This window comes from Streptomyces sp. NPDC046716, from assembly GCF_040645755.1.
Taxonomy (GTDB): Bacteria; Actinomycetota; Actinomycetes; order Streptomycetales; family Streptomycetaceae; genus Streptomyces.
Map to the genome: position 1 here is coordinate 1 of NZ_JBEYYU010000026.1, position 57,671 is coordinate 57,671.

General features: G+C 72.8%; 43 protein-coding genes and 1 pseudogene (1 of these 44 running past the window's edge). 32 read left to right on the forward strand and 12 right to left on the reverse strand.

Annotated features, from left to right (window positions below):
- The 29 genes and pseudogenes from ABZ930_RS20430 to ABZ930_RS20570 all read left to right on the forward strand — a co-directional run.
- Positions 1 to 242: pseudogene (locus ABZ930_RS20430) on the forward strand (alpha-glucosidase); the annotation flags it as partial.
- Positions 230 to 1,303, forward strand: coding sequence for a LacI family DNA-binding transcriptional regulator (locus ABZ930_RS20435; RefSeq protein WP_361549606.1), 1,074 nt, complete (start codon positions 230 to 232; stop codon positions 1,301 to 1,303). The pseudogene ABZ930_RS20430 and the gene ABZ930_RS20435, both read left to right, overlap by 13 nt.
- A 109-nt stretch (positions 1,304 to 1,412) precedes the next feature.
- Positions 1,413 to 2,006, forward strand: coding sequence for a hypothetical protein (locus ABZ930_RS20440; protein WP_361549608.1), 594 nt, complete (start codon positions 1,413 to 1,415; stop codon positions 2,004 to 2,006).
- Positions 2,007 to 2,115: 109 nt separating this feature from the next.
- The gene (locus ABZ930_RS20445) at positions 2,116 to 5,427 is read left to right on the forward strand and encodes a CHAT domain-containing protein (RefSeq protein WP_361549610.1); all 3,312 of its coding nucleotides are present in this window, start codon (positions 2,116 to 2,118) and stop codon (positions 5,425 to 5,427) included.
- Complete coding sequence (locus tag ABZ930_RS20450) at positions 5,424 to 6,113, forward strand: hypothetical protein (RefSeq protein WP_361549612.1); 690 nt, start codon at positions 5,424 to 5,426, stop codon at positions 6,111 to 6,113. The genes ABZ930_RS20445 and ABZ930_RS20450 overlap by 4 nt, the downstream gene beginning before the upstream one ends.
- The gene (locus ABZ930_RS20455) at positions 6,113 to 6,790 is read left to right on the forward strand and encodes an RES family NAD+ phosphorylase (protein ID WP_361549614.1); all 678 of its coding nucleotides are present in this window, start codon (positions 6,113 to 6,115) and stop codon (positions 6,788 to 6,790) included. The genes ABZ930_RS20450 and ABZ930_RS20455 overlap by 1 nt, the downstream gene beginning before the upstream one ends.
- 60 nt (positions 6,791 to 6,850) lie before the next feature.
- Positions 6,851 to 7,957: a hypothetical protein gene (locus tag ABZ930_RS20460; protein ID WP_361549616.1), complete on the forward strand. Its 1,107-nt coding sequence runs from the start codon at positions 6,851 to 6,853 to the stop codon at positions 7,955 to 7,957.
- A gap of 143 nt (positions 7,958 to 8,100) precedes the next feature.
- Positions 8,101 to 8,313 carry a hypothetical protein gene (locus ABZ930_RS20465; RefSeq protein ID WP_361549618.1) on the forward strand — a complete coding sequence of 71 codons (213 nt, stop codon included), beginning with the start codon at positions 8,101 to 8,103 and terminating at the stop codon, positions 8,311 to 8,313.
- The gene (locus ABZ930_RS20470) at positions 8,310 to 9,080 is read left to right on the forward strand and encodes a hypothetical protein (RefSeq protein ID WP_361549620.1); all 771 of its coding nucleotides are present in this window, start codon (positions 8,310 to 8,312) and stop codon (positions 9,078 to 9,080) included. The genes ABZ930_RS20465 and ABZ930_RS20470 overlap by 4 nt, the downstream gene beginning before the upstream one ends.
- Positions 9,077 to 9,856 carry a protein phosphatase 2C domain-containing protein gene (locus ABZ930_RS20475; protein ID WP_361549622.1) on the forward strand — a complete coding sequence of 260 codons (780 nt, stop codon included), beginning with the start codon at positions 9,077 to 9,079 and terminating at the stop codon, positions 9,854 to 9,856. Before ABZ930_RS20470 ends, ABZ930_RS20475 begins: the two co-directional genes overlap by 4 nt.
- Positions 9,847 to 10,899: a hypothetical protein gene (locus ABZ930_RS20480; RefSeq protein ID WP_361549624.1), complete on the forward strand. Its 1,053-nt coding sequence runs from the start codon at positions 9,847 to 9,849 to the stop codon at positions 10,897 to 10,899. Before ABZ930_RS20475 ends, ABZ930_RS20480 begins: the two co-directional genes overlap by 10 nt.
- Positions 10,896 to 11,540, forward strand: coding sequence for a 4Fe-4S single cluster domain-containing protein (locus ABZ930_RS20485; RefSeq protein WP_361549626.1), 645 nt, complete (start codon positions 10,896 to 10,898; stop codon positions 11,538 to 11,540). The genes ABZ930_RS20480 and ABZ930_RS20485 overlap by 4 nt, the downstream gene beginning before the upstream one ends.
- Positions 11,537 to 12,961, forward strand: coding sequence for a hypothetical protein (locus tag ABZ930_RS20490; RefSeq protein WP_361549628.1), 1,425 nt, complete (start codon positions 11,537 to 11,539; stop codon positions 12,959 to 12,961). The genes ABZ930_RS20485 and ABZ930_RS20490 overlap by 4 nt, the downstream gene beginning before the upstream one ends.
- Positions 12,958 to 15,177 (forward strand): AAA family ATPase, encoded by a 2,220-nt coding sequence (locus tag ABZ930_RS20495; RefSeq protein WP_361549630.1) that lies wholly within the window; start codon positions 12,958 to 12,960, stop codon positions 15,175 to 15,177. The genes ABZ930_RS20490 and ABZ930_RS20495 overlap by 4 nt, the downstream gene beginning before the upstream one ends.
- 4 nt (positions 15,178 to 15,181) lie before the next feature.
- On the forward strand, positions 15,182 to 16,816 hold the full coding sequence (locus tag ABZ930_RS20500; RefSeq protein ID WP_361549632.1) for a hypothetical protein: 1,635 nt from the start codon (positions 15,182 to 15,184) through the stop codon (positions 16,814 to 16,816).
- Positions 16,817 to 18,004, forward strand: coding sequence for a hypothetical protein (locus tag ABZ930_RS20505; protein ID WP_361549634.1), 1,188 nt, complete (start codon positions 16,817 to 16,819; stop codon positions 18,002 to 18,004). It abuts the gene before it with no gap.
- Positions 18,001 to 20,445, forward strand: a complete 2,445-nt coding sequence (locus ABZ930_RS20510; protein WP_361549636.1) for a GTPase-associated protein 1-related protein — start codon at positions 18,001 to 18,003, stop codon at positions 20,443 to 20,445. Before ABZ930_RS20505 ends, ABZ930_RS20510 begins: the two co-directional genes overlap by 4 nt.
- A gap of 7 nt (positions 20,446 to 20,452) precedes the next feature.
- Positions 20,453 to 21,997 (forward strand): hypothetical protein, encoded by a 1,545-nt coding sequence (locus ABZ930_RS20515; RefSeq protein ID WP_361549638.1) that lies wholly within the window; start codon positions 20,453 to 20,455, stop codon positions 21,995 to 21,997.
- Positions 21,998 to 22,303: 306 nt separating this feature from the next.
- Entirely contained in the window at positions 22,304 to 24,004 is a 1,701-nt protein-coding gene (locus tag ABZ930_RS20520; protein WP_361549640.1) for a carbohydrate-binding module family 20 domain-containing protein, read from the forward strand.
- Positions 24,005 to 24,137: 133 nt separating this feature from the next.
- The gene (gene pulA / locus ABZ930_RS20525) at positions 24,138 to 29,483 is read left to right on the forward strand and encodes a pullulanase-type alpha-1,6-glucosidase (RefSeq protein WP_361549642.1); all 5,346 of its coding nucleotides are present in this window, start codon (positions 24,138 to 24,140) and stop codon (positions 29,481 to 29,483) included.
- Between the two features lie 88 nt (positions 29,484 to 29,571).
- Positions 29,572 to 32,580: a carbohydrate binding domain-containing protein gene (locus ABZ930_RS20530; RefSeq protein ID WP_361549644.1), complete on the forward strand. Its 3,009-nt coding sequence runs from the start codon at positions 29,572 to 29,574 to the stop codon at positions 32,578 to 32,580.
- Positions 32,581 to 32,681: 101 nt separating this feature from the next.
- Positions 32,682 to 34,370 (forward strand): serine protease, encoded by a 1,689-nt coding sequence (locus ABZ930_RS20535; RefSeq protein WP_361549646.1) that lies wholly within the window; start codon positions 32,682 to 32,684, stop codon positions 34,368 to 34,370.
- 4 nt (positions 34,371 to 34,374) lie between these two features.
- Positions 34,375 to 36,459, forward strand: coding sequence for a tetratricopeptide repeat protein (locus ABZ930_RS20540; protein ID WP_361549648.1), 2,085 nt, complete (start codon positions 34,375 to 34,377; stop codon positions 36,457 to 36,459).
- Positions 36,460 to 36,606: 147 nt separating this feature from the next.
- Positions 36,607 to 38,067, forward strand: a complete 1,461-nt coding sequence (locus ABZ930_RS20545) for a VWA domain-containing protein (protein ID WP_361549650.1) — start codon at positions 36,607 to 36,609, stop codon at positions 38,065 to 38,067.
- Complete coding sequence (locus tag ABZ930_RS20550; RefSeq protein WP_361549652.1) at positions 38,064 to 39,029, forward strand: hypothetical protein; 966 nt, start codon at positions 38,064 to 38,066, stop codon at positions 39,027 to 39,029. Before ABZ930_RS20545 ends, ABZ930_RS20550 begins: the two co-directional genes overlap by 4 nt.
- Positions 39,026 to 40,342 (forward strand): ABC transporter substrate-binding protein, encoded by a 1,317-nt coding sequence (locus tag ABZ930_RS20555; RefSeq protein WP_361549654.1) that lies wholly within the window; start codon positions 39,026 to 39,028, stop codon positions 40,340 to 40,342. The genes ABZ930_RS20550 and ABZ930_RS20555 overlap by 4 nt, the downstream gene beginning before the upstream one ends.
- A gap of 114 nt (positions 40,343 to 40,456) precedes the next feature.
- Positions 40,457 to 40,798, forward strand: a complete 342-nt coding sequence (locus ABZ930_RS20560; protein WP_361549656.1) for a CU044_2847 family protein — start codon at positions 40,457 to 40,459, stop codon at positions 40,796 to 40,798.
- Between the two features lie 21 nt (positions 40,799 to 40,819).
- The gene (locus tag ABZ930_RS20565) at positions 40,820 to 41,473 is read left to right on the forward strand and encodes an alpha-ketoglutarate-dependent dioxygenase AlkB (RefSeq protein ID WP_361549658.1); all 654 of its coding nucleotides are present in this window, start codon (positions 40,820 to 40,822) and stop codon (positions 41,471 to 41,473) included.
- Positions 41,474 to 41,542: 69 nt separating this feature from the next.
- Entirely contained in the window at positions 41,543 to 42,799 is a 1,257-nt protein-coding gene (locus ABZ930_RS20570) for an ROK family protein (protein WP_361549660.1), read from the forward strand.
- A 21-nt stretch (positions 42,800 to 42,820) separates the two neighbouring features.
- Here the strand turns inward: ABZ930_RS20570 and ABZ930_RS20575 are convergent, their stop codons facing one another.
- From ABZ930_RS20575 to ABZ930_RS20590, 4 genes are read right to left on the reverse strand one after another with little or no spacing between them, the layout of a single operon-like run.
- The gene (locus ABZ930_RS20575; RefSeq protein ID WP_361549662.1) at positions 42,821 to 43,744 is read right to left on the reverse strand and encodes a phosphotriesterase; all 924 of its coding nucleotides are present in this window, start codon (positions 43,742 to 43,744) and stop codon (positions 42,821 to 42,823) included.
- Positions 43,738 to 44,322, reverse strand: a complete 585-nt coding sequence (locus ABZ930_RS20580) for a DUF4865 family protein (RefSeq protein ID WP_361549664.1) — start codon at positions 44,320 to 44,322, stop codon at positions 43,738 to 43,740. The genes ABZ930_RS20575 and ABZ930_RS20580 overlap by 7 nt, the downstream gene beginning before the upstream one ends.
- A gap of 13 nt (positions 44,323 to 44,335) precedes the next feature.
- Positions 44,336 to 44,737, reverse strand: coding sequence for a cupin domain-containing protein (locus ABZ930_RS20585; RefSeq protein ID WP_361549666.1), 402 nt, complete (start codon positions 44,735 to 44,737; stop codon positions 44,336 to 44,338).
- Positions 44,738 to 44,747: 10 nt separating this feature from the next.
- A complete protein-coding gene (locus ABZ930_RS20590) occupies positions 44,748 to 45,350 on the reverse strand; it encodes a TetR/AcrR family transcriptional regulator (protein ID WP_361549668.1) in 603 nt (200 codons plus the stop codon).
- 145 nt (positions 45,351 to 45,495) lie between these two features.
- Here ABZ930_RS20590 and ABZ930_RS20595 point away from each other — a divergent pair, with 145 nt between their 5' ends.
- Complete coding sequence (locus tag ABZ930_RS20595; protein ID WP_361549770.1) at positions 45,496 to 45,795, forward strand: SHOCT domain-containing protein; 300 nt, start codon at positions 45,496 to 45,498, stop codon at positions 45,793 to 45,795.
- 73 nt (positions 45,796 to 45,868) lie between these two features.
- Here ABZ930_RS20595 and ABZ930_RS20600 read toward each other — a convergent pair whose 3' ends face one another.
- The 3 genes from ABZ930_RS20600 to ABZ930_RS20610 all read right to left on the reverse strand — a co-directional run bounded on the left by ABZ930_RS20600 (position 45,869) and on the right by ABZ930_RS20610 (position 48,266).
- Positions 45,869 to 46,804: a PRC and DUF2382 domain-containing protein gene (locus ABZ930_RS20600; protein ID WP_361549670.1), complete on the reverse strand. Its 936-nt coding sequence runs from the start codon at positions 46,802 to 46,804 to the stop codon at positions 45,869 to 45,871.
- Between the two features lie 408 nt (positions 46,805 to 47,212).
- Positions 47,213 to 47,710, reverse strand: a complete 498-nt coding sequence (locus ABZ930_RS20605) for an ATP-binding protein (RefSeq protein ID WP_361549672.1) — start codon at positions 47,708 to 47,710, stop codon at positions 47,213 to 47,215.
- Between the two features lie 238 nt (positions 47,711 to 47,948).
- Positions 47,949 to 48,266, reverse strand: a complete 318-nt coding sequence (locus tag ABZ930_RS20610; RefSeq protein ID WP_361549674.1) for a hypothetical protein — start codon at positions 48,264 to 48,266, stop codon at positions 47,949 to 47,951.
- 374 nt (positions 48,267 to 48,640) lie between these two features.
- Between ABZ930_RS20610 and ABZ930_RS20615 the strand changes: the two genes are divergently transcribed.
- Positions 48,641 to 49,738 (forward strand): PLP-dependent cysteine synthase family protein, encoded by a 1,098-nt coding sequence (locus tag ABZ930_RS20615; protein ID WP_361549772.1) that lies wholly within the window; start codon positions 48,641 to 48,643, stop codon positions 49,736 to 49,738.
- A 193-nt stretch (positions 49,739 to 49,931) separates the two neighbouring features.
- Here ABZ930_RS20615 and ABZ930_RS20620 read toward each other — a convergent pair whose 3' ends face one another.
- Complete coding sequence (locus ABZ930_RS20620; protein ID WP_361549676.1) at positions 49,932 to 50,420, reverse strand: SRPBCC family protein; 489 nt, start codon at positions 50,418 to 50,420, stop codon at positions 49,932 to 49,934.
- 106 nt (positions 50,421 to 50,526) lie between these two features.
- The gene (locus ABZ930_RS20625) at positions 50,527 to 51,363 is read right to left on the reverse strand and encodes a DeoR/GlpR family DNA-binding transcription regulator (RefSeq protein ID WP_361549678.1); all 837 of its coding nucleotides are present in this window, start codon (positions 51,361 to 51,363) and stop codon (positions 50,527 to 50,529) included.
- 213 nt (positions 51,364 to 51,576) lie between these two features.
- Here ABZ930_RS20625 and ABZ930_RS20630 point away from each other — a divergent pair, with 213 nt between their 5' ends.
- A complete protein-coding gene (locus ABZ930_RS20630) occupies positions 51,577 to 53,925 on the forward strand; it encodes a hypothetical protein (protein ID WP_361549680.1) in 2,349 nt (782 codons plus the stop codon).
- On the opposite strand, the gene ABZ930_RS20635 is transcribed toward ABZ930_RS20630, so the two are convergent.
- From ABZ930_RS20635 to ABZ930_RS20645, 3 genes are all read right to left on the reverse strand, one after another.
- Entirely contained in the window at positions 53,895 to 56,300 is a 2,406-nt protein-coding gene (locus ABZ930_RS20635) for a right-handed parallel beta-helix repeat-containing protein (protein ID WP_361549682.1), read from the reverse strand. The two genes, ABZ930_RS20630 and ABZ930_RS20635, sit on opposite strands and share 31 nt — an antisense overlap.
- Positions 56,301 to 56,427: 127 nt before the next feature.
- Positions 56,428 to 57,042 (reverse strand): hypothetical protein, encoded by a 615-nt coding sequence (locus ABZ930_RS20640; protein ID WP_361549684.1) that lies wholly within the window; start codon positions 57,040 to 57,042, stop codon positions 56,428 to 56,430.
- 171 nt (positions 57,043 to 57,213) lie between these two features.
- Positions 57,214 to 57,671, reverse strand: the 3' portion of a protein-coding gene (locus ABZ930_RS20645) for an MOSC N-terminal beta barrel domain-containing protein (RefSeq protein WP_361549686.1). 370 nt of this gene lie beyond the right edge of the window; the window shows 458 of its 828 coding nt (coding positions 371-828); its start codon lies beyond the right edge, outside the window; its stop codon occupies positions 57,214 to 57,216.

The window sequence follows — 57,671 nt, forward strand, 5'->3', positions numbered from 1 at the left end:
CGCTGGCGGTGCGTCGTGAGCGGGCCGGGCTGGGTGCGGGGGACAGTGTCACCTGGCGCGACGACGTTCCGGCCGGGCTGCTGCACTTCGAGCGCCCCGGGTTCGCGTGCACGGTGAACACCACCGGCACCGCGGTCCGCATCCCCGCCCCGGGTGCGGTGCTGCTGGCCTCCAGCCCGGTCACCGTCGCGGACGGCGAGATCGAACTCCCCGCCGACTGCACCGTCTGGTGGGCCGCGTGACGGTCTCTCCCCCGCAGGGTGCCGCCGAGAGCGGCGGCACCCTGCGGCTCCACGACGTCGCGGCGCAGGCGCAGGTCAGCGAGGCCACGGTCAGCCGTGTCCTCAACGGCAAGCCCGGCGTCGCGGCGGCCACCCGGCAGAAGGTGCTCGCCGCCCTCGACGTGCTCGGCTACGAGCGGCCGGTGCGCCTGCGCCGGCGCAGCGCCGGACTCATCGGCCTGGTCATCCCCGAGCTGACCAACCCGATCTTCCCGGCGTTCGCGCAGGTCATCGAACAGGTGCTGGCCGGCTACGGATACACGCCCGTGCTCTGCACCCAGATGCCGGGCGGCGCCACCGAGGACGAACTCGTGGAGCAACTGGAGGAGCGCGGCGTCAACGGCATCGTGTTCCTGTCCGGACTGCACGCCGACACCACGGCGGACACCGCGCGCTACGCCCGGCTGACCGAACGCAAGGTGCCGTACGTCCTCATCAACGGCTTCAACGAACACATCAACGCGCCGTTCGTCTCGCCCGACGACCGCTCGGCCGCCCTGATGGCCGTGCGGCACCTCGTCGACCTCGGACACGAGCGCATCGGCCTGGCCATCGGCCCGACCCGGTTCGTGCCCTCGCGACGCAAGGCCGAAGGGTTCGTCACCGCCCTGCACACCCTGCTCGGCCTGCCGCGCGACGAGGCCGAGAAACTCATCCAGCGCACCCTGTTCACCGTCGAGGGCGGCCACGCCGCCGGCGGCGCCCTGCTCGACCTCGGCTGCACCGGCATCGTCTGCGGCAGCGACCCCATGGCGCTCGGCGTCATCAGGGCCGTACGCGAGCGCGGCCTCGACGTGCCGCGCGACATCTCCGTGACCGGCTTCGACGACTCGCCGCTGATCCCGTTCACCGACCCGCCGCTGACGACCGTCCGCCAGCCCGTCCAGGCCATGGCGACGGCGGCCGTCGGCGCCCTCCTGGAGGAGATCGGCGGAACACCCGTACAGCGGACGGAATTCGTGTTCCAGCCCGAGCTCGTGGTGCGGGGGTCGACCGCGCAGCGGGCGCGACGCACGGCCTAGGAACCGGCTGCATCCCGGCTGCATCCCGGGCGTCCCCCGGTCATGGGGTTCCCCGCCGCCGCGCCGGCACGGTTCGCTGGTCGCACACGGCGACGCGGGGGTGGGGGCGATGGACATCGGAGGCGCCGACGCGCTGGTCGTGGCGGTCGTCGGGGTGCTCGGGACCCTGCTGTCGGCGCTGCTCACCCAGCGCGCGGCCGACCACAGCCGGCGGCGCGAGCACGAACGGGCCGAACGGGCCAGGACGCGGGCGCGGGAGGCCGAGGAGCGGCGCGCCGGATACGTCGCCCTCAACACCGCCTCCCGGCAGTACCTCGCCGCGCTCACCGACCAGGTGCACACCCTGCTCCGCGGGGAGGACGCACCCACGGTCCGCCAGCGCCTCACCGAAGCCCGCGACGTGCACCGGGACGTGTACGCCGAGGCCCAGATGCGGCTGCCCGACACGGTGCTCGACCTGGCCGGCGAGGTCACCCACGCGCTCGGCACCGTCTACGGCCGGCTCCGCCGCCTCGACGACGGAGACCCACGCCCCGGCGACTCGCTCGACGTCGCCCGGGCGGAGATCGACACCCTGTGGGAGCGGCTGCGCGTGCTGCGCCGCGGCATGCGCAGCGACCTGGGCGTCGTCCCGGACCGGCCCGCCCCCGACGCCGCGGACCCCGTCGATCCGGTTGCGCCGAGGGCGAGTTCAGGGCGATGAACGGGTGCAGGACGGAAAACCTCGGTGATCGGCAACCGTTGTGCCGTACACCTCGTCATCATGGGGGCACAGGCGCACGGCTGAGGTTCTCGGGACGGGGGAAGAGCCGGTGAGCGAAGCAGAGGAGACCGGCGGCGTGCAGGCGCTGGAGACCTGGGCGGGCGAGGCCGTCGCCCGGGCCAGAGCCCTGATGCCGACACCCGACACGGTGGCACGGCCCTCCCGGGCCCATGACGAATCGATCGCCGAACTCGGCTCTCTGTCCGGCCTCTTGGACCACGATCCACCGTTGCGCACCACGGTGACCGCGTGGCTCGGCGGCGTCCTCACCCTGCGCCACGCCGCGGGCGGCGGCACCCCCGAGGACCGGGAGCGCGCCCACGGACTGCTGCGCGACGTACGGGACCCGGCGACGCGGACCGGTGCGGCGGCCTCGGCCGAGGACCGCAGGTGGGCCGCGCTGTTCCTGCTGACCCATGCGCTGCCCCTGCAGGAGATGAAGGGCGGGCTCGCCCCGGAACCGGACGCGACCGCCTTCTTCGACCTGATGATGCGGGACGGCTTCGACGGCATGAACCGGCTCGCGGCCGAGGTGCGGGAACTGATGGCGGACGCGGTCGAACTGCCTCTGCCCCCTGAACAGTTGGCGCAGTTTCGGCAGGTGCTCGACTTCGGGGAGCGGCCTTCGGCGGACGGGATCGGCGATCTGCTCGGCGCCATGATCCCCGACGACGGTTCGCCGGCCACCGACCATCTGCGGCAGATGGTGACGGACGCGATGACGCGCATGACCGGGGGAGGGGACAAGCCCGGCACGGGCCCCGCTCGGGCCCCTTCCGACGCCGCTGGGACGGAAAGTCCCTCCCTGCCGTGGACCCCCGATGAGTTCCGCCGGATGATCGCCGCCTGGCAGGCCGTCAACACGACGTCGGTCGACTTCGTCGACCATGCCGGCGGGGGCGACCCCGCAGCCATGAATCAGCAGCTCGGGCGCCTGCGTGAGGCGTTCGACGGAATGCCGGAGGGCCTGGGCGTCAAGAAGGACGCCCTGGAGGGCATGATGGCCCTGCTGCTCAGCATGAGCGAAGGCGCCGGCGGCACCCTCCAGGACCAGGCGGTCGGGTTCGCCAACAACCAGAAGGTCACGGACTACATGCGGCAGCATGCGAAGTCCTCGATCCCCATGGCCGAAGGCTTCGCGGTCATGGCGGACGTGATGGACCTGATGACCGAAGCGCGGATCGCCGGGCAGAACCAGGACGCGGAAAGACTGCGCGAACTCCTCCCCGAGGCCGAGGCGCTGACCGACGCCGTCCCCGACGGGAACGACTTCCGCTTCGCCGTCCTCATGGCGCGGGGCGCGGTCCGCCTCATGCTCGGCCGGCTCACCCTGGACAGAGAACTGCTCGCCGCCGCCCTCGACGACGTGGAGGCGGGCAAGGCCGCCGGGGCCGAGTGCAGTCTTCCGTTCGCGGACGAGGCGTTCCTGGGCCTCTTCCCCGAGGCCGACGTCGCCTTCACCCGCGCGTGGCTCGCCGGAGACACCTCGGCCGTCCCCGACCGGGAGGTCCCCCCGGCGGACACCCCCGCCGACCGGCTGCACACCGCGGCGAACCGGCTCGGCCTGCGCTTCAGCGCCACCGACGACCCGGAAGACCTCGACGCTGTCATCACCACCCTGGAACGGCTCCGTGAGCACATCCGGGAGGGCCGGGCCCCGCGCGTCGCCGCCGAGTCCCTGTGGAACCTCGCCGACGGCTACCGCGCACGCTGGCACCGCACCCGGCAGCGGGCCGACGCCGACGCGGCCATCGACACGGTGAACGAGGCCCTCGCCACGCTCGCCGCCGACGTCCTCCTCCAGAACGGCACCGAGCACCGCCTGACCACCGCCCGCACCGGCGCCTCCCTCGCCGCGCGGGCCGCTCTGTGGGCCGCCGTGCACGAGCGGGTCGACGACGCGGTCGCCGCCCTCGAGACGGGCCGCGCCCTGGTGCTGCAGGCGGCGGCCACCTCCCGCACCGTGCCCGAGCTCCTGGAGGAGCGCGGCCACCCCGACCTCGCCGCCGCCTGGCGCTCGTCCGGCGCCGCCGACGGCACCGAACTGCCCGCCGAACTGCCCAGCACCCTGCGCCGCCAGGCCCTCGAAGCGCTCGGCTACCGACAGCGCGGCGGCCTGCTCGGCACACCCACCCTGCGCGAACTCGCGGACGGCGTGGGCGAGGCGGGCGCGGACGCGCTGATCTATCTGGTCCCCGGCACCGGCGGCGAGGCGCCGGGCATGGTCCTCGCCGTCGGCCCCGAGATCGGCATCGGCGTCGGCGCGCTGCCCATGCTCTCCGAGACCGGGAGCGGCCCCCTGGAGCGCTACCTCGACGCCGCCGCGGCCCTCTCGAAGGACGGGCCCGGGAAGAAGCAGGCGTGGGAGGCAGCCCTGTCCGAGCTGTGCGACTGGGCGCACGAGGTGTTCGAGCCAGTGCTCGGCGGGCTGAAGGAACACCTCCCGGACGGCACCATGGAGCGCCGGGCGCCCCGCGTCGTCCTCGTCCCGTGCGGCCGGCTCGGCGTCGTGCCCTGGCACGCGGCCCGCTTCCCGGAGGGCTCCCCGTACGACTACCTGTGCCGGGCCCTGGTGATCAGCTACGCCGCCTCGGGCAGCCAGTTCCTGCGGACGGTGAAACTGGCTCCCCGTGACCCGATCGCGGCCCCGGCCCTGGTCGTCGACCCCAACGCCGGGCTCCTGTTCGCCGAGCTGGAGGTCCTCGCGCTGCGCGAAGCCTTCTACCCGGGAGCGCGCCTGTACGGAGACTTCGGCAGCCTCCCTCCCGGCTCGGTGCCGGCCGGCACCCCCGACCAGCTCCTGTCCCTGCTCGCCCAGGACCACTCGATGGTGCACCTGGCCACCCACGCCATGGCGGGGCCGCGCCCCACCGAGTCGGCGCTGCATCTGGCCCCGCCCGACCCCGACGACGCGACAAACGAGCACGGCCGGCTCACCGTGACCCGCCTCCTGGACCGGCCACAGCCCGCCGGACAGGACGCGGCCGACGGCCCGCTGATCGTCCTCAGTGCCTGCGAGACCGACCTGAGCAACCGCGACCACGACGAGGCCCTCACCCTCACCACGGCGTTCGTCTCCGGCGGCGCGCGGGACGTCGTGGGGTCCCGATGGGCCGCGAAGGACGGCGCGTCGAGCCTCATGATGACGGTGTTCCACCACCATCTGCGGGCCGGCCTCAGCCCGGTCGACGCCCTGCGCGCCGCGCAGCTGTGGATGCTCGACCCCGACCGGCGGGACCCGGGCTGCCTCGGCGACGACCTGCGGGCGGACGCCGGCCGCCCCGACCTCCAACGGCCCGAACTGTGGGCCGCGTTCATCCACCAAGGACACCCCGGCCAGGGAAAGAAGGAGGCCGTATGAACCCCGGGGACGGCGGCACCGAGGTGCTCGACCTCATCGCCGACCACCACGACAGCATCCGCGAGCACCTGACCGACGAGCAGTACCAGAGCCTGCTGACGCGTCTGCGGGCGCTCGCCGACAGCGTGCCGGACGACACCAGAGCCGTACGCCGCGCCCTCCAGCGGGTCCGCCTGGGCCTGGTCGCGCTGCCCTACGGCCACCCGGTCCGCGAGGCACTCGACTCCGTACGGCTCGTCGCCACACCGGCGGCCGGGCAGCCCGTCGTGCGGCGGACGGTGGACCTGCTGACCCTGATCACCGCGGCACCGGCGCCGCCGCCCGACACCGCGGCGATCATCGCCGGAGTCGAGCGGCGGCTGCTGCGGGCGCCCGCCCTGACGGCCACCGAGGTCCGCGGGAGGCTCGCCGGAACGGAACCACCGCCCGACCTGATCAGGCTCGCCGACCCCGAACACGGCGACCGCTACCCCGAGTTCCAGTTCCCCGTCGGGGGCGGAGCCCCGTACCAGGTCGTCCTCGAGATCAACGGGCTGCTGTGCGCCGACGCGGACCCCTGGGGCGCCGCCGACTGGTGGCTGAGCGCCAACGCCTGGCTGGGCGGCAGGCGGCCCGCCGCTCTCCTGGGCGACCGCGCGGACGGCGAACTCCTGGACGCCGCCCATGTGCTGGTGGAGGGGGACTGATGCACGAGCAGGCCCCGACGCCCTCCGCGTACCGCTTCCAGCCGCACTGGGAAGTGCTGCCCGCCCACACCCAGTTGTGGCGGATGCACTCGTCCCGGTTCGCCGCCGAGCAGTTCAAGCCGTTCCAGGCCGACGACCGCGCGCCCGGCCGCTTCCACGGCACCCAGGAGGACCCCTACCCCTGCCTCTACGCGGCCGTCGACGCCGAGACCGCACTCGCCGAGACACTGCTGCGCTCCGTGCCCTTCGACCGGCAGACCGGGATGCGCCTGGTCCCCTGGGCGGCGGTGCGCGGAAAGTCACTGAACGTGGTGCGCACTCGGTGCGAACTGAGACTGGTCTCCCTGTGCTCGGGGCCCGCCCTCGCCGCCGTCCTCCAGGACAACTCCCTGCTGGAGAACGAGGGACGCGAGCACTACACGAACACCCGGCAGTGGGCGCGGGAGGTCCGTGCCCAGGTGCCCGAGGCCATGGGCATGGTCTGGGGTTCCAAACGCAACCCGTCACGGCGTGCCCTGGTGCTCTTCGGCGACCGTCTCGCGGACGTCGTGGACGGACCGCTCGAACCCCTGCCGTACCGCAGCATCGCCGACCTCGGCTCCCCGGACGGCATCAAGGAGGCCAATCAACTGCTCGAACCCCTGCGATCGGCGATCAAGGAGCCGCCGCACCGCTGATCCGGGAGCCTTGCGCAATCGGCTTGTTCGGCCGAGACACGTGGTGTCATCGTTGGCTGTATGGCACCAGGATCGGTCGACCACGGGTCACTTCTCGCCGAATTACAGGCAGTCCGGCGCGCCGGACTGCTGCGGCTGCGCGACCGTGAGCTGCCCGCACTGGACGCCGCCGCGGCCGCCACGGTCGCCGCGCGCACCCGCGAGGCCGCGATCGAGGCGCTGCTGCGGCGCGCCGTGGACCGGCTCGACGCGGGCACGCTGCGCACCGCCGCCGCGTACACGCTGGGCCTCGCCCAGGGCACCCGGGACTGGCCGGCGTCCTCCCGCCGGTCGCGCGCCGCCGAGATGTACCGGGTCAGCGAGGAGCGTTTCCGCAAGCACCACGAAGTGATGGTGCTCGGCCAAGTCGCCGAACAGATAGAGGCGTTGACCGTCGACGGGCGGGTCGGCGCACCGGACGCGGGCGACTGGGAGGGAGTCACCCACCGCCGCGTGGACGTCCTCGCGGGCGATCGCGCCGTCCACCTCACCCTCCACGTCCACCCCGTCGACCTGCTGCGCGACGTGGACGTGGTGGTCTGCCCGGCCAACACCTACTTCGCGCTGCCCGAGCCGTACAAGTCCTCGGTGTCCGCCTCGCTGCGCAGAGCCGCCGCCGTGCGCGGCGTGACCGGTGACCTCATCGACGACCCGCTCCACGACGAACTGCGCAAGTGGGCCGCCAGACACGGCACTTCGGGCCGCCCCGTCCTGCCCGGCACCGTCGCGGCCACCGGTGCGGGAGCGATGACCGAGGCCGGTGTCCGGCGGATCTACCACGCGGCGGTCGCCGTTCCCCGCGCCGGCACCAACGACTACGACGTGCTGCCCGCCGACATCACCCGCGCCACCTCGCGCGCCCTCACGCTGCTGGCCGAGGAGCACGACCGGCACACCCCGCCCCTGCGCACGGTGTGCTTCCCGCTGCTCGGCTCCGGACGCGGCGGACTCCCGTACCGGGTGAGCGCGGCCGCCGTATGGAGCGCCGTCGAGGCGGAGTTGGCGCGCGGCGCGCCCTGGGACGTGCACTTCGTGGTCCGCACCCCGGAGGCGGCCCGCGTGGTGGAACGGACCACGGCCGGGACCCGACCGGTTCGCGACCCGTCCGCGACCGGCCGGTCCGCTTGACTGGACGTGCGGGTCGCCCGGGTGGGACCTCGGGGGAGCCTTCGCCCCGGGCGGCTCGCGCCCCCGGCGCACCGAGTCTCGACGGGGCGTCAATTTCCTTAAGGGGCACGAATGGTGGTCTCCATGTCACATACTGTGGCCGCATGATCAGGGGGATGGGGGAGTGGGCTCACGGCAGCACCGGTCGTACGGTGACGTGGCCCGCCCCGGACACGTACGTACTCGTCGACGGTGTTCTGCTGCGCATGCTTCCCGAGCCGCCCGGCCTGCCGCCGGGGACCGCCGTCACCGTGCGCCTCGACCCCGGGCGGCAACGCCTGGTGGCGCACGCCGGCCCCGAGGGGGCGGCCGGATGAGCGTGCGCGGCATCGAGTTCGGTGCCGGGTACGAGGAGCGTCAGCCGGTCGTGCTCCTGCTCGACACGTCCGCGTCCATGGGGCGGCCCGCGCGGCACCCGCGGATCGACGAGCTGAACGAGGCGCTGCGAAGCTGGTTCGACGGGGTCCGGGCCCAGGAGCGACTGCGCACCCGGGTCGAGACCTGCCTGATCACCTTCGACTCGGCCGTACGGGTCTACGATCCCGGGCCCGGCCGCCTCGTCCCGGTCGAGGAGGCCGACAGCGAGCGGCTGTTCGTGCTGGTCGACCGGCTGCATCCGCCCGTGCTGCGCGCCGAGGGCCTGACCCGGCTGACGGACGCCGTGGAGACGGGCCTCGATCTGGCCCACGCCCGCCACCGCGCCCTGCAGCGGCAGCGCGTCCCGGTCCGCCGCCCCTTCCTGTGGGTCCTCACCGACGGGGCGCCGAGCGACACCGAGGGACGGCCGCTGGAGGCCGCCGCCCTCGCGGACACGGCCGAGCGGGTGCGGCGGGGCGAGGAGGCGGGGGAGTGGGTGGTCCAGGTGGTCGGAGTGCGCGGCGCCGACCTGCCGCTCCTGCGTGCCCTGGCCCCGAAGGCCACCTCCCTGCTGGAGAACCTGGACTTCGGGCGCATCCTCGAGCTGTTCTTCCAGAGCACCGATGACAGCAGCCCCGACCAGGACGCGGACCTCATCCACCGGCAGGTCGAGGACCGGGCCGCCAAGCTCGCGCGGATGGACCGGCTGGAAAGGGGCCTGCTGTGATCGTCGCGGGCGCCGGTGTCCAGGGCACCGCGCATCTGGCCCGCGCCCAGGGCTGCCAGGACGCGTTCAAAGCGGTCGACCTGGGTGACGCGGCCGTCCTCGCCGTGTCCGACGGCGCGGGCAGCCGCGACCGCAGCGCGCTCGGCGCCCATATCGCGGTCGACGCGGCCTGCCGCCTGCTGGCGCGGGACATACCCGCCGCCCAGGAGACGCCGGAGGCGTGGACCGCGTGGACGGCGGGATGCGGCAAGGCCGTCGTCGAGGAGTATCTGCGGGCGGTCGCGGGGGTGTCGGGGGACGACGCCTCCGACCCCGGCGACCTGGCGGCGACCCTCACCGCGGCCGTCGTGGCGCCGCCCTGGGCGGCCTTCGTCTCGCTCGGCGACGGCTTCGGCACCCTTCTCACCCGCGACGACCGCTGCCACCTCGTCCTGCCGCCGCCCGAGGGGCCCACCGCCTTCCTCTCCTCACCCGGCGCGGAGCTGCGCATCCGCACCTTCGTCGTGTGGGAGCCCGAGCTGAGCGGCGTCGTGCTGTCCACCGACGGCTGCGCGCCCCTCGCGCTCGACCACCCCACCGTCCGCGAACTCCCCGTTTCCGCGGGCCCGTTGCCCGCCGACGGCTTCTTCCTCGGCCTCGCCGCGGCCCTGCGCGACAACGACGGCGACGCCGAACCGCTCAGACGCCTGCTCTCCGCGCCCGAGGCCGGCTCGCGGACCGGTGACGACCTGACCGTCCTGTGCGCGCTCGTCGAGGAGGGCCGACCATGGCCCTGACGCTGGTGTCCCGCGGCGGCCACACCTGGCGGCTCACCGAGCAGATCGGCAGCGGCTCGGAGGGCTTCGTCTACGGCATCGAGGACGACCGCCCCCTCGTCGCGAAACTCGTACCCGACCCGCCCGACGCCGCGGCCTACCGGCGCCGCGTCGCACGCCTCGTCCGCCAGCGCCGTGAACCCCGCACCGTCGGCCTGCTCTCCGGCACCCCCGTCCGGCTCGCCTGGCCACTGGTCCAGGTGCACACCGCGGGCGGCACCGAGGCGGACCGCGTCGACGGCTACGTGATGACCGACATGCGCCACGCCTACCAGCCCTTCGGCCATCTCCTCGGCACCTCGGCCCGCCGCGGCCTCCTGCCCGGGGCGACCTGGGAGACGGGACTGCGCGCCGCCCTCGCCCTGGCCCGGCTGCTGGCGGAACTGCATGCCGAGGGCTATGTGGTGGGCGACCTCAAGCCCGACAACCTGTGGGTCGACGAGGCGGGCCGCGTCGGGATGGCGGACGTCGACTCCTGGCAGTTCGGCGACGGCCGCGAGATGTTCCCCGGCCGGATGCGCACCCCCGGATACACGGCCCCCGAGCGCACCGGGCCGGGCTCCGGTACGCCGCCGGACGCGGCCTCCGACGACTTCACCCTGGCCGTCCTCGTCCACCAGCTCCTCATGGCGGGCCTGCACCCCTTCGCGGGGCACCCGGCGGACGGCCGCGACTACCTCTCGTACGACGACAACGTGCTGCACGGCCGCTGCCGCCTCGTCGACCGCGCCTCCGTGCTGCTGCCCCGTTCGGTGCCGCCCGCCGACCTGCTGCCGCGCAACCTCGCCCACCTGCTCCGTACGGCGTTCGGGAGCACCCCGCGACGCCCCACGGCGGCCGAGTGGGCCGAGGCCCTCGCCGCCGAACTGACCGTCGGCCGGCTGAAGGTGTGCGCGGTCAACGCCCACCACGTCCACACCGTCGAGCGCCCGTGGTGCCCCTGGTGCGACCAGGCCGAGCGGGGCGCCGACAGCTATCCCGGCCCCGCGCAGGAGGAGCGATGACGACCTGTCTCTCCGTCGCCAGGACCCTGGACCGGTGCACCGTCCTCGGCCCCGGCAGCCGCGCCGTCGTCTGGGTGCAGGGCTGTCCGCTGCGGTGCGCGGGATGCGTGGCCGCGGAGACGCTGCCGTTCGACGGCGGCACGAGCCGCACGGTGCCCGAACTCGCCGACTGGCTCTGCTCGTTGGACGACGTCGAAGGCGTGACGTTCTCCGGAGGAGAGCCGTTCGCCCAGGCCGGGGCGCTGGCCGAACTGCTCGACGCGGTGCGCGCGCGGCGCCCCGGCTTCGGGGCGATGGCGTACTCCGGGTTCCGCCACGAGGCGCTGCGGCGCGGCGGCCCGGACCGGCTCGCCCTGCTCGACCGGCTCGACCTGCTGGTCGACGGGCCGTACATCGCGGCCCGGCACGGCGCGCTGCGCTGGCGCGGCTCGGACAACCAGCGGCTCGTCCCGCTCACCGACCGCTACCGGAAGGTGCTCGACGAGCCGGACACGAGCGCCGGGGTCGAGATGTCGGTGGAGGCGGACGGTTCGCTGTCCTGGGCAGGAGTGCCGCCCACCCCCGGATTCCGGGGACAGCTCGAGGAACAGCTCGCGGCGCGGGGGTTCGTGCTGCACGCCGAGGAGCGGAGGGAACGATGAGCGGATCACCGAAGTACAGCAGCGTCCGGGTCGGTGCGCTGTACGCCCAGCGGGAGGCGGAGGAGCGCCGGCGGCGGGCCGAGGAGCGGCGGGCCAGGGAGCTCAGGCGGGCCGCCGAACGGGACAGGATCGCCCGGGCCGCCGCCGCCCGCAGGGAGCGCGCCCGCGCCGAAGCCGCCCGCAAGGAGGCCGAGGTGACGGCCCGCAGGGAGGCCGAGCGCGCCGCCCGCCGGGACCGGGCGCGGGCCGAGCAGTCCCGCGCCGACGAACGAGGCCTGGAGGAGGTGCGCGGGCTCGTCGCCGAGGCCCAGCGGTCCGGGGTCCGCGAAGGGATCGGCGCCCTGGAGGGGGAGTTGGCCGCGCTGCGGGTGCGCCTCGCGCGCGGCGAACCGCTCGACGGGGCGGTGGAGGAACTGCGCGGCAAGGTCGTCGGCCTGCGCGGCACGACGGACCGCGGCCGGACGGGCGACCGGGCGGACGTCCTCGCGGGCCTGGAGCGGCGACTGTCCGCTTCCGAGGGCACGACCCTCGACGCGGAGGGGCACCAGCGCTGCAACGACCTCATCGGGCAGCTCCGCGCGGCCACGGCTCCGGACCAACAGGCGCGGTTCGAGGCCTTGTTGGGCACGGTCGAACACGCCCTGGACCTGCACGCGGCGACGGTCGGGCAGGCGCGGGAGACCGCGGAGCGGGAGGCCCGGGCCGAGCGGGACCGGGCGGTGGAGCGGGAGCGCGTGGCGGAGGAGGAACGCGCGGCCGAGCGGAAGCGCGCCGAGGCCGAAGAGGCCCTGGAGCTGGCCCTCGCGGAGGCCGCCGAACGGCTCGACGCGGTGCGCCCGGCGGCGCAGGGCGTCGTCAACACCGCCGCCGGCCTCGGCGCCCCCGACCTCGCCGACACGATCGACGACGCACTGCGCGCGGCGGGCGAAGCGCTGGCGGCGCGCAGTCCGGGCCGGGCGACGGCGGCGGTGGAGGACCTGGAGTCCCGGCTGCCCGACGCCGAGAGCCGCCTGGACGAGCTGGAGTTGGCGGACGAGCGGCGGCGCGATCTGGTGGCGGCGCTCCGGGACGCCATGACCGGGGAAGGGTTCGCCTTCGAGGGCGGCGCGGAGGAGGACGGCGCCTTCCGGCTGCACTTCACGCGGCCCACCGGGGCGACGTACGAGACCACGGTCGCCAGCGAGGAGGACGGCACCCCCGTCCTCGTCTACCGGGTCGAGGGCGAGCCGGACGTCACGCTGCACGCCGCTCGGGACGAGGCGGTGTGCGACACCACCGAGGCGCTCCTGGAGCGGGTGCACGAGTCGCTCGGCGGCGACGACGGGTTCGTCCCGGGTGAGATCACCTGGGACGGCAAGCCGCCGGGCCGCCGGGCCAAGCCGCTGCCCCGCGAGTCCTCCTGGAGGTGGACGACCCCGTGACCACGCTCGACTTCACCAAGTTCGACGAGGACGGCGCGGACGGCGCGGACGGCGCGGACAAGGACGGCACGGGACCGGTCACCGCCGACGGAATGATGCCCCTGTGGGCGGTGTCCCTGGGCTGGGAACTCCGGCGCGGCCGCCAGGTCATCCTCAACGGCCAGATCAGGGACCGCTGGTGGTTCGAGGACCGCCCCGCCTCCTTCCGCGATCTCGTCGCCGGAGTCCTGGAGGCGCGCGGAGCCGATGTCGTCGGCTGGTGGGATCCGGTGGCCGGACTCACCTTCCCCCTGCCCGGGCACGCGGAGCGCTTCGCGGAGCTGGCGGCCGGACGGCGCGGCCGGTCCGACGAGACCGACCGGGCCGCGCCGGACGCCGACGCCGGACCGGGCGGTCGACGTCCGGGTGCCTCGACGGGGGACGGGCGCCCCGCCGGGCGGGACACCGACGGTGTACGCGGCTCCGACGGCCTGCGCGAGGGCGACGGCTCACGTGGTGGCGAGGGCGTACCCGGCTCCGACGGCACACGGGACGGCGCGCGCCCCGACGCGACAGCCCCCGACGGGCAACAGACCGACCCGCGCACGCGACGCGGCCGCGAACGCGGGCGAGAGCGGTCGAGTCTGCTCGCGCCGCGGCAGGCCGGACCGCCGCGGTCCTTCGACGACGTGGTCGCCGTCGTGCACCGGCTCGTCGCGTCCCCCGACGCCTCCGTGGCGTTCGTCTTCCAGGACGTCGACCACCATCTCCCGCCCGGGCAGCCGGAGTCGAACGCAGGGTATCTCCGGCTGCGCGCCGCGATGGCGGACGCCGTGACATCCCGGGACGGCCTCGCGGGCCGCCCGCCGCACGCGCGCAACGCCGTCCTGTGCGCGGTCGGCGACGTCGGAAGGCTGCCCGGCTGGTTCCACCTGGAGGACCCCCGGATCGCCACCCTGCACATCGGCCCGCCCGACCCGAGCGAGCGCCGGCTCTGGCTGACCTGGCTGCGCGACGAGTTCAACGGCGCCCCGGAAGCGACCCGGCACGACATCGAGGCCCTGGTCGGCGCCACCGACGGCATGTCCGGCTGGGACATCGAGGCCCTCGCCCGCACGTCGTGGCTGCGCGTCGCGCCCCTGCAGAAACCGGACAAGCTCCTGGAACTGCACCGGCTCAACGTGAGCGTCGATCCGTGGACCCAGCTCGACCGCGACACCGTGGCCCGCGCCGCCGGCGTCCTCGGCACCCGGGTCGTCGGACAGACCAAGGCCGTCGAGGCGGTGTCCGCGGCGCTCCAGGCCGCCTTCGTGGGCATCGACTTCGGCGGCTCGGGCACCGCGCGGCCGCGCGGCGCGTTCTTCTTCGTCGGGCCGACCGGCGTCGGCAAGACCGAACTGGCCAAGGCGGTCGCGGAGTTGATGTTCGGCGACCAGAGCGCGTACGCCCGCTTCGACATGAGCGAGTACCAGCAGGAACACGCCGCCGAGCGGCTCGCGGGCGCCCCGCCCGGCTACATCGGGCACGAACAGGGCGGCGAACTGACCCGCCGGGTCCAGGAACGGCCGTTCAGCGTCCTGCTCTTCGACGAGATCGAGAAGGCCCACCCCCGCGTCCTCGACAAGTTCCTGCAGATCCTGGAGGACGGCCGGCTCACCGACGGCCGCGGCCAGACCGCGTACTTCTCCCAGTGCCTGATCATCTTCACCTCCAACACCGGCGCCGACGCGGTCCAGGGCCTGCTGTCCGACGGCGGCGAGGACGGAGCCGAAGAAGTCCCGTACGACGCCCTCGAAGCACACTTCACGCAGGCGGTCGAGGAGAAGTTCCGGGCGATCGGCCGGCCCGAGATCTACGGCCGGCTCAAGCCGGGCGTGGTCGTCTTCGACATGCTGCGCCGCGCGCACATCGTCAAGATCGCCGACCGGCTGCTGGGCCAGCTCGTCGAGTCCGTGCGCGAACGCCACCAGGTCGAGCTCGTGCCCGACACCGCCACCCTGCACCCGTGGATCACCGCGCGGATGAGCACCCCCGAGCACCAGGCGTACGGCGGCCGTCAGATCCGCAACGAGCTGGAGCGGCTGCGGACGGCCGTGGTCGCGCACTTCCTGGCCCGGCGCCCCTCGCCGGGCAGCCGCGTCCGGATCGGCGTCGACACCGCGGGCACGCCGTGGGCCAGAACCGAGGCCACGGCCGGAGCGGGAGCCGGGGCCACGACCGAGGAAGGGAACGGCTGACGCCATGCTCGGTATCGCCATCGACCACCGCATCGCCCACCTCGGCCGGTTCGATCCGCAGGGCCGCCCGGCCGTCACGGCGACGGACCTGGACGGCACGGACGGCGTCGCCGACCCCGCCGCCGCGCTGCACCTGCTGCTCGCCGCGGACGAGGACGACGAAGCGGTGTTCGGCCTGCCCGCCGCCGCCGACCGCGAGGCCGAGGCCCGGCTGCGCCGCGCCGCCGAGGACGCGGGGCTCCAGGTCCGGCGCATCGTCCCGAAGCCCGTCGGGGTGGCCCTGCACTACGGCGCCATCGACGAGGGCGTCCTCCGTACGGTCCTGGTCGTGGACCAGGCGGCGGAGACCGTCGAGCTGACGGTGCTCGCCATCACCCCGGACCTGACGGCCCGCATCGTCACGACGCGCACCGCACCGCTCGGTGAGGACCACGCCTGCGCGGCGATCTCCCGGGAACTCGCCGGGACCGCCGCCCCGGACGCCGTCCTCCTCTCCGGCGGCCTGTACACGAGCCGGGCCCGCCGCGACGAGGTGGAGGACCTGCCCGCGGCCCAGGGCCTCACGGTCCGCTGCACCACCCCCGAACTGGCCGTCGTGCACGGTTTGTTGCTCCTGGAGGACTTCGGTCTGCTGCGCATCGCCACGGGCCCGGCTCCGGCGTCGAGCGGGCACTTCCCGCCACCGCTGGAGGACCCGGAGCCACAGCCCTGGCGCACCGCCCCGACGGACCCCGAGCCCCCGGCCGAGAGCCCCCCGCAAGCGCCCATCGCCACGGTGACCGAACTCGCCACCCCCGTGGAGCCGATCCCCACGCCGATACCGACACCCCGAGCAGAGCCGCACCGGCCGCGACCCGAACCGGACCCCACCCCAGAAGCACCGGCATCCGAAGCACCGGCACCCGGACCCGAACCGGTCCCTCCTGTCGCGCCCCCGACGCCCACCCCCACCTCGACGTCGACCCTCCACTCCGTCCCCGTCACCCAGCTCCAGGCCGTCCGCCGCGACGACCACCTCCTCGTCCTGTGGGCCTGGCCCGACAACGCCCTCACCGCCCGCGTCCGCTGGCGCCGCGAGGACACGTCCACCTCGCCCGGAGACGGTCCCCGCGACGGCGACATCCGCTGTCAGCGGCGGGTCTACGAACACGACGGCGGCCTCGACCTGCCCCTCGGCCGCGGCACGGTCGTCCTCACCGTCGAGGCGCTGGTGCCGGACGCCGGAGTCGACACCGAGGGCGCCGCCTCGCTGCGCGTCGCGGCCGAACCGCCCATCGTCGACTACGAACCGGCGCTGCGCCGCCGCCTCACCGGCGCCCGCGTCGCCACCGTCACGTTCACCGCGCGGACCGGCTGCGACCTGCCCGCCGTGCGCATCGTGCACGGCCTCGGCCGCTACCGCCCCACCAGCACGGCCGAGGGCACCGTTTTGCACGAGGTGCCCGCCCAGCGCCTCTCCGCGGGCACGCCCCTCACCGTGGAGTTCCCCTTCCCCAGCACCAAGGGGACGTCCTGGCTCGTCTGCTTCCCGGCGAGCGGCCCGGCCTCCCCGCGCGAGCACGGGCGGGACGGCTCCTTCGACGACCACGACGAAACCGACATCCGCCCCACGGCGCTGCACCGGCTGCGAGTGACCTGAATGCCCAGACGACTCACCTGCCCCTACTGCTACGAGACCTTCGCCCCGCGCGAGATCCGGTTCCGCTGCAACAGCCGGCTCAGCCGCGTCGGCAAACGGTGCGAGCGGCGCCGCGACCCCGTCCTCGACGAGCGGTTCGGCCGGCGCCCCAGCCACGAGGTGGGCCCGGACTTCGCCGCCGACGGCCGCAGGTCCACGGCCGTGCACCCGGACTGCGAGAGCGAGACGACGTACCGGATCTGCCCGGTCTGCCACGTCGAACTGCCCGTCCAGTTCGGCATGGTGGAGAACCGGCTGATCGCGATGGTCGGCGCGCGCTCCTCCGGCAAGACGATCTACATGACCGTGCTGCTGCACGAGATGCGCAACCAGGTGGGTGAGGCCTTCGGCGCCTCCCTGATGGGCCTGGACGACACGACCATGCGCCGCTTCAGCACGGAGTACGAGGACCGGCTCTACCGCGACCGGCAGATGTTCCCGCCCACCCAGACCGCGACGACCAACGCCAACCGGGTGGAGCCGCTGGTGTTCCGGTTCGGACTGCGCCGCAAGAGGCTGTTCAAGGAACAGCCGCAGCACACCGTCCTGTCGTTCTTCGACACCGCGGGCGAGGACTTCAACAGCCGCGAGAGCGTGGAGCTCAACACCCGCTATCTGACCAACGCGGACGGCATCGTCCTGCTGCTGGATCCGCTGCAGATGCCGGGCGCCCGGAACAACGCCGCACCCGGCACGGAGCTGCCGGCCCTCGACGGCATCGACCCGCCGATCAACGTCCTGAGCCGGGTGAGCGGCATGCTCCTCGCAGCCCAGGGCGGAAAGGCCGCGAAGGTCGACACCCCGATCGCGGTGGTCTTCTCCAAGATGGACGCGTTCTGGCACCTCATGGAGAGCGGCAGCCCGCTGCGCTCCCACGCGGCCGCGCGCGGCCGGTTCGACGTCTCCGACAGCCTCAGCGTCCACGAGGAGGTGCGGCAGCTCCTCAAGGAGTGGGACGGCGTCTCCATCGACCAGTCCCTGGAGAACACCTTCGCCCGGTACCGCTACTTCGGCGTCTCCGCGCTGGGCCGCAGCGCCACCGCCGAGTCGCGCGTCGCCGACCTCGGCATCCAGCCCTACCGGGTCGCGGACCCGCTGCTGTGGCTGCTGAGCGAGTTCGGCTCGGTGCCGAGGACGGGACGGGGATGACCGGATTCCAGCAGCTGTACTACACGTCCTGCGAGCACGGGCTGAGCGGGTCGTCGGGGTTCCAGTTCAACGCGGTGAGCGAGCAGGTCACGGCCGGCACCCGGCACCGGGTCGAGGGCCTCGCCGGATACGAACCACCGCGCGCCCTGGCCGAGTCCGACACCCCCGAGCTGCTGGCCCGCTGCCCCGTCAACCTGTGCCACACCGCGAGCGCGACGAACGGTGCCACCACCCTGTGCGTGCGCTACGCCGGGCGCGACTCGGCCCGCCGCTTCGGCAACTACTTCGCCCACGCGCTCCACACCGAGGGCGAGTTCACCGCCGACAGCGGCGGACTGCTCGCCATCGAGCTGTGGGACTCCCCGCTGTGGACCACCCGGGCCGCCGACTCCACGGAACTCCCGGAACAGCCCGCACCCCTGCCGCGCGGCCCGCTGTCGCCCCGCGCGGTCCGCGCCTTCCTGCGCACGCACCCGTACGCCGATCAGCTCCCGACGCTCCTCGCCGCGGTGTTCGCGGCGCTCGCGGAGGACGGCTCGGTGGTGGTGGTCGACGACACCACGGACCGGATCGCCCACTGGTTCGCGGCCGTCTCCTACCTCCTGCCGCCCCCGCTGGCCCACGCCCTGTCCTTCGCCACCTATCTCTTCCGTCCCGCCCGCAGCCGACTGCACCTGATCGGCACGGTGCCCGGCGCCCATCTCGACCTGGGCCCGGACGACGAGGAGTCGTACACCGTCTTCGACTTCTCCGCGGGCCGCTTCCCCGAGGTGGTCCCCACCCACCACCTCGTACGCCTGCTGACCCGGATCGGCGTCGGGTCGATCCGCTCGGTGTGGTCCTGGACCGCCGAGTACACCGGAGGACTGGAGCGGGTGCTGGGCGACTGGCACGCCCCGGTCGCGGCGGCCGCGGCGGCGGGCGGCATCGAGCTGACGGCCGCCGACGTCCGCGCGGTCCTCGACTGGCTTCCCGGCGCCGACCACCTCGGGCCGCGCCGGGCCGCGGTGGCCGCCGACATCCACCACAAGCACCGTGACCTGGACGACCGCCAGGTCGCGGCGCTCAGCGCGGCCGCCGAGGCGGGCGGCGACACGGCCCTGCACCAGGAACTGGAGGGCAAGCTCCACCAGTCCCGGATCCGCGCCTACATCACCGGCGCCGAGAACGCGCGGGGTCCCGTTCCCCTGACCCACCCCGGCGAGCGGGAGCGGGCCACCGCCCTGTGGCAGCGGCTGCTCGGCGAGGCCACCACCACCCGCCAGCGGGTACGGCTGCTGCTCTGGGCGGTCGGCGCCCGGCTCGCCCCGCCGTCCGAACTGCTCGCACAGCAGAGCCTGGACCTGTCCCGGGTACTCCTCGGCGCCTCGGAGGCGGGCCCGGGGCTGCGCGCCGAGGTCGGCCAACTCGTGCACACACTGCCGGAGTTCAGGGCGAAACTCGCCGTGGCGGTGCAGGAGGTCATCGAGGACCGCGGCGGACAGGAACAGCTCTTCGCCCAGTTCCCGGCCGACCTGCTCAGGGAGCGGGACCTCGGCGAGCAGCCCCGGCTCCTGGAGCACTACTGGCTGGCGCAGGCCGAGCGGGAACCCGCCCGCACCATCGAGCTGCTCTTCCGGATCCTGGACGTACGCGGCCGGACCGCACCCGACGCCGACCTGCTGCGGGCACTGTGGCGACAGCCGTCGCGGCCCTGGACGCACAAGGAAGCGACCGAGATCGCCGTGCGGTTCCCGCTGGACGAACCGGTGGGCGAGGCGGTCGCCGAATGGCTGGACCGCGCCGTGAAGCAGGAGATCACGGACGAACAGGCGCTGCGGCACTGCCTGACGCTGTGTCACAAGCTCGCCGAACCCGGCCGCTTCGCCTGGCTGCCCGCGGTCACTCAGGAGCGCGTGCGGGTCGTCGTCGACCTGGACGATGCCCTGTGCGGGGCCGAGGAGGCCACCGCGCTCGCCGTCGCGTTCGGCATCCCGCAGACGCAGGCCTGGGCGGCGCCCCGCGCCCTCAAGGAGTACTTGCTGCTGCCCGCGCTGTTGGCGCTGCCCGCCGACCCGGCCCGACTCCGCACGCGATTGCCGGAGTTCGGGTTCCGCCTCACGGACGTCTACCTGCGCGCCGTGTACCGGGAAGCGTCGACCGCACGCAAGGTCGACCCGCGGCTGCTCGGTCATGTCACGGGCGTCGTCGCGGTCACCGATCCGCGCGGCCGCCTGCCGCAGGCTCACCAGGACCTCGTCTCGGCGCTGCGCCAGCACCTCGCCGACCACTGGCGCCCGGACGACCTCAAGCGGCTGGCCGCCGCACTGCGCCCCTACGACGCGAAGCTCGCCGCCCGCTACGAGGAGATCGCCGAACTCCGCGTGGGCCGTATGAAGAAGCTGGGCCGCAAGCTCACCCCGCGTCGGTCCTCGGACGGCTCCCGAGCGGAAGAGGGCTGAGTCACCGATGGAAGACATCCTGGCCTTCGTCATCATCCCCGCGGTCTACCTGGTGGTGCTCCTGGCCTATCTGTTCGTCGCGCCCGCGATCGCGGGTCTGCGCGGAGCGGCGCTGGTCAGCGAACTGCTGTACCGCTACGTCCAGGTGCTCGACGGAGTGCTGCGCCGGCGTACCCCCGAGTTCACGACGATCCCGCGGCACCGGCCCGCCGACGAACTGGCCCACCGCAACTACTTCTTCGGTCCCGCCACCCGCGATCTGCGCGAACTCCTCTTCCAGGGGCGGCAGATGTACGTCCGGGTGGTGTCCGACGCCGGCCGCCGGGTGCGGACCCGCACCTTCACCGCGCCCACGGTGCACCGTGCCATCTCGGTGCCGTACGGACTGACCCTGTACGCGGGCCTGGGCGTCGGGGCGGCCGTCGCGGCCCCGCTGCTCGGACTGCTGCTCGCGATACAGGCCCTCGTCGTCGCCCTGCTGGCGGGCGGCGCCTGGCTGATCGCGCTCGCCCTGCGCGGCATCGACCGCACGGTGATGATCCTGCGCGGCCTGCCCCGCGGCATGCTGTGCCCGAGCTGCTTCGAGCGCGTGCCCTATCCCGCGTACGACTGTCCCGGTGACCGCTGCCGCCGCCGGCACGCCGACATCCGGCCGGGCACCTTCGGTCTCTTCCGCCGCCGCTGCGCCTGTGACCGGCGGATGCCGACCCTGCTGATGCTGATGGGCAAGGACGCCCGGCTCAGCGGCCACTGCGTCCACGAGTCCTGCGGCAAGCCGATGAACCGGGACGCGGGACACATGGCCGAGGTGATCCTGCCGCTGATCGGCGGCCGGGCCGCGGGCAAGACCCAGCTGATGGCGGCGATGGTGAAGTCGCTGGAGGACGCGGCGGCCGACGGCGGTGCCGGGATCCGTCTCGCCGACCAGGAGTCGAGGGACGCCCAGGAGGTCCTGAACGAGGTCCTGGAGATCCAGGGGCACACCCGGCCCACGCAGAAGGCGCTGCCCCGGGCCCATTCGTTCGTCCTCGGCAGCGGTCGCGGCCAGCGTCTGGTGCATGTCTTCGACACGGCGGGGGAGCGGTTCGTCAACCGGGAGGAGACCGACGCGCTGCGCTACATCCGTGAGGCCCGCACCTTCGTCTTCGTCCTGGACCCCATGGCCGTCGACGCGTTCTGGACGCGTCTGGACGCCGAGGGCCCGAAGGTCGACCGCACGCTCGCCTCGACGGTCGACCCGGAGGACGTGTTCGCGCGTTCCGTGCAGACGGTCCGCACGATGGGCACGCGTCTGGACCGGTCCCGGCTCGCCGTCGCCGTCAGCAAGCGCGACCTGCTGACCGGCCGGTCCGCCCTGCTGCCCGAGCGGCCGGACGACACCGCGTCCGTGCGGAAGTGGCTGAGTGAACGGCTCGGACTGCGGAACCTGGTGGAGACCATGGACCTGGAGTTCGGCGAGGTCCGCTTCTTCTGCACGGCGGCCGTGGCGGACGGCAAGGGCCGGGTCGATCCCAGTGTCACGACCTTCTTCGACTGGTGCCTGAACGACTGAGGCGTGGACGACTGAGGCGTGGACGCCGCCGGCCCGGACGCCGGGCGCGTGGGGCCCGGCACGGCCGGGCCCCCGACGCCGGACCGGAAGCGTGGTTGAACGTAACACCGCTGGAACGCTTGCGTAAGTCTTTGCAATGAGAATCCGCGGTTTTCGCCGACGGGTTGAGAAGGGTGTGTCCAAAGGGTTGACCGTGATGACGGTCCCTCATACGGTCACCCCGCAATCACTTGCAGCAAGATTCAAGCGATCCCCCCTCAGCACGCTCACGGGCATGGCGCGTTGCCCTTCGAATCAGGAGGAACCATGGCCAGAAAGTCCGTGGCCGCAGCACTCGCCGTCCTGGCGGGTGCCGCTGCCGCCGTCACGGCCCCGGCCCCCGCACAGGCCGCAGCGCCCGGCACGAAGGACGTCACCGCGGTGATGTTCGAGTGGAACTTCGCCTCCGTGGCGAAGGAATGCACGAACACGCTCGGTCCGGCCGGATACGGCTACGTCCAGGTCTCCCCGCCCCAGGAGCACATCCAGGGCTCCCAGTGGTGGACGTCGTACCAGCCCGTCAGCTACAAGATCGCGGGACGGCTCGGCGACCGCGCCGCCTTCAAGAGCATGGTCGACACCTGTCACGCGGCCGGTGTGAAGGTCGTCGCCGACTCCGTCATCAACCACATGTCGGCCGGATCGGGCACCGGTACCGGCGGCTCCTCGTACACCAAGTACGACTACCCCGGCGTCTACTCGTCCGCCGACATGGACAACTGCACGGCGACGATCGGCAACTACCAGGACCGCACCAACGTCCAGGAGTGCGAGCTGGTCGGCCTGGCCGACCTCGACACCGGCGAGGAGCACGTCCGCGCCACCATCGCCGGCTACCTGAACGACCTGCTCTCCCTCGGCGTCGACGGCTTCCGGATCGACGCCGCCAAGCACATGGCGGCGGCCGACCTCGCCAACATCAAGTCGCGGCTGACGAACCCGAGCGCGTACTGGAAGCAGGAGGCCATCTACGGCGCCGGAGAGGCCGTCTCGCCGTCCGAGTACCTCGGCAACGGCGACGTCCAGGAGTTCCGCTACGCCCGTGACCTCAAGCGCGTCTTCACCAGCGAGAACCTCGCCTACCTGAAGAACTTCGGCGAGGCCTGGGGCTACATGCCCTCCGGCCAGTCCGGCGTCTTCGTCGACAACCACGACACCGAGCGCGGCGGCGACACCCTCAACTACAAGGACGGCGCCAACTACACCCTGGCGAACGTCTTCATGCTGGCCTGGCCCTACGGCTCGCCCGACGTGCACTCCGGATACGAGTGGACCGACAAGGACGCGGGGCCGCCCAACTCCGGCTCTGTGAGCGCCTGTTACACCGACGGCTGGAAGTGCCAGCACGCCTGGCGCGAGATCGCGGGCATGGTCTCCTGGCGCAACACCGCACGCGGTGAGGCCGTCACCGACTGGTGGGACAACGGCGCAAACCAGATCGCCTTCGGCCGCGGCGCCAAGGCGTACGTCGCCATCAACCACGAGTCGTCCTCGCTCACCCGCACCTTCCAGACGTCGCTGCCCGCCGGCGACTACTGCGACGTGCAGAGCGGCAAGGGCGTCACGGTGAACGCCTCCGGTCAGTTCACGGCGACCCTCGCGGCGAACACCGCACTCGCGATCCAGACCGGAGCCAAGACCTGCGGCGGCGGCGACAGCTCCACCACCGACCCCAGCGCGGGCGCCTCCTTCAACGTCACGGCCTCCACCTCGTGGGGCGAGAACATCTACGTCACCGGCAACAAGGACCAGCTGGGCAACTGGAACACCGGCAACGCCCTGAAGCTGGACCCGGGCGCCTACCCGGTCTGGAAGCTGGACGTGGCGCTGCCCGCCGGCACCTCCTTCGAGTACAAGTACCTCCGCAAGGACGCGAGCGGCAACGTCACCTGGGAGAGCGGCGCCAACCGCACCGCGACCGCCTCCTCCTCCGGCCTCGTCTCCCTCACGGACACCTGGCGCAGCTGACCAGCCTCTCCGAACCATCCGCATCACCCCGCTCCACCGACCGCCCGGTGTCCCGCCTCCCCGCAGGCACCGGGCGGTCCGGCTCCGTATGGCCACCCGCACGCGCGGAACAGTTCCAGAAAGGCCCGACAAGGTGAACCGAAGAAGCGGCGCGCACGGCGCGTCACGGAGGAAGGCGGCAGCCGCCGCGGCAGGCGCCGCACTGCTCGCCACCGCCCTGCACACCGCCGCCCCGGCGTCCGCGGCGCCCGCTCCGCCCAGGCCCCCGTCCGACGCCCGGCTCGCCGCGCAGCCCGCTCGCGACGACGCGACGCGCGAGCAGTACTACTTCGTGCTGCCCGACCGGTTCGCCAACGGGGACACCGGCAACGACCGGGGCGGCCTGACCGGCAGCCGCACCGCGACCGGCTTCGACCCCACCGACAAGGGCTTCTACCAGGGCGGCGACCTCAAGGGCCTGACGAAGAAGCTCGACTACATCAAGGGGCTCGGCACCACCGCCATCTGGATGGCGCCGATCTTCAAGAACAAGCCGGTCCAGGGCGGCGGAGACAGCGCCAGCGCCGGCTACCACGGCTACTGGATCACCGACTTCACCCGGGTCGACCCGCACTTCGGCACCAACCAGGACCTCGAGACCCTCATCGACAAGGCCCACGCCAAGGGCATGAAGGTCTACTTCGACGTCATCACGAACCACACCGCCGACATCGTCACCAACACCGAGCAGACCCACGCCTACCGCAGCGAGGGCGCCTACCCCTACCTCGACACCGAGGGCCGTCCCTTCGACGACACGACGGACCCCGCGCGCAAGGTCGACAAGGACTCCTTCCCGTACACGCCGACGACCGCGGCAGCCGAGAAGAACGCCAAGTCGCCGTCCTGGCTGAACGATCCGACGATGTACCACAACCGCGGCGACTCGACCTTCGTCGGCGAGAGCGGGCTGAACGGCGACCACACCGGCCTCGACGACCTGTGGACCGAGCGGCCCGAGGTCGTGAAGGGCCTGGAGAAGATCTACGAGAAGTGGGTCGAGCACTTCGACATCGACGGATTCCGCGTCGACACCGTCCGCAACGTGGACATGAAGTTCTGGACGCAATGGGCCACCGCCCTCGACACGTACGCCGCGAAGCACGGCCGCGACGACTTCTTCATCTTCGGCGAGACCTACTCCGCCGACCCCTCCGTCACCGCCCCCTACGTGACCGAGGGCCGCCTCGACGCCACCCTCGACTTCCCCCTCCAGGACGCCGTCCGCGGCTACGCCTCCCAGGGCAAGTCGGCGAGCGGCCTGTCCGACGTCCTCGCGCAGGACTACCGCTACACGACGGACAAGGCGAACGCCTACAACGAGGTCACCTTCCTCGGCAACCACGACATGGGGCGGATCGGCTCCTTCCTGAAGGCCGACAACCCCGGGGCGAGCGACGCGGAGCTGCTCCGGCGCGACAAGCTCGCCAACGAACTGATGTTCCTCAGCCGCGGCAACCCGGTGGTCTACTCGGGCGACGAGCAGGGCTTCACCGGCGCGGGCGGCGACAAGGACGCCCGCCAGACGATGTTCGCGTCGAAGGTCGCCGACTACCTCGACGACGACCAGATCGGCACGGACCGCACCCACGCGAGCGACGCCTACGATCCCTCGCACCCGCTGTACAAGGCGATCGCCACGCTGTCGAAGCTGCGGAAGGACAACCCGGCGCTCGCCGACGGGGTCCAGAAGGAGCTGTACGCGAAGGACTCCGTGTACGCGTTCTCGCGGACCGGCGCCGACCGCGAGTACGTCGTCGCCGTGAACAACGCGAACGAGCCGAAGACGATGGAACTGCCCGTCGAGTCCGCCAAGTTCGCCACTCTGTACGGTGGTTCGGGCTCCGCGACCACGACCGGCGGCAAGGTGAAGGTCACCGTCCCGGCGCTGTCGTCGCTCGTGCTCCGCGCCGACGCGAAGCTCCCGTCGTCCACGGCCGGGCCGACGGTGACGCTGAAGGCCCCGGACGCCGGCGCCACCGGCACGGTCACCGTCGCCGCCGACCCGGGCCGCACCACCGGCGCCCGCGTCGTCTTCGCCGCGCAGATCGGCAACGGCGAGTGGAAGACGCTCGGCACCGCCGACCACGCCCCGTACCAGGTCACCCAGACGCTGTCCGAGAAGGTCGCGGCCGGAACCGCCCTGCGGTACAAGGCAGTCGTGGTGGACCGTGGCGGACGTACCGCGAGCGCCCTCGCCGCGACGACGGCGGGGCAGGCACCGACGGCCGGGAAGCCGAGCGCCGTCGACCGAGCCTACGCCGTCGTCCACTACCAGCGCACCGACGGCGACTACGACGGCTGGACCGTCAAGTCCGGTGACAACAACGGGGAGTTCGTGGGCCGCGACGCCTTCGGCGCCTTCGCCTGGGTGAAGGTCCCCGACGGGGCGAGCTCACTGGCGTACACGATCCAGAAGGGCGACGCCGTCGACGGTGCCGAACGCACCGTCGACCTCGCGAAGACCGGTGAGGTCTGGGTCGAACAGGGCGAGGACGGGCAGGAGTCGACCCGGCCCGAGGGTGTGTACCCCGCCCAGGACAAGACAAAGGTGATCATCCATGTCCACCGCGCCGACGGCGACTACGACGGCTGGGGACTGCACACCTGGACCGGCGCCGCGCAGGGCACCGACTGGTCGAAGCCGCTCCAGCCGACGGGCAAGGACGCCTACGGCGTCACCTTCGAGGTGCCCCTCGCCGACGGCGCGACCTCGCTCAGCTACATCCTGCACAAGGGCGACGAGAAGGACATCCCCAGCGACCGCTCCCTGGACCTGACCACGTACGGCCACGAGGTGTGGCTGAACGCGGGGGACAGCGACTACCTGCTGCCGTCGGTCGGAGCCACCCCCGACCTTGACCTCGCCAAGGCGCAGGCGCAGTGGATCGACGCCGACACCGTGGCCGTCCCCGGCTCCGTCGACGCCAAGGCGGCCGCCTCCGCGCAACTCGTGTACGCGCGGGGCGGCGGCATCACCGTCAAGGACGGCGCGCTCAGCGACGAGGGCCGCTGGCTCCGCCTCACGCCGGCCACGCTCACGGACGCGCAGAAGACCGCGTACCCGCACCTGAAGGAGTACACGGCCTTCACCGTCGACCCGCGCGACCGCGACCGCGTCCGCCAGGCGCTCGACGGACAGGTCGTGTTCACCCAGCGCATCGCGAACGGCGCGCTCGTCGCCGCGACCGGCGTGCAGACCCAGGGCATCCTCGACGACCTGTACGCCTCCAAGGCCGAACGGGCCTCCCTGGGGCCGGTCTTCAAGAACGGCAAGGTCACCCTGTCCGTCTGGGCGCCGACCGCGCACGGCGTCTCCCTCGAACTCGGCGGCAAGAAGCTGCCGATGCGCCGCGACGACACCACCGGCGTCTGGTCCGCCACCGGCCCGGCCGCCTCCTGGAAGGGCAAGGAGTACCGGTACGCCGTGACGGTGTGGGCGCCCAGCGTCCAGAGGATCGTCACCAACGAGGTCACCGACCCCTACTCGCTCGCCCTCACCGCCGACTCCGAGCGCAGCCTCGTCGTCGACCTCGACGACGCCTCCCTCGCCCCCAAGGGCTGGTCGACCCTGACCAAGCCCGAGGCCGTCGCGATGAAGGACGCCCAGATCCAGGAACTCCACATCCGTGACTTCTCCGTCGAGGACAAGACCGCGGCCAAGGAGCACCGCGGCACCTATCTCGCCTTCACCGACAAGGACAGCGACGGCTCGAAGCACCTGAGGAAGCTGGCGAAGGCGGGCACGTCGTACGTGCACCTGCTGCCCGCCTTCGACATCGCCACCATCCCCGAGAAGAAGTCCGGTCAGGCCACCCCCGGCTGCGGCCTGACCTCGTACGCGGCCGACAGCGAGCGGCAGCAGGAGTGCGTGGCCGAGACCGCCGCCAAGGACGCGTACAACTGGGGCTACGACCCCTACCACTACACCGTCCCCGAGGGTTCCTACGCCACCGACCCGGACGGCACGGCCCGCACCGTGCAGTTCCGCCGGATGGTCAAGTCCCTCAACGACGACGGGCTCCGCGTCGTCATGGACGTCGTCTACAACCACACCACCAGCAGTGGCCAGAGCAAGACCTCCGTCCTCGACAGGATCGTGCCCGGCTACTACCAGCGGCTCCTGGCCGACGGCTCCGTCGCCAACTCCACCTGCTGCTCCAACACGGCGCCCGAGAACACGATGATGGGCAAGCTCGTCGTCGACTCCGTCGTCACCTGGGCCAAGGAGTACAAGGTCGACGGCTTCCGCTTCGACCTGATGGGCCACCACCCCAAGGCCAACATCCTGGCCGTCCGCAAGGCCCTCGACGCGCTGACCCTGAAGAAGGACGGCGTCGACGGCAAGAAGATCGTCCTCTACGGAGAGGGCTGGAACTTCGGCGAGGTCGCCGACGACGCCCGCTTCGTGCAGGCCACGCAGAAGAACATGGCGGGCACCGGCATCGCCACCTTCAACGACCGCTCCCGCGACGCCGTGCGCGGTGGCTCCCCGTTCGACGAGGACCCCGGCGTCCAGGGCTTCGCCACCGGCCTCTACACCGACCCCAACTCCAGCAAGGCGAACGGCACCACGGCCGAGCAGAAGGCCCGCCTCCTGCACTACCAGGACCTCATCAAGGTCGGCCTGTCCGGGAACCTCGCCGGCTACGCGTTCACCGACACCGACGGAAAGCGGGTGAAGGGCTCCGACGTCGACTACAACGGCGCCGCCGCGGGCTACGCGGACGCACCCGGCGACGCCCTCGCCTACGCCGACGCCCACGACAACGAATCGCTCTACGACGCGCTCGCCTACAAGCTGCCCGCCTCGACGAGCACCGCCGACCGCTCCCGCATGCAGGTCCTCGCCCTGGCGACGGCCGCGCTCTCGCAGGGCCCGGCGCTCTCCCAGGCCGGCACCGACCTGCTGCGCTCCAAGTCCCTCGACCGCAACTCGTTCGACAGCGGCGACTGGTTCAACGCCGTCCACTGGGACTGCAAGGCCGGGAACGGCTTCGGGCGCGGGCTGCCCCCGGCCGCCGACAACGAGTCCAAGTGGCCGTACGCCAAGCCTCTGTTGACGTCCGTCCCGGTACCGGACTGCGCGGCGATCAACGGGACCTCGGCCGCGTACCAGGACCTGCTGAGGATCCGCACGGACGAGTCCGCCTTCCACCTGTCCACCGAGGGCCAGGTGCAGAAGCAGCTCTCGTTCCCGCTCTCCGGCAAGGACGAGGCCCCCGGCGTCATCACCGCCCGCCTCGGCGATCTCGTGATCGTCTTCAACGCGACCCCGAAGACGCAGAAGCAGACGGTGGGGGACCTCGCGGGGACGGGCTACCGGCTGCACCCGACGCAGGCCGGCGGCTCCGACAGCGTCGTCAAGTCAGCCTCCTACGAGAAGAGTTCGGGCACCTTCGACGTGCCCGCCCGCACGGTCGCGGTGTTCACCCGCTGACCCGCACCCGGTCGTTCCCCGCGTGGCGCGCGCGGGGAACGACCGGCCCCCTCGGCCGCACCGTCGCGGCCCCGACCAAGGAGTTGTCATGAACCTTTCCGAACGGCGGCGTGCGCGCCACAGACACCGCCACGACCGCGCGGGCCTCGTCCTCGCGCTGCTGGCCGCGCTGGTGGCCACCCTGCTGCCCGCCCTGCCGCTCGGCGGCGCCACCGCGCAGGCCGCCGAGGCCAACACGGCCACCGTGTACTACTCGACGACCGCCACCGACTGGTCCACGTACAAGCTGCACTGGGCGCCCGCGGGCGGCAGCTGGACGACGGTCCCGGGCGTGACCATGGAGGCCGCCTGCACCGGCTGGGTCAAGAAGACCGTCGACCTCGGCACCGCCACGACCTGGCAGGCCACCTTCAACGACGGCAACGGCACCTGGGACAACAACGGCGGGAAGAACTACCAGCTCGGCACCGGCCTGATCACCGTCCAGGGCGGCACCGTCGCCCACAGCGACCCGTGCGGGGACACCCAGCCGGCCGAGGGCACCGCCGCCACCGTCTACTACGACACGACCACCACCAACTGGTCCGTCACCAATCTCCACTGGGCGCCGGCCGGCGGCAGCTGGACAGCCGTGCCCGGCATCGGCATGGAGGCCGCCTGCACCGGCTGGGTGAAGCGGACCGTCGACCTCGGCACCGCCACGACCTGGCAGGCCACCTTCAACAACGGCAACGGCACCTGGGACAACAACAACGGCGCCAATTACCAACTCGGCGCCGGGCTCAACACGGTCAAGGGCGGCACCGTCACCAAGAGCGCCAAGGACCCGTGCGCGGCCGCCGTCCCCGACACCACCGCCCCCTCCGCGCCCGCGAAGGTGACGGCGACCGCGTCCGGCACCTCCGTCGTCCTCACCTGGGACGCGGCGAGCGACGACACGGGGGTCACCGGCTACCAGATCACGCGCACCGGCGGCACCAAGGGCACCTCCGTCATCTCCGCCACCTCGACCGTGTACTCCGACACGGGCCTGGAGGAGAAGACCGCGTACACCTACACGGTCAAGGCCCTGGACGCGGCGGGGAACGTCTCCGCCGCCAGTTCCGAGGCGAAGGCCACCACCGGCGAGAAGGCCGCGCAGACCACCGGCACCCCGCTCGGCGGCGACCCGCGCAAGGACCCGATCTACTTCGTGCTCACCGCCCGCTTCTACGACGGCGACACATCCAACGACCGCGGCGGCAGCCAGCACGTGAAGACCGGCAACGCGGCCAACAACGACCCCATGTTCCGCGGCGACTTCAAGGGCCTCGTCCAGAAGCTCGACTACGTCAAGGGCCTCGGCTTCTCCGCGATCTGGATCACCCCGGTCGTCCTCAACCGCTCCGACTACGACTACCACGGCTACCACGGCTACGACTTCTACAAGGTCGACCCGCGCCTGGAGTCCGCCGGCGCCTCCTACCAGGACCTCATCGACGCCGCCCACGCCAAGGGCATGAAGATCTACCAGGACGTCGTCTACAACCACTCCTCGCGCTGGGGCGCCAAGGGGCTGTTCACCCCGACCGTGTACGGGGTGCGCGACGCCCAGTGGAGCTGGTACTACGACGAGAAGCAGAGCGGCTTCGAGTACGACGGCCTCACCGTGGAGCCCGTCTCCGGCAAGTCCTACTACAACGGCGACATGTGGTCGACGGCCGAACCGTCCGGCAACACGTGTCTCAACTGGGGCAAGCCCACCGGAGCCAAGAGCCCCGAGGGCTACACGATCTACAACTGCCAGTGGCCGAGCCCTACGTCGGGCATGTTCCCCAAGTCCCTGTACCACCAGTGCTGGCTCGGCAACTGGGAGGGTGAGGACTCCCGGTCCTGCTGGCTGCACGAGGACCTCGCCGACTTCGACACCGAGAACACGCAGGTGCAGAACTACCTGATCGGCGCCTACGACAAGTACATCGACATGGGCGTCGACGGCTTCCGCGTCGACACGGCCGTGCACATCCCGCGCGTCACCTGGAACCGCCGCTTCCTGCCCGCCATCCAGGAGCGCGTGACCCAGCAGTTCGGCGCCCAGAAGGCGCAGGACTTCTTCGTCTTCGGAGAGGTCGGGGCGTTCGTCAACGACAAGTGGAACCGCGGCTCGGTGAACCACTCCGCGCAGTTCTTCACCTGGAAGGAGCGCAAGGAGTACTCCGCCGACGACGAGAAGGCGTCCCTCGAACAGTACGACTACGAGGAGCAGTTGGGCACCGGCAACCAGCCGACGTCCACCAACGCCTTCCTCGACGGCAACAGCTACCACACCCCCGACCACAGCAAGTTCTCCGGCATGAACATCATCGACATGCGCATGCACATGAACTTCGGCGACGCCTCCAACGCGTACAACAACGGCAAGGACTCCGACGACTCCACCAACGACGCCACGTACAACGTCGTCTACGTCGACAGCCACGACTACGGCCCGAACAAGAGCGGCGAACGCTACGCGGGCGGCACCGACGCGTGGGCCGAGAACATGTCGCTGATGTGGACCTTCCGCGGCATCCCGACGCTGTACTACGGCTCGGAGATCGAGTTCCAGAAGGGCAAGAAGATCGACTGCGGCACGACCTGCCCCCTGGCGGACACCGGCCGCGCCTACTACGGCGACAAGATCGAGGGCAGCGTCACCGCATCCGGCTTCGGCACCGTCTCCAGCGCGTCCGGAGCCGTCGCCACGACGCTCGACCAGCCGCTGGTCAAGCACCTCCAGCGGCTCAACCGGATCCGCCGCGCGGTCCCCGCCCTGCAGACGGGCCAGTACTCGACCGCCGACATCTCCGGGAACATGGCGTACAAGCGCCGCTACACGGACCAGGCGAGCGGGGTGGACAGCTTCGCGCTCGTCACCGTCACCGACGGCGCGACGTACAAGAACATCCCGAACGGCACCTACAAGGACGCCGTCACCGGCGACGTGCGCACCGTCACCGACGGCACCCTCACCGTGTCGGCCCCCGGCAAGGGGAATCTGCGGGTCTACGTCCTCGACCTCGGCGGCAAGAACGCGGCGCCCGGCAAGGTGGGGGAGGCGGGGCCGTACCTGAAGTAGCGCGTCCCGGCGCGGGGAGCGGGCCTCCCCGCGCCGGAGCAGTGCCTTCCGCTGCCGACGTCTTCTGTCTGGCCGGTCAACCGCTGTACTAGCGTGGGGACATGACGCCGGATCAGCGGCCGGACAGGCCGTGGCGGGTGCGGATCGACGACCGGCACGGGGGACCCTGCGGGGCGGGCGTGCTGCTCGACGACCGGTCCGTGCTGACCTGCGCGCACGTCGTCCAGCAGGCCGAGGCCCACCCCGCCGCGGGCCCCTCGGCGTACGTCCGGGTCCGCAGCGCCGTCGCCGCCCCCGAGTGGGGACGTACCGCCCGCGTCGTCGAGGACGTCTGGGCCTTCGAGGACGGCTCGCGGCGCGGCGACGTCGCGCTGCTGCGCCTGGACGAGCCGGTCGGCCACGCCGGCACCACCGAACTGTGGAAGGTGCCCATCTCGGGCGGCCGGGTACGGGTCTACGGCTTCCCCGCCTTCGAGCCGTACGGCATCGGGGTCGACGCCGAACTCGCCGGATCGGGCGGCCGGGCCGGCGAATGGGGGCTGCTCCACCGCCTCCACGAAGGCGGACCCTGGATCCAGCCCGGCTACTCGGGCGCCGGGGTGATGGCCCTCGACGGCGCCTTCGCGGGCCAGGTCGTCGGCATCGTCGTCGCCGACTACGTCGACGGGAACGGCCGGGCCGCCTGGATGGTCCCGGTCGACACGATGGAGACGTACCTGGGACGGCGGATCGCACCCTACGTCCGCGGCGTCGGCATCGAGGTGCCCTCGCGCGGCGACCCCGCGGCGGACCTCGACGACCCGCTGCAACTCGCCCTGACCCGGGAACTGGCCCGACTCCTCACCGGCGACTGGGCGGGCGTCGCCCTCGTCGCCACCGGACGGCGGACCGGCCCCGGCTCCTCCTGGCTCGTCCGCCTCACCGCGACCTCGCGCGCGCCCGCCCCGGAGGGCGGCACGCCCCGCGGCACCGCCCTGCCCTTCGGCGCCGTCGACGCCGCCTACGACGCCCGCGGCAAGGCCCCGGAGGAGGTGTGCGCGTATCTCGCCCACCGCTTCGGCTTCGAGCAGGACCGCGACCGGGAGCCGGCCGGGCTGGTGCACCGGCTGCTGCGCCGCAGACCGCCCCCCTTCGTCATCGTGGACGGCATCGACGGCGCGCGCGACGCCGGCCGCCTCCTCACCGAGCTCCTGATCCCGCTCGCCCGCGACGCCCGCACCCGCGGCCTGCGCCTCGTCCTCGGCGTCGAGGGCGACCCGCCCGACGACCTGCCGTACCAGGCGCACCTGGACCCCACCCCGCTGCCCGGCGGCGGCGCCCCGCACCCGGTCACCGAGGAACAGGCACGGGAGGCCGTCGCACGGCTCGCACGCGCCGAGGCCGAGGCGCTGCGCCTCGAACGGACGACGGCACGGCGCTTCCTGGCACCGCCCCGACTGCCCCACGGCCTGGCGCCCCGGCTGACGGTACGGCTCGCCGTCGCCCGCGCCACCTTCCCGCACGCCGAGATCGCCGCCATCGCGGAACGGGCCGACTCCGCCGCCGCCGACGTCGACGCCTACCTGACGGAGGTGCGCGGAATGGCCGCCGAGCACGAAGAACTGACGGTCCGTCTGGAGCTCTACCGCGCACTCGCCGAGGAACACTTCGGCGCCGCCGACCCCGAACTGGGCGCCCTGTACACGGTGGCCGTCCGCGCCCTGCGGAGCGCCCCCGTCGACCTCGCGGCCGCCGCCCGGAGAGTTCCGCGCCATGCCGCGGCGGTCAACCGCCGCATCGCCGAAGGGTGAGGCCATGACCAGATGCAACCGCCCCGCATGCGGGCGCGGCACGCTCGACGAGGACGGGTTCTGCCCGGTCTGCGGCCTCGGACAGCTGCCGCCCGACCGGGTCGCGGGGGCGAGCACGAGCGTGGCCCAGGTACGGCCCGACCCCTGGTACGGACTCGCCCTCGTCGACGACACCCGGCTGCCCGACGCCCCGGGCGCCACCGCACACGGAGCGCAGCAGGAGAGCGGGCCCGTCGCGGAGGAGCACCGCTACTGCCCCGGCCCCGGCTGCGGGCGGCCCGTCGGACGCGGCATGGACGGGCGGCCCGGACGGATCGCCGGGTTCTGCGCCCTGTGCGGCACCCGCTTCGACTTCTCCCACGTCGCCGGCCTGCTCATCGCCGGCCGCTACGAGGTGCGCCGGCTGCTCGGCCAGGGCTCGTACGGCGTCGCGTATCTGGCGTACGACCGCAACCTCAAGACCCACGTCGTCCTGAAGGAACTGCGCACCGCACTCGCCGCGTCCGACCGGGAACGCGACGTCCTCGTCGGCCTGCGGCACGACGCCATCGTGCGCATCCTCGGCTACGAGGAGGAGCACGGCAGTACCTATCTGGTCCTGGAGTACGTACCGGGCGAAGCACTGCGGGCGGCCCCGCACGACCGGCTGGCGACGTTCCTCGCCCACGGCCTGCGCCTGCTGCAGGCACTCGACTACCTGCACGCCCGGGGTCTGCTGCACTGCGACGTCAAGCCGCTGAACATCATCCGCTTCGCGGAGACCGCCCCGTCCGGCGCCCTCGACCGGGTCCGGCTCATCGACTTCGGCGCGGTGCGCTCGGTCACGGACGCGGCGCCGCTCTCCGAGTACACCGAGCGGTACGCGCCGCCGGTCGGCGACCCCGAGTACACGCAGGGACCGACACCCGGCTTCGACCTGTACGGGCTCGGCATGACCCTGGCGGAGACCTCCCACGAGCTGACCAAGGGCTCCTCCGCCCCCGGCACGGAATCCCTCAGGCTGCTCCTGGACCGGTCCGTGCACAGCGGCGGGCCCAAGCGGCGGTTCACCTCGGCACGGCAGTTCGGGGAGCAGCTCAGCGGTGTCATCCGGCAGGTCGTGGCGGCGCCCGAGACGGGCCGCCGGGTCACCCGCGCCTCGGCCCTGTTCGGCCCGATGGCCGAGGCGCTGCACGGCGGGATCGGCGCGCCCCGGCCGCTCGGTGACTGGGTGCGGGCGACGGTCGAACCGGCCTTTGACGGTGCCGACGGTGCCGACGGTGCCGACGGCCCCGTGCGGCTCGAACTGCCGCCCCTCTTCGACGCCCCCGGGGCGGAGGTGGTGGCCGCGGCTCTGCCGATGCCGGTCCACGACCCCGACGACGCCGACGTCACCACCGTCGTCCGGAGCGAACTGGAGGTGTGCCGCAAGAAGCTGAGGGCCGGGGACCACACGGGCGCGGGGGCGGTACTGGGCGGGGTGCCGCTGTCCGCCGAACACTGGCTCGTCAGGTGGTACCGCGGCCTGATCGCCCTGCGCGGCGAGGATCCGGCCGCGGCCGAGTCCCACTTCGCCCACGTACGCGACACCCTCCCCGGCGAACTCATCCCCCAGCTCGTGCTCGGCCTGTGCGCCGAACGGGCCGGGAACCACGCGCGCGCCACCACCCATTACGAGACCGTCCTCACCACCAGCCCCGCGCTGGGCGCGGCCGGGTTCGGGCTGGCCCGGATCACGTACCGGGCCGAGGGGCCGGCCGCGGCGATCGGCATCGTCGACGGACTGGCCCAGGAGTTCCGCTTCGCCCGCGAGGCCAACATCGCGAAGTTCCGGCTCTCGTTCGAGCAGCGGACCGAAGCGGAGGACGTCCCGGTCCCGGCGGGCCTCGGACTGGCCGAGGCCGAACGGGCCTCCCTGGAGGCCGAGTCCGCGTACGCGAACCACCACCACGACCATGACCGGCTCGCGCTCTCCGACGCCATCCGCGGGCTGGCCCGGCACTGCCCCGCCGAACGGGAGTTCCACGCCCTGGTCGACCTCGCCAACGAGCTGCGCCCGCAGCGGAGTTGGCCGTGGTACGCCGGGACCAGGCGGAGAAGGCAACAATGAGCGACTCAGTCGTTCCGTAACGTGAACGGAAGAGCTACGCTCCCCTGATCCGCACAGGAAACACACGACACAGGCAGCCGACCGCTGCGACGAGGGAGTCGTGAGAGACCGATGGGGGACTCACCACGTGCGGCGCTGGACTTCACGATGGAGGTACACGCGCCGGGGGACCTGAGCCGTGACGCCGGACGCGCCGACGCGCTCATCACCGTGCACGCCCGCTCGCCCGAGACCACCGACTCCGGGACCACCGACTCCGGGACCACCGCGGGAACCGGGAGCGACGGCACGCCGCCCACCGCCGAGGTCCTCATCATGGACCGCTCGTTGTCGATGACGGGCCCGGGCAGACTCGACGAGGCCAAGCGCGCCGTGTGCGCGGCGATCGACACGCTGCGCGAAGGCACCCTGTTCGCCGTCGTCGCCGGTGACCACGAGGCCACCGTCGTGCACCCGCCCGACGGCCGCCCCGCACCCGCCGACGCGGCCCGCAGGCGCGAGGCGAAGGCCGCCGTGAACGCCGTGCGCGCCCAGGGCGGCACGAGGATCGGCAGTTGGCTGGAGTGCGCCCGCCGGCTCTTCGACACCGCCGCCGTCACCGGCGTACGCCACGCGGTGCTCTACACCGACGGCAAGGACGAGCACGAGACGCGCGACCAGCTCGACGCGGTGCTCGACGCCTGCACCGACCGGTTCGTCTGCGACGTGCGCGGCCTCGGCGGCGACTGGGAGTACCGCGAACTCCACCGCATCGCCCAGGCGTTGCACGGATCGTCCGAGGCCGTCATCGACATCGCCGACCTCACCGCGGACTTCGAGGCCCTCATGCGCGAGGCGCAGCGCGTCGTCGTCCCCCGGGTCTATCTCGGCCTGCGGTTCAGCGAGCTGTTCACCCTCGCCAAAGTCCGCCAGACCGCACCCGTGGAGGCTGATCTGACCGCCCGGCAGCAGTGGTACGAGGACGGTCTGCACGTCCCGCTCGGCGCCTGGTCGCCGGGGCTGCGCCAGTACCAGATCACGCTCCGCTTCGACCGCGGGCAGGTGCCCTTCGACACGGACCTGCGGGCCGCCTGGATCACCCTGCACGCCGAACGGAGCGGCGGGACGGGGCGGGTGGGGCTGCTGCCGACCGTGCCCGTGAACGTACGGCGACGGTCGATACCGTCCGGCCCGGGCACCCGATCGCCCGAGCTCACCCGGGTGGGGCAGATTCGCGCGCTCGGAACGGCGATGCGCGGCTGCACCGACGCGTACCTCGCCGGGGACTTCGAGCGCGCCGACCGGGAGCTGAGGACGGCGCTCGACCTGGCCGAGGAGCTCGGCCAGCGAGGGAAGGCGGCGGAGCTGCGGAACGTCGCGGAGAGGGGCCCGGACGGCCGGGTGATCCTGCGGCGCGACGTGAGCCGCGGTGAGATGCAGCGCCTGGCACTCGACTCGACACGGACCGGGCTCCCGGCCGACATCCGTCCCGTCGACGCCGTCGACGGCCCCGTCGCCGTCGCCGAAGGCTCCCCCCGCTGTCCGCACTGCGACGAGCGATTGCCGACGCACAGGGCCAGGTTCTGCGAGGCGTGCGGCAGAAGCGTCGACCCCGGCCCCGGCGCATGACCGCTACGGCCACGGAGCCGAAGGCGGCCGGTCGGCGTGCCAAGGTGTCCGAGGCGTGGCGGGCCCTGCGCACCGCACACCCCGTCCGGCTTCTGCGCCTGCTGCGCGCCGGCATGCTGGTGATGGTGTGCGCGACCGCCGTCGTCTACCTCGTGACGGCCACACAGGGCGGGCAGGAGGTCGCCACGGTCCGGCAGAGCAGAGCGGCCGGTGTCCAGCTCGAGGATGCGCGGGAGGCGGTCCACTCGGCGGACGTCCACCTCGAGAACGCGACCGGAACCGACCAGTTCGAACTGACCGGCCCGGGTGCGGATTTCGAGAACACGACCGCACGCATCGGAACCCTGCTCACCGCGGCCGCCCAGGGCAACGCGGCCGGGGCGACCGGCCGCGCCCAGTTCCAGTTCGTCCAATGGCAGTTGCTCGTCTGCCGTCAACTCGTCAACACGGCGGTGACCGACTTCCCGCACAACGGCAAGCCGGGCGTCGACAGCGCCCGCGCCACGCTGACCGCGGCGCGCCTGAAGGACCCCGACACCGGCCGGGAGGTCCCGGGCACCGGAGGTCTGCTGGCCTCCATCGAGGATCTGCAGAACCTGCAGAACGCAGGTCTGGCGCGACAGCACGACGCCGGCTGGCTCGATCCCGTCCAGCTCTGGAGTCTGTCCCTCGCTCCGTCGGCCGTGATGCTGTTCCTGTTCGGCGCCACCGCCCGGATCCTCGTGTCCCACTTCCGCCGCCCGGTCGGCGGCTACCTGGTCGCCACGCTCGGCGTCACCGTGGCGGTCACCGCCGTCTCGGTGGGCCTGACCATGGCGGACGAGGCGCGGCTGACCGCCCACCCGGTCGCCGGTCATCCGGCCGTCATGGCGTTCGTGCTGCTCGCGCTCGTCGTGGCCGGCGTCCTCAACCACCTCGCCTACCGGCCCCGCCTCGCCGAGTACAGGTACCCGCGCCCATGACGGCACCCACGACGGCACCCACGAAGACGCCCGGGCGGCGAGGCACCGCCTGGCACCTGCTCCGCGCCCGTCTGTGCCCACTCCTCACGGTGCTGGCCCTGCTGGTCGGACCGACCGCGTGTGCCGGGTCCGGCGGGCGGCACGTGACGGTGATGGTGCCCTGGGACGGGCAGGAGGAGTTCGGCGCCTTCTACTCCGTGGTCAAGGACTTCGAGCACGACACCGGCATCCAGATCGACGTCCAGGTCACCCGCGCGCTCACCCAGCAGCTCGACGCCGCGGTCACGGCCGACGCGCCGCCCGACCTCGCCGTCCTGCCGAGCCCCGCCGCCATCGCGCGCTACGCGAAGATGGCGGACGGCCTTCAGCCGCTCGACAGGAAGACCGCCGACAGCGGCTCCTACCTGGAGCCGTTCCAGGGGCTCGCGCGGGTCGACGGTGCCACCTACGCCGTCCCGGTCAAGATCGACGTCAAGAGCCTCGTCTGGTACGACACCGAGACCACGAGCAAGCCCCGCACCCGCTCGACCGACACCCTGAGCAGCTTCGCCCGGGAGGGCGAGCTCGGCTGGTGCCTCGGCCTCGCCTCCGGCCCGACCTCAGGCTGGCCGGGCGCCGACTGGATCGCCGACATCGTGCTGGCCGACGCGGGCACCGACGTGTACGCGGGCTGGGCCTCCGGCCGGCTGCCGTGGACGACCACCGCGATCGAGCGGGCCTGGACCCGGTGGCGCGACCTGGTGGGCGCGCCCACGCTCAAGCAGGCGTCCGAGAAGAGGGTCGCCGACGCGACGCGCGCGATGGCGGCCGCCGAACCCGGCTGCCGGCTCGCCCACGGAGCGCGCTCCGCCCTCGCCACCGAGCTGCAGAAGGAGTCCCGGTTCGACTTCGTCGCGCCCGCCGCGCACGCCCCGCTCGAGGTGTCGGGCGACTTCATCGGCCTGTTCGCCGACGACAACCCGGCCGCCCGCACGTTCGTCCACTACCTGTCCGGCGTGCGGGCCCAGCAGAACTGGGTCGACGCGGCGGGCTCGTCCGCGTTCTCCGCCCGTACCGAGGGGATCGGCTACCGCAACGCCGTCCAGCGGCGGATCGCCGCACTGGTGGAGCCCGCCTCGGGCCACCCGCTGTGCTTCGGCGCCGCCGACCTGATGAGCCCCGACGTCGTCGCCGCGTTCTACCGGGCCGTCCTCGTCCACGCCGACGGCGACGAGGACACCGGGAAGCTGATGGACGATCTGCAGGAGGTGCAGTCGAGCCTGGGGAGCAAGGAACGGATACCCCAGGACGACATCTGTTCCCACCCGACATGACCTGACCCGACCGTCTCGTCCCGCCCCCGCCCCGACCCCGCATTTGCCCGCAGCCCGCACCCGCCCCCACCCCGCACGACCGCCCGTCTTCCGCACGACCGTCCGAGGAGTCCCGTGCCGTCAGAAGCCGTCCAGTTCATGCTCGCCGACGGAGAGACCTCCGTCCTCGTCTCCGCCTCCGATCGCGCCAGCGGCAGCGGCACCGTCTCGACCGGTGACCGTATGCGCCGCGCACAACAGTCACTGCGCAGCGCCCTCGCCCCCATCACCGCCGCCGCCGCCGAAGTGATCTCCGAGTTCCGTGCCCACGCCGAACGCCCCGAGGAGATCGAGGTCTCCTTCGGCGTGACGCTCGACGCGTCGCTCGGCGCCGTCATCAGCAGCGCCAAGGCCAGCACCCACCTCGACGTCCGCCTACGCTGGAGCGGACGGAGGAACGACGCGCCAGCTGCGTAGGGGCGCGAGAAAGGCGGGGCCGTGACGAGTGGGGCGAGCGGACTCTTCCCCCGGGAGCGGCGCGAGGTCGCCCCGGGCGCCGTGCACGTACCGGACTGGCTGGCCCCGGCGGAACAGCGCGACCTGCTCGCCGCCTGCCGTGCGTGGGCCCGGCCACCGGCCGGTCTGCGCACCGTCCGTACCCCCGGCGGCGGGCAGATGACCGCGCGCCAGTTCGGCCTCGGCTGGCACTGGACCCCGCGCGGCTACACGCGCACGGCCGTCGACGGGGACGGCGCCCCCGTCAAACCCATGCCGCGGGAACTGGCCGACCTCGGCGCGCGCGCCGTCACCGACGCCTTCGGCGGCCCGCCCGGCGCGGCCTACGACATCGCGCTCGTCAACTACTACGACGACCGGGCCCGGATGGGCATGCACCAGGACCGCGACGAGAAGTCGGACGAGCCCGTCGTCTCGCTCAGCCTCGGCGACACCTGCGTCTTCCGGTTCGGGAACCCGGAGACACGGACGAAGCCCTACACGGACGTGGACCTGCACAGCGGCGACCTGTTCGTCTTCGGCGGCCCGGCGCGCCTCGCCTTCCACGGGGTGCCGCGCGTCCATCCGGGCACCGCGCCCGCCGGTCTCGGCCTGAGCGGGCGGCTCAACATCACGCTACGGGTCAGCGGCCTGTGACCACACGGAGTGAGGGGACGCCGCGCACCGGCTACCATTCCAGACCGTGATCAGGGCGAGGAGTTGCTGATGGGCGGCAGGGCGGCCTCCGGAACCGGAAGCCAGACGACGGGCGGGGGCGCCGCACGGCCACCACGTCTGGAGCGGGGCCGCAGCGCCCTCGGTCCCGCGCTCGAACTCGTCCACACCGGACGCGCGCCGACCCGCGCCGTCCTCACCGCCGAACTCGGGGTGACCCGCGCGACGGCGGGCGCGGTCGCCGCCGAGCTGGAGGCCCTCGGCCTGATCCGGATCGACGCCCGGCCGAGCGCCGCGGCCGGTTCCCAGGGCCGCCCCTCGCACCGCCTCTCCGTCGCCGAGGACGGCCCGGTCGCGCTCGCGGCGCAGGTCCACTCGGACGGCTACCGGGTGGCGCTCGTCGGCCTCGGCGGCCAGGTCGTCGCCACGACACCGGGCTGCGCGATCATCGACCCCGACCCGGCGGACGTGCTGCGTTCCGTGGTGGAGGCGGGAGTTCGGCTCCTGGAGGCGAGCGGCCGGGTCTGCGTCGGCGCGGGCCTCGCCGTCCCCTCGGCCGTGGCCGAACCGGACGGCACCGCCCTCAACCCGCTGCACCTGGCCTGGCCGGTCGGCTCGCCGGTCCGCGAGATCTTCGCCGACTGCGTGCGCGAGGCGGGTCTGGGCATCCCGGCGTTCGCCGCGAACGACGTCAACCTCGGGGCGCTCGCCGAGCACCGGCACGGCGCCGGACGCGGCGCCCGCGACCTGCTCTGCGTCGCCACCGGGCACCGCGGCGTCGGCGGCGCCCTCGTCCTCGACGGGCATCTGCACACCGGCAGTTCGGGCCTGGCCCTGGAGGTCGGCCACCTCACCGTCAACCCCGAGGGCCGCCCCTGTCACTGCGGCAGCCGCGGCTGCCTCGACGTCGAGACCGACCCGCTCGCCTTCCTCATCGCGGCGGGCCGCACCCCCGACGCCGACGGCTCGCTCCTGCACCAGGCCCGCGAACTGCTGCTCACCGCCCAGGACGATCCCGCCGTCCGCACCGCCACCGAGGCACTGGTCGACCGGCTGGGCCTGGGCCTCGCGGGTCTCGTCAACATCCTCAACCCCGACCGGATCATCCTCGGCGGACTGCACCGCGCCCTCCTCGACGCCGCCCCCGAACGCCTGCGCGCCGTCGTGGCCGACCGCAGCCTGTGGGGCCGCAGCGGCGGCGTCCCCATCCTCGCCTGCACGCTCGACCACAACAGCCTGGTGGGCGCCGCCGAACTGGCGTGGCAGCCGGTCCTGGACGATCCGCTGGGAGCGCTCACCGCGAGCTGACCGGGGCCCGCCCCGGTCCCGTCAGCGCCACTCCACCGCGAACGCCGCCGCGGGATTGGCGACGAGCACCTGCTCGACGACGTCCTTGCCCAGGGCCTCCGTGAGCCGCGGCCGGACCCGGCGCAGCAGATACGGCATCCCGGGCCCGCCGCTCACCGACCGCGCCCCGGCGGTCGTCGTGTCGCCGCCGAGGAGCAGCCGGTGCGCGAAGCCGGCCTCCGCGAGCGCCGCCATCGCGTCGGGCATCCGCCAGTCCGTCGCGTGGTTGGCCCGCGACGGACCGTCGAAGGCCAGATACGCGCCCGATCGTGCGGCGTCCCGCTGGGCGACGAAGTCGGGGGAGCGGTTCAGGTGACCGAGCAGGATCCGGTGCGCCGGGACCTCCAACTCCTCGCAGAGCAGGTCGAGTACGTCGAGCGCGCCCGTCCCCAGCTCGTGGTGGACGGCGATCGGCGCCCCAGTCGCATGGTGCGCCTCGGCCGCCGCGCGCATGGTCCAGCGGGCGTGCGCGTCCAGCGCGTGGAAGCCGCCCGCCACCTTGATCAGCCCGGCCCGCACCCCGCTGCCCGCGATGCCCTCGGTCAGCTCGCGCACGAACAGCTCGGCGAGATCGGTCTTCCGCGCGGCGAGCAACTGCGGTGCGTAGTGCGCGGATCGGTGCATCCCCGTCGCGGCGACGATCCGTACGCCGGTGGCCTCCGCGAGCGCGGGCAGCTCCGCGGCCCGCCGTCCCAGGCCGTAGGGCGTCCACTGCACGACGGTCCCGCCGCCCACGGCGGCGTACGCGGCCAGTTCCTGCCGCGCCAGGTCGACGTCGTCCAGCTCCTGTCCGGCCAGCAGCGGGCTGCGGAAGAACAGGTGGTCGTGCGCGTCGACGATGCCCAGCCGTCCCGGATCGATGTCGCCCTGGACACCGCGCACGGTCGCCTGCGGGGAGTTCACCATTGCCTTCCCTTCCTGAGCCGGTCACGCTCGGGCTGCGAGACGTGCAGCACCTGATGGATGTCGCCGGGAGTGCGGGGTTCCGCATGCTCCCAGACGGAGAACGTCAGCAGCTCCCAGGTGCGCGGATCGATCCCGGAGGCCGCATACAACACCCCTTCCTCGGTGGCCAGTTGTGCTGTCCGACGTGCCGCGTCCGCCACCAGGTCGGGCAGGTGGACGGCGGCCGCGACCGGCGTCCGCTCGCACACGGCGACCCGTGCCCGCCCGTCCGCCGCGGCGCCCTGCGCGTACGCGACACCGGTCCAGTGCTGCACGACGGGCCGCCCGAAGTCCCGGACGATGCCCTGGAATCCAGGACCCCACAGGAAGGAGTTCATCCCTTCCGCCGTGTTCCAGAGGTAGAACGGCGCGTACTGGTTCACGGGCGAACCCAGCACACCGCGCTCCCGCATCAGATACGCCTTGACGCCGAGCCCCGGGAAGTCGTCGAGCAAGTGCCCCTTGGCCGCGACCCGTTCACGGATGATGCCCATGTCGTAGTCGGCGGGCAGCGTGATCTCGTACTGCATCGCGTGCACGGTCGTACGCCCCTCAGCCCGCGGCGTGGACGTCGGCGTCGTCGACATGCGTGCCCCAGCAGGTCGTCGTCCCGTCGGCGGCGGCCTCCACCGCCGCCAGATGCGTCATGAAGGTGCGGGGGCCGGCACCGTGCCAGTGCCACTCGTCCGGCTCGATCCAGACGGTGTCGCCCGCGCGGATCACCTCGGCCTCGCCGCCCTTGCGCTGCACCCGGCCCTCGCCCTCCAGGACGTGCAGCACCTGCCCGTGCGGATGGGTGTGCCAGGCCGTGTGCGCGCCGGGCGCGAAGTGGACGTTGAACAGGCGCAGCCGGGACGGAAGGGCGGGCGCCGCGACCTCGTCCAGCCAGACCGTGCCCGTGAAGTTCTCGGCCGGGCCCTGCTGCGTGTCCGGGCGGTTGCGTGTGATGTGCACGAGTGAGTCCTCAGTCGGTCGGGGCGGGGGAGAGGGGAGCGGGGCAGGGCTTCAGGAGGGAGAGCAGGCCGCGGACGCCCGCGTCGAAGGCGTCCGTGCCGCCGGAGGCGCGGGCCAGGACGTATCCGCCCTGCACCGTCGCCACGACGGCCGCCGCGATCTCGCGCGGCACCAGGTGCGCGGCGAACTCACCGCTGTCCACGCCCTCTTGGACAATGTCGGCGAGCCGGCCCTTCACGTACGCGATCGTCTCGTCGACCGGGCCGCGCAGCTCGGCGCTGGCGATCACGTCCGGGTCCATCGTCAGCCGCCCGACCGGGCAGCCGCGCAGCACGTCGCGCTCGCGCAGCAGATACGCCGCGACCCGGTCGTACGCCGACCCGTCCGCGCCGAGCAGCCGGTCGACGGTCGTCCGCATCTCCTCACCGGTGCGGCGGATCGCGGCGAGGGCGAGGTCCGACTTCCCGGTGAAGTGGTGGTACATGCTGCCCTGCCCGACGCCCGCACGCTGCAGGATCGCCTTCGGGCTGGTGCCGACGTACCCGCGCTCCCACAGCAGCTCGCGCGTCGTCTCGATCAGCCGTTCCTGAGTGCTCATGACCGTACCGTACATACTAGTAGTTACAGAAGGCAAGAGAGGTCCGTGTACTCCTGCGGGGGTACCCGCACTGCCGCTGGCCGTACGACGACACGGACCCTCTCCCGGCGCCAGGCTCGACTCATCACGAGAAGAAGCCCCATCAAGGGAGATGAGTCAGATGCAGACCCTCGCGCAGTTCGGCCCCGGCGGCGGGCCGGGCCCCTGGATCCTGCTCTTTCCGCTGGTCTGGGCGGCCGTGGCGGTCGCCGTGATCACGCTGCTGCGCCGCACCGTGTGGCGCGGGCGCCGCGGCCCGTGGCGCCCCGGACCCGCGGTCGACGAGCGCTCGCCGATCGCCGTGCTCGGCCGTCGGTTCGCCGCCGGTGAGATCGACGAGGACGAGTACTGGCGCCGGCTGTCCGTCCTGAACGAGGAGTTCGGACGCGCCGCCACCGGCGGCAAGGCCGGCACGCTCTGACCCCTCCGGCCCGCGCCCGTGACGCGCGGGTGGGCCCGGCCTCCCGGCCGGGCCCACCCGCGGCGAGCCGCGGTCAGTGGCGGGGGCCGCCCCGCCCGAACTTGCCCTCACCGGGCGCGCCACGGTCGCTCTTCGGGTCGTCGTACTCGATCCGCTCCTTGCGCACCGTGTCGGAGACCTCCTTCGTCTCCGTGACCTTCTCGGTCTCCAGACGGACGCGCTCCACCGGAACGGTCTCCTTGCTGACGACCGCCCGCTCGGCGTGCAGCGTCACCTCGGTCTCCGCCTCGCCGATCGTGGCGCGCTTCGCGTCGCCCTCGCCGATCGGCTCGCGCACCACGCGGACCTCCTCGTGGGACAGCGGAACCGACGTGGTCACGTCCTCGGTCTCGACCACCTTGCGCAGATGCGCGTGGCCGACCTCCTGCTCCTCGACACCGACGCGCAGCCGCTCCTCGGAGCGGATGAGCTCCGTCTCCTTGTCCGACGCGTCGGCGGCGCCGCGCATCGCGGGCTCGCGCGCACCGGCTGCGTGCCGACCGGTGGACTCACCGGTGGCGTAGCCCGCTCCGGCGCCGGCCCCCACCGCGCCGGCGGCTCCCGCCGCACCGGTCGTGCCGTGGGCGCCGGGGGCGGCGGCCGGGCGCTCGGGACGGTTCCCGCCGGCACCGGCGGTACCGGCGGCGGTGGGCCTGGTCAGCCCGTAGTGCGCGTACAGCTCCTGCTGCTCGGCCTCGCTCAGGTGCTGGTCGGCCTCGACGCGGGGCGCGTCCTTGACGGCCTCCTTGGTGTACATCACCTGGAGGCGTTCGTCCGTGCGGGACGCCCCGCTGAGCGGCACGAAGGTCTCCTTCATGCCGAAGAGGCCGGTCTTGACCGTCGCCCAGCCCGGCTTGCCGGTCCGGTCGTCCAGGTAGACCCGCTCGACGCTGCCGATCTTCTCCCCGGTGCGGTCGTACGCGGTGAGCCCGACAAGGGCATCGGGGTTGTTGATCTCGCCCTGCGTCATGCGTGATCACTCCCTCCGGGACATGGGGGCGGCTGGGCGCCACCGGCTTGACCATGTGCCTTGTCTCCATGGCGCGTGCGATCCGCGGCGCGCGCAACAAGGGGCTTCACGTGCTGTAGCGAAAAGATCCGGCGAGGCGCCCTCAGGGGCGTGATTGCGGGCCGGGCGACGCAGTCGGGTGATCTCTCCCGAGTAGGCCGAACGGGTGAACCCGGCTCCCTCGCGCGGACGATCCCGATCGGGGCGAACCGTCGACACCCGGACCCTCACTCCATGGGAAAGCACCCGCTCGCTCACCGGGATTCGATCCGGTGAACGAGTGGGTGCTGAGCGGGGCACAGGGCCCGACCGGGCCCGGAGCCGGACGTCCCAAGGGCGGGACGCCCGGCGAAAACGATCACCGCCCGGTCAGCCTGCGACGGCCGACCGGGCGGGAGCATGCTGGGGCGCATCCGCGCGGAGCGCGGCCGCCGTCGCGTACACCGGCACCGCGGGCAGCGCCACCGCGGGCGACGGCACCGGCAGGGCGAACCAGACGACCTTGCCGCCGTCGATGTGCGGACGGACCCCCCAGCTCTCGCTCACCGAAGCGACCATCGCGAGCCCCCGCCCGCAGGTGGCGAACGCCTCCGCGTCACGCACCTCCGGCAGCCGGGGATCGTGGTCGCGCACCGACAGGGTGAGGCAGTTGCGGAAGAGCTCGATCTCCACGGTGCACAGTTTGTCCGGCTCGGCGTGCCGGTGGACGTTGGTGAGCAGCTCGGTGACTCCGAGCGCCGCCAGATCGATCAACGGGTCGAGATGCCAGTAGCGCAACTGCGCCGATACGATTCTGCGGACCTGGCCGATCCGCGACGGCAGGGCCTGAAGCTCCACCGTGCAATGCCTGCTGGGCTGGCTGATCACGGCTGCGACTCCCCGAATTGAGTCCGGAAGAAGACGAGAACGGATCGAGCGGAGCGACCGCGGTGTGACAGGGTCGCCCGCTGCAGTGTCCGGCGGGCTGGTTCGCAGCGTCATCGCCGGTAAACCCTGAGTAGTGATGTGTGACCAGCGTGACCCAGGGGGTGCGTGCGTGCAACTTCGGCCGGTGACGCTCGTACTCCGGTGAGCGATGAGAGAGGCGCGCGGGCGGTCGGCGACGCTACGTCGCGCGCCCCGTCGCCTTGCGTACGGCGTCGATGAACCGGCGGGCCGAGGGCGGCCCCGCGTCCCCGTGGTGACCGCCGCCGAGACGCAGCAGGTAGCGCCTGCCGTCGACGTCGGCGGTCGCGCGGTCGTCGGAGCCGAACCAGGGCTTGCCCGCGCGGACTTCGCCCAGTGGAGCGCTGTCTATCTCGCTGCCGTAGCTCGTGAGCAGTTCCAGCCTGCCGCCCGTGATCCGGACCTGCCCGGCCCGGGTCAGCGAGCGCAGGCGGCGCCCGATCCGCACGCCCGTCGCCGTGAACTCCGGCTCCGTCATGCCGCGTCGCCCCCTCTGAGTGCGTTGGTGCGGTGCAGTCTGCACGCAGCGGGCCAGGAGCACCAGTGTGCATGTGGACGCGGCGCGAAGCAGTGGGCGCAAACGGAGTTCGCGCCCCCTGCACAGGCGTCGTCGCCCCTGGGGCCAGGTGTGCCTTTGAGGCTCCCAAAGGTGCGTTTATGCAGGTGAGAAGCGTGTGGAAGATGTCTATGATCGAGGCGTCCGGCCGTGGTCGACCGACCCGGCAGAGGCTGCCCCGACGCTCCCTTCGCGGGATTCCGCCGGGGCGGACGCTCGGAACGACGCGAAGGAGCCCCGTGGTGAGCACGAGGGAGCAAGGCCGCACCGGGGACGAGCGCCCGCTCGCGGAGCCGATGCCGACGCTGGACGTCGACCACACGGATCCCGGCTACCGGAGCTGGCTGAAAGAGGCCGTGCGCAAGGTCCAGGCCGACAGCAACCGCTCGGCCGACACCCATCTGCTCCGCTTCCCCCTGCCCGAGCACTGGGGCATCGACCTCTATCTGAAGGACGAGTCGACCCACCCCACCGGAAGCCTCAAGCACCGCCTCGCCCGCTCGCTCTTCCTCTACGGCCTGTGCAACGGCTGGATCCGACCGGACCGCCCGGTGATCGAGGCGTCCAGCGGCTCCACCGCGGTCTCGGAGGCGTACTTCGCGAAGCTGGTCGGGGTGCCCTTCATCGCGGTGATGCCGCGTACGACGAGTGCGGAGAAGTGCCGACTGATCGAATTCCACGGCGGGCAGTGCCACTTCGTCGACGACTCCAGGACGATGTACGAGGAGTCGGCGGCCCTCGCGGCGCGCACCGGCGGCCACTACATGGACCAGTTCACGTACGCGGAGCGGGCCACGGACTGGCGCGGCAACAACAACATCGCCGAGTCGATCTACCGGCAGATGGAGCTGGAGCGCTACCCCTGTCCGACCTGGATCGTGGCCACGGCCGGCACCGGCGGCACCTCGGCGACCCTCGCGCGCTACGTCCACTACATGCAGCACGACACCCGCATCTGTGTCGCCGACCCGGAGAACTCCTGCTTCTTCGAGGGCTGGACGACGAACAACCCGGACGCCACCAGTGACTGCGGCTCGCGCATCGAGGGCATCGGCCGCCCGCGCATGGAGCCCAGCTTCGTGCCCGGCGCCATCGACCGCATGATGAAGGTCCCCGACGCGGCCAGCGTCGCCGCCGTCCGCGCCCTGGAGGCCACCATCGGCCGCAAGGCGGGCGGCTCGACCGGCACGGGCCTGTGGAGCGCCCTGAAGATCGTCGCGGAGATGGTGGCGGAGGGCCGCAAGGGGAGCGTGGTCACCCTGCTGTGCGACCCGGGCGACCGCTACCTGGACAAGTACTACTCGGACCAGTGGCTGGCGGAGCAGGGCCTGGACGTGACGCCGTACCTGGAGGCGATCAACAACCTGCTCACGTCGAGCCCCTCCGAAACCTGAGCCTCACGGGAGCCGGGAGCCGGGAGCCGGGAGCCGGGCGTGCGACCGTGGGCACGTCCGGCGACGAGGGGCCGGGCCGTCGTAGGGGAGTGCGCGGCCCGGCGGACATCCGTCGTCACCCGGGGCGCGGGCACCTGCCTGTCGGTCGGCGCCCACGCCGCCCACGGCGGCCGTGGAGCCGACAGCCGTGGCGTCACGCGGCGGTGGTGGCCAGCCGTCGTTCGAGCTTGGTCACCGCGTCACGGAACGCCCGGCCGAGACCGGAACGCCCCACCTTCACCCCGGCCCGGAACAGCGCGGCACCGTCGGCGGCGAACGTCCACTGCACCCGCGCCCCACCGGGCACCGGCGTGATCCGCCACTCCTCGAGCAGTGCCCGCACCCCCGGCGCGTTGGCCTCGTCGACCCGGTACGCGTAGACCTCGTCGGGCTCCGCGGCCACGATCGTCTCCAGGAAGCGGCGGCCGCCCTTGAGCCGTATCTCCCGCCGCGGCCCGTCCGCCCCGGCCTCGGCCGGCCGCGCCAGGGTCACCGCGGAGAACCACTGCGGCCAGCCCTCGACGTCCTCCGCCAGCGCCCGGTACACGGCGCCGGGCGACGCCGACACCTCGCGGGCGAACACCAGTCGCAGCGGGGCGGTCTCGATGAAGTCGAGGCCGACCGGGAGAAGATGACGTGCCATGAGCGCTCAGCCCCCAAGCAGGACGACGAACCAAACGTCGGCCCGGCCCAACGGGCAGCAGGATTAGACCGGTTGACCGGGTACGGTCACCATAGCTGGCGGTCCGTCAGATGTCTGCACCACCCGGAACGGAATCGGGGTCACCGGCCACGACGAGGCGCATGTGCTCGGAGATCTCCGTCCGGGCCTCCACCGGCAGCCCGGCATCCGTCACCAGCGTGTCCACCTGGTCGAGCGCGGCGAACGAACTCAGGCCCACCGTCCCCCACTTGGTGTGGTCGGCGAGCACGACCACCCGCCGCGCGGACTGCACCAGGCGCCTGTTGGTCTCCGCCTCCGCCAGATTCGGCGTCGACAGGCCCGCCTCCGGGCTTATCCCGTGCACCCCGAGGAACAGCACGTCGAAGTGGAGCGCCGCGATCGCCTGGTCGGCCACCGGCCCCACCAGCGAGTCGGACGGCGTGCGCACCCCACCGGTGAGCACCACCGTCGCCGCGCCCTGCCGGGTGCCCGCGGTGCGCTGCGCGACATGGAACACATCCGCCACGCGCACCGAGTTGGTCACCACCGTCAGGTCCGGCACGTCGAGCAGATGCTGTGCCAGCGCGTACGTCGTCGTACCCCCGGACAGCGCGATCGCCGTCCCCGGCGCGGCCAGCGGCGCCGCCGCCCGCGCGATGTCCTCCTTGGCCGTCAGCTCCAGACCCGACTTGGCCTCGAAGCCCGGCTCGTGACTGCTCGCCTCGACGACCGGAACCGCACCGCCGTGCACCTTCTCGAGCACGCCCTGGCGGGCCAGGGCGTCCAGGTCCCGCCGCACCGTCATGTCGGAGACGCCGAGCTTCCTCGTCAGCTCGTTGACCCGGACGCCGCCGCGGCGCCGGACCTCGTCGAGGATCAGGGAGCGGCGCTGCTCCGCGAGGAGGTTCTGATTCTCGCTCACGTCCCGTCGGGTCCCTTCGCGTCGTCCCCACCACCGCCCGGCCTGCCGGCCGAGGGTTCCGTCATCCTCGCACGCGCCACGGACACCCGTCCCACCGCCCGCACCCGCCACCAGGGAGTACGGCTCGAAAGGAGCGGGGAGATTCCGTGACGACGGGTGCGCGAGAGGGCGCTGGGACGGAATCCTGTTGTCCGCAAGGAACGGGGGACGCACATGACCACGGCGCCGGAACAGCACACCGACATCAGCGAGGCCGCCGACGAGAGCGCTCTGGAGCTTCTCGTCCACGGAGTGGGTGGCACCACACCCCAGGAGATGCTCGACGACCCGCGCACGGTGCGGGTGTCGGGCGACACGACGGCGGCCGTCTACCGCCGCGCCGAGGACGTCGACGCGGAGGCCAGGCCGGACGACTACCGGGGCAGACCCGTGCCCGAGGCGTACGTGTGGTGCAACCTCACGTCGGGCAACGGCGCACGGGCGCTGTGGCTGGTCCTGCTGCCCTTCATGGTGGTGAACCTCGCCCACTGGATGCGCCCCAACGCGCTCAGCAGAACCCGCACCGTGCGCCTCTACGGCCTCCTCGTCCGCCTCACGGGCCTCACCCTCACCGTGCTCCTCGTCGCCGCCGCCTGCGAGGTCGCGCTCGATCTGACGGCCTGGCAGTGCGCGGGCACCCCGGCCTGTGCCGCGCGCAGGACCTGGCTCGGATTCCTGGCCGACGGCTGGTGGAGCCAGCCCGGCCGCCGGCTGGCCCTCGCCGCGCTCGTGCCGACCGCGCTGAGCGTCCTGCTCTGGTACCTGTCGCACCGCACCTGGAGCGCGTACGAGGCACAGCGCCCGCTGCCCCACCAGCCGGACCCCGAGGGCACGGACGGCTCGGCGGACAACGCGCTGGCGAGGCCCGGATTCTGGTACGGGCGCCGTCTGGTGTCCCGGCTGCGCGCCGCGCACACCGCCGCGGGGCTGCTGACCGTGGCCGCGGCCGTCGGCACGTCGGCCGCCCGCTACGACCACCGGGCCGGCGGCCCCGTACTCCTCGACGTCCTGGGACAGGTCTTCGTCGGCGCCCTGGCCGCGGGCCTCGTCGCGGTCCTCGCCGTCGTCGTCCTGCGCGGCCGCACCGAGGACCGGCTCGACCTCGACCTGGACCGCACCCTGGTCCGCGTCCTGCCGTACGGAGCGCTCACCCTGCTCGCCCTGACCCTGGTGTACGCGGGCTGGTCCCGCCCGCACTGGCACTCCTCGGGGCGGCTGCCGGGCGACGCCGCGTTCGGCGGGATCGCGCTCGCCCAGGTGGTGCTCGTGCTGGTACTCGCCGTGGTGGCCAGGGCGATCTACCGCACGGCCGCCGACCGCCGCACCGCCCTGCGGGGCCTCGGCGGACCCGCCACCGCGATGCTGGCCTGCGCGCTCGGCGGGGTGATGACGGGCGGCATCGCGCAGCGCGTCGCCGACTGGCTGGACGGCACCAGCGGCCTGATCCCGGGCCCGCCCGTCCTGCTGTCCTGGCAGGCGTCCGTCATCCCGCCGCTGCTGGTCGTCCTCGCCGTCCTGTGCGCCGTCCTCGCCGTGCGCACGGCCCGCAGGAAGAAGGCCGAGACGGTCCGGGTCGAGGCCGACTACCACCTGGACGAGCACGCCGACGGGACCGGGGAACGCCCGGACGCCGCCCGCACGTCGGCCATCGCGGGCACGCGCGCGCGTGCCGCCCTCACCGACCGGGCCCCCGTGATCATCGGTGTGGTCTCGGCCGTGGCCCTGCTCCTCGGCGGTCTGGCCGTCGCCGGGGCGTGGGCCACCGGCAAGGTCCCCGGAACCGCCGCGGAGGGCACGTTCCCCCTCCTGGAGGGCGCCGCCGACACCGCGCAGGCGCTCGGCTCCTGGCTGATCGGAGCCGGCTTCATACTGTTCGTGACCTGGGGCCGCCGTGCCTACAAGGACCCCGCCGCCCGCCGCACCATCGGCATCCTCTGGGACGTCGGCACCTTCTGGCCGCGCGCCGCCCACCCCTTCGCACCGCCCTGCTACGCGGAACGCGCGGTGCCCGACCTGACCTGGCGGATGGCGAGCTGGACCCGGACGACCGGCGGCCGGCTCATCCTCTCCGGCCACTCACAGGGCAGCGTCCTCGCGGCGGCGGCCGCCTGGCAACTGCCGCCGTCGGTGCGCCGACGCGTCGGTCTGCTCACCTACGGCTCGCCCCTGGAGCGGCTGTACGGGCGCTGGTTCCCCGCCCAGTTCGGCCCGGCGGCCCTGGCGTCCCTGCACCGCCAGGTCGACTGCTGGCGGAACCTGCACCGCGAGACCGACCCCATCGGCGGCCCGATCGGCCTGCCGGGCGACTGCGGCCCCACGGTCGACCACCCCGCCCTTCTGGACCCGCTCGCCTACGGCCGCACCGAGCAGCACCCGCTGCCCGCCCCGATCCTGGGCCACGGCGACTACCAGGCGGACCCGGTCTTCGCCGAGGAGCGGGCCCGCCTGCTGGCCCGCCTCAAGCACGCGGTGCCCACGCCGCGTACTCGAGGTCAAGGCAGCTCGGGCAGGTCCTCCGGGTAGAGGAGCGTGAGGTCGTCCGTGCTCGGCTCGCCGAGCTGGGCGACCCGCCCCGCATGCCGCTCCACCATCGACTCGAACGTCTGCCGGGCCGTGCGGCCATTGCCGAACGCCGGGCCCTTCGGGAGCGCCGTGAAGTACTTCAGGAGCCCTTCCGACGTCCCGGTGCCGAGCCGGTACTCGTGCTCGTCCGTCTGCTGCTCCACGATCCGCAGCAGCTCCTCGGGCACGTAGTCGGAGAAGGTGATGGTCCGTGAGAAGCGGGACGCCACACCGGGGTTGACCGACAGGAACCGCTCCATCTCCGCCGTGTAGCCGGCGACGATCACGACGACCGCGTCCCGCTGGTCCTCCATGAGCTTCACCAGCGTGTCGATCGCCTCACGGCCGAAGTCGCGGCCCGAGTCCTCGGGGGAGAGGGCGTACGCCTCGTCGATGAACAGCACGCCGCCATGGGCCCGCTGGAACGCCTCCTGGGTGCGGATCGCGGTCGAGCCGATGTGCTCGCCGACCAGGTCGACCCGGGACACCTCCACGAGATGCCCCTTGTCCAGGACGCCGAGGGAGGCCAGGATCTCGCCGTACAGCCGGGCCACCGTCGTCTTGCCGGTGCCGGGGGAGCCGGTGAACACCAGGTGCCGACGCACCGAGGCCGCCTTGAGACCGGCCTCCTGGCGTCTGCGGCCCACCTCGATCATGTCGGTGAGCGCCCGCACCTCGCGCTTGACGCTCTCCAGGCCCACCAGGGTGTCGAGTTCCCCGAGCACGGCCTGCGACGTGCGGGAGGGCGGCTCCTCGGCGGGCACCTCGGCCCGCTGGTCGGGAACCTGGCTGAGCAGGCCCACGGTCTGCGTCGCGGACTGCGTCTGCACGGCCGGCTGCGCGGCGGCGGACGCCCCGGGCCTTATCCCGCCGCTCTCGTCGCTCGTGCACTCCTCGACGACCGGGCCGTCCTCGGAGAACTCGTAACCACCCCGCGAACACCGCTCCGTACGGCACTTCCTGAGCGTCGTACGGCAGCCGTCGATGACATGGAAGCCGTACCCCTCGCTGCCCGTCACCCGGCAGCCCTGGAACGTGCCCCGGCCGCCCGCGGAGACGTAGAAACCGGCTTCCGCGGGGGACGTCACCGTGCAGCGGTCGATGGTCGGGTCGGCGCCCTTGGTGACGATGACGCCCGTCTGGATCGCGTCGACCGTGCAGTTGGCCAGCGTGCCGCCGCTGCCGTGGTCGCGGAACCAGGCGCCGGTGGCCGCCTCCCGGATCCGGCAGTCGTCCAGCTGCGCCGTGGCCCCGTCGCTCACCGACACCGCCGTGTTGCGCACCTGCGACAGGTCGCTGTCGACGACGTCCACGCGCGAGCCGCGGTCCAGCACGAAGAGCGCGTCCGGCACGTCGTGCACCCGGCACGCGTCGAGGACGGCGGTCGCGCCGTCGCTGACCCACACCGCCGGGTAGTCGCCCGTGCTGTCATGGATCTCGCACTGATTGGCGTCCACGCGCGTGCCCGGGTCCCACACCGACAGGCCGTTGCGCCCGAACTGGCGGACCGTGGACCGCGTCAGCGTCAGGACGGACCGGGAGCGCAGGTCCACCGCGTTCTCCGGGATGTCGTGGATGTGGCAGTCCGCCAGGGTGAGCACCGCGTCCGTGTCGAGGGTGACACCGTCGGCCGTGGTGCGGTGCACGTCGCAGTTGGTCAGATGGGCGGCGGCCCGGCCGGTGATCTGCACGCCCGAGCCCTTGATCTCGTAGATCTCGCAGCCCACGGCCTCCAGACCGCTGTGCTCGCCCGTCGCCGAGAGTCCGGAACCGGAGGCGTGGTGAATCCGGCAGCGCTCCAGACGCGGGTGGGCGCCGCCGCGCACCGCCACCCCGGCCTGCCCGGCCGCGACGACCTCGCACTCCTCGAAGACACCACCCCCGCCGTCCAGCACGGCGATGCCGATCCCGCCGGGATTGTCGACGGTGCAGCGCCGCACGGTCGGGCGGGCCCCGCCGCGCACCTCGATGCCGGACGCGGAGCGGGTCACCACCCGTACGTCGATCAGCTCCGGCGCGCCCTCCTCGACGAGGAGCGCGGGCGCCGCCGAGTCCTGGCCCTCCACGTGCAGGTCCTGCACCGTCGCCGACGCACGGACGGTCAGCGGCACCCCGTCGACCGGCGCGATGCGCACCGACCCGGGGGAGCCCTCGGGACCGCGCAGCGTCACCGCGCGCTGCACGATCAGATTCTCCCGGTACGTGCCCGGGGCGACGGTCAGCACGTCGCCGTCTCCGGCCGCTTCGAGAGCGGCGGCCAACGACGCGTACTCACCTGTGCGGCGCCGCCACCGTGATGTGCCGGTGTGCGTCACCTGGACCGTGCCCTGTGCCATAACGGTGCTGTGCCCCCACCTCGTCGTACGCGGGTCCTGCTCACGCCCTGACGGGCGTTCTTCCTGAGAAAGGTGGGTCCACCGTAGCGCGCGCGGAGCACGGCAGTTGACCGGAGTCGCGACCCTGTCAGCTGCCCGTGCCGGTCCTGCCCCAGTCGGGGCCCGCTATGTCCCAGGCGTGGTCCCAGCGCGCGTACCGGCGACGGACCATCCGCCACACGACCATCCTGCGCGTGCCCTCGAAGAGACCGGCGACGGCGACGGCCGTGCCGAAACCGGCCAGCACCGCGTGGGTCGCCGCCGTCGTCCGGTCGAGCGGGCGGCCGACCACACGGCCCTGCTCGTCGGTCCACAGCGGGAACGTGTCCCCGCGGTGCGGGGACTGGAGCGCGGCGACGACCCGGTCGCGGTGTGCCGTGCCGTCCGGCGCCGTCCAGGTCGCGACGACGCGACTGTGCGCGTCCCGCGCGGTCGAGGTCTCGGGGTCGGAGTCGAGGGGAGGCTGCGCCACTTTGCGTACGACCGTCGCCGTGATCTCGTGACGCAGGCTGCGCTGCTCGTCCACCGAGCGGTACAGCGCGTCACGGGAGAGGGAGCCCGCCACCACGCCGGCGACGGGCGCGGCGACGACGATGAGGACCAGTGCGATCAGCGCGACCCACGCCTCGGCAAGATCGGTGCCGCGGCGCAGTGGATTGTGCCGCCAGCGCCAGATTCCGGTGACCGCCCGCACAGCCTGCACCCCCTTCCACGTCCGTCCTCGCCACGAACGGCAACGCCTTCGCGCGGGTGGAGCGAAGAGAGAGGGCCTCGCCCCGCCCGACCGGCTCGCCGGTGTCTCCGGCACTGCCATTGTCCCTCAACGAGTCTGTCGCGCCGCCGGGTTCCCCATCCGGGTGACGGTTATTCGACGCTATTCGACGACGGTGAGCGGATCCCCGAGCCGGACCGTGCCGGGCGACTCCGGCACCAGGTTCGTCCCGAAGCACAACTGGTCGCCGAAGCGCCGGTGCCGGGCGAGGGTGCGCAGCGGCTCCTTGCCACGCTCCGCGGTCTCCTGGTTCGTGGTGGTCACCACGCAGCGGCCGCTCTTCTTGGTGACGCGGAACGTGACCTCGCCTATCGCGATGCGCGTCCAGTCGTCCTCGGCCCAGGGGGAAGTGCCCGAGACGACCACATTCGGCCGGAAACGGTTCATGGGAAGGGGGCCCTCGTCCGCGTGATCTCCCTGGGCGATGAGGGAGTTGAGGGCGTCGAGGGAGGAGAGTGCGGTGAGCAGCAGGGGGTAGCCGTCGGCGAAGCTGACCGTCTCGCCGGGCCGGGCGTAGGCGGGATCGACCGGACGGCGGGTGGCCGGATCGTCGAGGTGCA

Excerpts from the sequence above, each read along its gene's own strand:
- ABZ930_RS20535 (WP_361549646.1), top strand. The coding sequence starts at position 32,682 with ATGACGCCGGATCAGCGGCCGGACAGGCCGTGGCGGGTGCGGATCGAC.
- ABZ930_RS20600 (WP_361549670.1), bottom strand. The coding sequence starts at position 46,804 with ATGACGCAGGGCGAGATCAACAACCCCGATGCCCTTGTCGGGCTCACC.
- ABZ930_RS20530 (WP_361549644.1), top strand. The coding sequence starts at position 29,572 with ATGAACCTTTCCGAACGGCGGCGTGCGCGCCACAGACACCGCCACGAC.
- ABZ930_RS20465 (WP_361549618.1), top strand. The coding sequence starts at position 8,101 with ATGATCAGGGGGATGGGGGAGTGGGCTCACGGCAGCACCGGTCGTACG.
- ABZ930_RS20490 (WP_361549628.1), top strand. The coding sequence starts at position 11,537 with ATGAGCGGATCACCGAAGTACAGCAGCGTCCGGGTCGGTGCGCTGTAC.
- ABZ930_RS20520 (WP_361549640.1), top strand. The coding sequence starts at position 22,304 with ATGGCCAGAAAGTCCGTGGCCGCAGCACTCGCCGTCCTGGCGGGTGCC.
- ABZ930_RS20450 (WP_361549612.1), top strand. The coding sequence starts at position 5,424 with ATGAACCCCGGGGACGGCGGCACCGAGGTGCTCGACCTCATCGCCGAC.
- ABZ930_RS20620 (WP_361549676.1), bottom strand. The coding sequence starts at position 50,420 with ATGGCACGTCATCTTCTCCCGGTCGGCCTCGACTTCATCGAGACCGCC.
- ABZ930_RS20440 (WP_361549608.1), top strand. The coding sequence starts at position 1,413 with ATGGACATCGGAGGCGCCGACGCGCTGGTCGTGGCGGTCGTCGGGGTG.
- ABZ930_RS20630 (WP_361549680.1), top strand. The coding sequence starts at position 51,577 with ATGACCACGGCGCCGGAACAGCACACCGACATCAGCGAGGCCGCCGAC.
- ABZ930_RS20545 (WP_361549650.1), top strand. The coding sequence starts at position 36,607 with ATGGAGGTACACGCGCCGGGGGACCTGAGCCGTGACGCCGGACGCGCC.
- ABZ930_RS20590 (WP_361549668.1), bottom strand. The coding sequence starts at position 45,350 with ATGTACGGTACGGTCATGAGCACTCAGGAACGGCTGATCGAGACGACG.
- ABZ930_RS20500 (WP_361549632.1), top strand. The coding sequence starts at position 15,182 with ATGCTCGGTATCGCCATCGACCACCGCATCGCCCACCTCGGCCGGTTC.
- ABZ930_RS20480 (WP_361549624.1), top strand. The coding sequence starts at position 9,847 with ATGGCCCTGACGCTGGTGTCCCGCGGCGGCCACACCTGGCGGCTCACC.
- ABZ930_RS20555 (WP_361549654.1), top strand. The coding sequence starts at position 39,026 with ATGACGGCACCCACGACGGCACCCACGAAGACGCCCGGGCGGCGAGGC.
- ABZ930_RS20540 (WP_361549648.1), top strand. The coding sequence starts at position 34,375 with ATGACCAGATGCAACCGCCCCGCATGCGGGCGCGGCACGCTCGACGAG.
- ABZ930_RS20515 (WP_361549638.1), top strand. The coding sequence starts at position 20,453 with ATGGAAGACATCCTGGCCTTCGTCATCATCCCCGCGGTCTACCTGGTG.
- ABZ930_RS20615 (WP_361549772.1), top strand. The coding sequence starts at position 48,641 with ATGCCGACGCTGGACGTCGACCACACGGATCCCGGCTACCGGAGCTGG.
- ABZ930_RS20505 (WP_361549634.1), top strand. The coding sequence starts at position 16,817 with ATGCCCAGACGACTCACCTGCCCCTACTGCTACGAGACCTTCGCCCCG.
- ABZ930_RS20455 (WP_361549614.1), top strand. The coding sequence starts at position 6,113 with ATGCACGAGCAGGCCCCGACGCCCTCCGCGTACCGCTTCCAGCCGCAC.
- ABZ930_RS20550 (WP_361549652.1), top strand. The coding sequence starts at position 38,064 with ATGACCGCTACGGCCACGGAGCCGAAGGCGGCCGGTCGGCGTGCCAAG.
- ABZ930_RS20485 (WP_361549626.1), top strand. The coding sequence starts at position 10,896 with ATGACGACCTGTCTCTCCGTCGCCAGGACCCTGGACCGGTGCACCGTC.
- ABZ930_RS20575 (WP_361549662.1), bottom strand. The coding sequence starts at position 43,744 with ATGGTGAACTCCCCGCAGGCGACCGTGCGCGGTGTCCAGGGCGACATC.
- ABZ930_RS20595 (WP_361549770.1), top strand. The coding sequence starts at position 45,496 with ATGCAGACCCTCGCGCAGTTCGGCCCCGGCGGCGGGCCGGGCCCCTGG.
- ABZ930_RS20570 (WP_361549660.1), top strand. The coding sequence starts at position 41,543 with ATGGGCGGCAGGGCGGCCTCCGGAACCGGAAGCCAGACGACGGGCGGG.
- ABZ930_RS20460 (WP_361549616.1), top strand. The coding sequence starts at position 6,851 with ATGGCACCAGGATCGGTCGACCACGGGTCACTTCTCGCCGAATTACAG.
- ABZ930_RS20470 (WP_361549620.1), top strand. The coding sequence starts at position 8,310 with ATGAGCGTGCGCGGCATCGAGTTCGGTGCCGGGTACGAGGAGCGTCAG.
- ABZ930_RS20635 (WP_361549682.1), bottom strand. The coding sequence starts at position 56,300 with ATGGCACAGGGCACGGTCCAGGTGACGCACACCGGCACATCACGGTGG.
- ABZ930_RS20510 (WP_361549636.1), top strand. The coding sequence starts at position 18,001 with ATGACCGGATTCCAGCAGCTGTACTACACGTCCTGCGAGCACGGGCTG.
- ABZ930_RS20610 (WP_361549674.1), bottom strand. The coding sequence starts at position 48,266 with ATGACGGAGCCGGAGTTCACGGCGACGGGCGTGCGGATCGGGCGCCGC.